Genomic DNA, 56,225 nt, shown 5'->3' with positions numbered 1-56,225 from the left:
CCGGCCACCGCCGCCAAGGGAGTGAACATGCTCGTCGAGAAAGGTGTGCTGGTCAAGCGCCGCGGCATCGGCATGTTCGTCGCCCCCGGCGCCCGCGCCCAGCTCCTCACCGAACGGCGCGGAGCCTTCGCCGACCGCTTCATCGAGCCGCTCCTCGCCGAGGCGCGCACCCTCGGCCTCACCCCCGACGACCTCGCCCAGCTGGTGCGCGAGCGGGCCACGGCATCCGTCATCACCCATCCCGACATCACGGAAGGACACCCCTCATGACCGTCATCGAGGTGCAGCACCTCACCAAGCGTTACAAAGACACCCTCGCGCTCGACGACGTCAGTGTCACGTTCGACGAGAACGTGATCTACGGCCTGCTCGGCCGCAACGGGGCCGGCAAGACGACGCTCATGTCGATCCTCACAGCGCAGAACTTCGCAACCTCGGGAGAGGCCCGCGTCTTCGGCGAGGAACCGTACGAGAACGCCCGCGTCCTCTCGCGCATCTGCTTCGTCCGCGAGAGCCAGCGCTACCCCGAAGACGCCCTCCCCGCCCACGCGTTCCGCATGGCGAGCCTCTTCTTCCCGCACTGGGATCAGGCGTTCGCCGACGAGCTCATCACCGCTTTCGAACTCCCCCTCAAGACCCGCATCAAGAAGCTCTCGCGCGGGCAGCTCTCGGCGGTCGGCGTCATCATCGGCCTCGCCTCGCGCGCCGAGATCACGTTCTTCGACGAGCCGTACCTCGGCCTGGATGCCGTCGCCCGCCAGATCTTCTACGACCGGCTCCTCGAGGACTACGCGGAGCACCCGCGCACCGTCATCCTCTCCAGCCACCTGATCGACGAGGTCTCGAACCTCATCGAGCGGGTCGTGGTCATCGACGGTGGGCGCATCGTGCTCGACGACGAGACGGATGCCGTGCGCTCGCGCGCCGCGACGATCGTCGGCGACGCGGCGGCGGTCGAGGCGTTCGTCGACGGACGCGAGGTGATCCACCGCGAGAGCCTCGGTCACGTCACGAGCGTCACGGTGCTCGGCGAGCTCACCGCCGACGACCGCGCGCGCCTGCAGGCATCCGGGCTGGACCTTGCACCGGTCTCGCTGCAGCAGCTGATCGTCCGCCTCACTCAGCACGCCGCGACCGCCGCGGCATCCACACCCTCGCCCTCATCCACGGAAGGAGCACGACGATGAGTCGCACGCTGAACGTCGTCCGCATGCAGCTCGCCAACCGCGAGACGTACCTGTGGGTGCCGCTGCTGATCCTCGGGAGCGCCTTCGTGATCTCCGTGATCATCTGGGCCATCCTCGCCGCCGGCGGTGTCACGACCAACATGTACGGCGGCGGCGCGCAGGCGCCCCTCTGGTACTTCGTCGCCGTCGGGGTGCAGGCGCTCACCCTCACGTTCCCGTTCTCGCAGGCGCTCAGCGTCACGCGCCGCGAGTTCTTCTTCGGCACCATGCTCACAGCGGCGCTGGCCTCGGCGCTGCTCGCGCTGGTCTTCGTCGTCGGAGGTCTCATCGAAGACGCGACGGGCGGTTGGGGCATCGGCGGCTACTTCTTCCGCCTCGACTGGCTATGGGCGTCGGGACCGTTCGTCGCGGGGCTGTTCTTCTTCACCCTGACGATGCTCGTGTTCACGCTCGGGTTCTGGACCGCCACCGTCTACAAGCGGTGGGGCGCGTTCCGCCTGACCCTCATCCTCGTCGGCATCGCGCTCGTGCTTCTCGGCGTGATCTGGACGATCACGGTGACGAAGTCCTGGCCGCAGGTGTGGACGTTCATCGTCGAGTCCGGCGTGTGGGGTCTCACCGCGGTGCTCGCCGTGATCACCCTCGCGCAGGCGCTGGGTGCGGCGGCCGTGCTCCGGAAGACGACCGTCTGACGCCCCGTTTCGACTCGCTGCGCTCGCTCAACGCCCGGAAAGGGGTTCCGCAGCACCTCGCCCGGTCGTTGAGCGAGCGGCGCAGCCGCGAGTCGAAACGCGCCGACCCTCCCGACCTACGCGCCCTCGGCCGCCGCCGTGTGGTGGCGGATAACCTCGGCGACGACGAAGTTGAACCACTTCTCGGCGAACTCGGGATCGAGGTCGGCGTCGACAGCGAGGGTGCGCAGGCGCGCGATCTGCTGCTCCTCCCGAGCGGGGTCGGATGCCGGCATCCCGTGCTCGGCCTTCAGCAGCCCGACCTGCTGTGTCGCCTTGAATCGTTCGGCGAGCATGTGGATGAGCGCGGCGTCGATGTTGTCGATGCTGCCGCGCAGGCGGCGGAGGGTCGCGGTGGGGTCGGCGCCGTCGGTCATGTCCCCGAGAGTATCGCGCGAGCGGTGACGCACCACTCGCCGTGCGGCCCCTAGAGTGTGACGCATGAGCGAATCCCGACCCGAGAACGGCTCGTCCGACGTGCGCGCGGCCTCCTCGGCATCCGCCGAGCCCACCCCCGATTCGACGAGTGTCGCCCTCGAGACGCCGACACCCTCGCGCACCTTCTGGGCGAACCTCAATCACCCCTTCGTGGTCGGGTTCTTCCTGACGCTCGGCGGTCTCGTCGCCTTTGCGCTCGGCATGGCGATCTCGAGCCTCGTCACGATCTGGATCTACGTCGCCTTCGCGATGTTCGCCGCCCTCGGCCTCAACCCTCTCGTGGAGCGCCTGCAGAGCCGCGGGATGAAGCGGGCCTGGGCCATCACGGTCGTGTACTTCGTGTTCGCCGTCATCCTGATCGGCATCGTCTGGTTGATCGTGCCGACCGTCATCTCGCAGATCGCCCAGTTCTTCCGCGATCTGCCGAACATGATCGGAGACTTCCAGCGCTCCGACCTGTACGCGTGGCTCGTCACGCAGTTCGGAGACCAGGCGCCCGAGCTCGTCGCCGAGCTGCAGAAGTTCCTCTCCGACCCGGGCAACATCGCCGCGATCGGCGGAGGGGTGCTCTCCATCGGAGTGACGATCGGATCGACGATCTCGGGCGTCATCATCATCATCGTCCTGAGCCTGTACTTCCTCGCCTCGCTGCCGGAGATCAAGCAGGCGTTCTACCGCCTCTGGCCCGCGCGGCTGCGCAAGACCACCGCCGAACTCACCGAGCAGATCACGTCGTCGGTCGGCGGATACCTCGGCGGCATGGTCGTCCTCGCGTTCTTCAACTCGCTGGTCGCGTTCTTCCTCTACCTGTTCCTGAATCTGCCGTTCCCGGCGCTGATGGCGGTCGTCGCCTTCGCGATCACCCTCATCCCGCTCGTCGGCTCGGTGCTCTTCTGGGCGATCGGAACGGTCGTCGCGCTCATCGCCTCGCCGCTCGGCGGACTGATCTTCGCGATCGTCTACCTGGTGTACATGCAGATCGAGGCATACGTGTTGACGCCGAAGGTGATGAACAAGGCGATCTCGGTGCCGGGCGCGCTCGTCGTCATCGGCGCGCTCGTCGGCGGCACACTGATGGGCCTGCTCGGAGCGCTCGTCGCGATCCCGGTGACCGCGTCGATCCTCCTGATCATCAAGAAGGTCTACATCCCCAAACAGGATGCCCAGGTCTAGCGCGCCTTGACGGCTCCCCGACCGGCGCCCGCGCGCGCGGACCGGCGCCCGCGCGCGCGTGCACGGGCAGTCGGGATTCAGGTGATCGTGAGCCAGGCGCGCGCGGCGCTCCGCATCGCGGCGACGCCCATGGTCAGCGTCGGCTCGATGACAGGCGCGTACTTCGGGGAATGATTCGAAGGCAGCTTCAGGGCCACCGCGACCGCGTCCTCGAGGGTCTTCGCGTCCGCGAAGAGAGCGGGGTCGGCCCCGCCGAGCACCCAGTAGACGCACGGCACGCCGGCGGCCGTCGCGAACGCGCCGACATCCTCGCTGCCCGTGACGACGCCCTGGTCGATGATCATCGCGCCAGGTATGTCGGCAGTCAGGGCACCGCGCAGTCGCTCGATGCCGTCGGGATCGTTGACGAGCAGAGGAAAGCTGTACTGCGACACGATCTCGGGCTCGCGCGGAGCGCCGGCCGCGGCGGCCTCGCCCTTCGCGATGCGCTCGATCGCGGCGCTGAGGGTGTCGTGGACCGCGGGGTCGAACGAGCGCGTGCTCACCTGCAGCTCGGCTGTCTCGGGAATGACATTCGGAGCCTGTCCGGCGTTGAACGCCCCGACCGTGACGACGCCGACCTGCTGCGGCGCGATCTCGCGCGAGACGATCTGCTGCAGCCGCGTGACGATGTTCGCGCCGAGGACGATCGGGTCGACCGTCGTCTCGGGCCGGGAGCCATGCCCTCCCTTGCCGTGCACGATGATCGTCATACCCTCGGATGCCGCGTAGGACACCCCTGCGTGGAGCCCGAAGCTCCCCGCCGGCATCGGCGCGACATGCTGTCCGAGAACGACCAAGGGCGTGCCGAACCGGTCGAAGAGGCCGTCGTCGATCATCGCCTTCGCCCCCGATCCGGGCTCTTCGGCGGGCTGGAAGACGGCCATGATCCTGCCCGCCCAGTCTTGATCGTCGACGAGTGCGGCCGCCGCTCCGAGCAGGGCCGTGATGTGGACATCATGGCCGCACGCGTGCATGACCCCGGTGACGCGTCCGTCGACCTCGGCCGTCGCGACGCTCGCGTAGTCGAGCCCGGTCTGCTCCGTGACCGGCAGCCCGTCCATGTCGGCGCGCAGGAGCACGGTGGGCCCGTCGCCGCGCTGCAGGATGCCGACGACACCGGTCCCCCCGACGCCCTCGGTCACTTCGTACCCGAACCCGCGGAGCTTCTCCGCCACGATGCCCGCCGTCCGGTGCTCCTGAAGTCCCAGTTCGGGATGCGCATGCAGGTCGACGTAGATCTCCGCGAGCTCGTCCTGGCTGAGGGAGACGCCGGTCGTCGTGGTCATGGTTTCCTCCTGAGGGCTTACGAGAGAGCGACGAGGAACGTCCCGCCGGGCGCGACGGCGACGTGACAGACCGCCTCGCCGACCGCGACCGGCTCACCGAGCGGGGTGAGCATCGCGTCGCCGCGCCGCGCGAACGCCTGCACGGTGCCCGCGGCCTCCTGCGCCGCGTAGACGACATCGAGCGACGGATGCCGCGTCACCCACGAGGGCGACGAGGTGACCGCCGCCGTCCCGGCGAAGGTGAGGTCGCCGCTCGCGAGGGCATCACCCGGCGCGCCGGCGTGCAGGATGCCGATGCCCTCCGCCGACCCGTCCGCATCCGCCGTGTAGCCGCCGACCCAGAAGCGCATCGCGGCGCTCAGTCGACGAGGTCATGGCGGACGATGACCGCGTCGCGCGCGGCGCCGACCCCGATGACGGAGATGCGGGTGCCGCTCATGGCCTCGAGCGCCAGGACGTAATCCTGCGCCTCGAGCGGCAGGTCTTCGAACGTGCGCGCGCCGGAGATGTCCTCGCTCCACCCGGGGAAGTACTCGAGGATCGGCTTCGCGTGGTGGAAGTCGCTCTGGTTCACCGGCACCTCGTCGAAGCGCTGGCCGTCGACGTCGTACGCAACGCACACGGGGATCTGGTCGAGCCCGGTGAGGATGTCGAGCTTGGTGAGCACGAGGTCGGTGATGCCGTTCACGCGCGTCGCGTAGCGGGTGACGGGGGCGTCGTACCAGCCCACGCGGCGCGGGCGACCGGTGGTCGTGCCGAACTCGAACCCGCGCTTGCGCAGCCACTCGCCCTGCTCGTCGAAGAGCTCGGTCGGGAAGGGGCCCGACCCGACGCGGGTCGTGTACGCCTTCACGATGCCGACGATCCGGTCGAGGCGGTTCGGGCCGACGCCCGACCCGGTCGACGCACCGCCCGCCGTCGCCGACGACGACGTCACGAACGGGTACGTGCCGTGGTCGACGTCGAGCATGGTCGCCTGACCACCCTCGAAGACGACGACGTCCCCGGCATCCAGTGCGTCGTTCAGCAGCAGCCCCGTATCGCACACCATCGCGCGCAGCCGATCGACGTACGAGAGCAGGTCGTCGACGACCTCGTCGACGGTGATCGCGCGACGGTTGAAGACCTTGACCAGCAGGTGGTTCTTCTGGTCGAGCGCGCCCTCGACCTTCTGGCGCAGGATGTTCTCGTCGAAGAGGTCCTGCACTCGGATGCCGACACGGTTGATCTTGTCGGCGTACGTCGGGCCGATGCCGCGCCCGGTCGTACCAATCATGCGCTTGCCGAGGAAGCGCTCGGTCACCTTGTCGAGCGTGCGGTGGTACTGCGTGATGACGTGCGCGTTGGCGCTGATGCGCAGACGTGACGTGTCGACCCCGCGCGCGTTCAGGGCTTCGAGTTCTGCGAAGAGCACCTCGAGGTCGACGACGACACCGTTGCCGATGACCGCGTTGACGCCCGGGGACAGGATGCCCGAGGGCAGCAGGTGCAGCGCATACTTCTCGTCGCCGATGACGACGGTGTGCCCGGCGTTGTTGCCGCCGTTGAACTTCACGACCCAGTCGGTGCGCTCACCGAGAAGATCGGTGGCCTTGCCCTTGCCCTCGTCTCCCCACTGGACTCCGACGATGACGATTCCCGGCATGGCTGCTCCCCCGTGTCTGGACGGTTACACCTCAGTCTATCGGGGCGCCCGACGTCGCCCGGGCGCCCGAGATGTCGGCATCCGTCGTCATCACGCGCGGATGCCGACAGATCACGGCACCTCGTTGTACGCCGGACCACCGCGGGCGGCGACTGTCCACAGGGGAGGGAATGCGGGAGTTGTCCACCGATCGAGGCTCTGGCGCCCCGAAGGCGCGGGCCGGCGGTCACACTCGCTGACATGTCGCGCCCGTTCGTCCGCCTGCCACCCGGCCTCGGGTCGGGGTTCAGCGTCGCCGCCGCGCGCGGCGCCGGCGTCTCCGAGCGGCGACTGCGCGGCGGCGACCTCGAGAGCCCGTTCTGGGGTGTGCGCTGCGCGCCCTTCGTGCCGCCGCCGCAGAACGGATTGGCCGACGTCGACGCACTCGAACTGCGTCACCGAATGGATGCCTACGCGCAGCGGATGCCCGAGCACCGGTTCTTCTGGGGGCTCGCGGCGCTGGTCGCGTGGCGCGGCATCCTGCCCGTTCCCGCGCCGCTGCTCGCCGTCGGCGTGCTCGCGCCGGACCGTGCCCCGCGCGCCGCGGGTGTCGAGGGTCGACGGTTCGCGCCGCATCTCGTGACTGTGCGCGAGCACGGCGGCCTGCGAGTGACCTCGCCCGCCTCGACCTGGATGACCCTGGCCCCCGTGCTCCCGCACCGCGATCTCGTCGCGGTCGGCTCGCTCCTGGTGACCCCGCCGCGTGGCGCAGGTGGCGCGGTCGTCGGGCCGCCGCTGTGCACGGTTTCGAACCTGCGCTCGGCGATCGACGCGGGTCCGCGCCCCGGCATCCGCGCCGCGCGGCGGGCGGTCGCACTCGTCCGCGTGGGGGCGCGCAGCAGGCCCGAAGTGCACCTCTGGCTCGCGCTGACAGAGGCAGGCCTGCCCGGCCTCCCCGAGGCGCAGTTCGACGCGCCGATCCGAGACGCGACGGGCGCGCTCATCGGGTACGGCGACCTCGCCTTCCCCGAGTTCAGGACGTACATCGAGTATCAGGGCGACTACCACCGGCTGTCGCGGGATGCCTGGGCCCGCGACATCACGAAGCGCCAGCGCGCCCGCGAAGCGGGCTGGCACGAGATCGAGATCGTCCGCCGTGAGCTGTACCCTGACCCCGCGCCCGCCGTCGCGCGCACCGCTCGCGCCCTGCGCGATCGCGGCTGGCGCTGAGCCCCGCGGCGAGGCGCCGACCGCGCAACAAGGTGCCGGCATCCGTCGTCATTACGCGCGGATGCCGGCAAAAGACGGCACCTGGATGCCGCGCCAGGGGCACAGGGCACGGGGGCGCAACACGGGGCGCAACACGCCGACGAGCTGGACTCGGTCACACCTCCCGGCGACGGCGGCGCGTGAGTCCGACGAGCACGAGCCCGCCGAGCACGAGCGCGAGCGCCAGGGCGAGCGTGACCCATCCGAAGACGGCGCCGGTCGGCGGCAGCGGGGCGATGAACGTGTTCGTGAACACGATCGCCGTGCCGCCCGTGGCCACCGTCACGGTGGTGCTCGTGCCGGCGCTGCGCGCGCCGTCCACGCTCACCACGGTCTGGTTCGCGCCCCCGGCATCCGTCTCGACGACGTCGCAGACGCTGCCGACCGGCAGGTTCTCTATGCTCGCGGACAGCCGGTCCGGACCGCCGATCCGGTAGGTCGCGTCGTGGAGGACGATCCCCGGGTCGGGGTGCGACGCGTCGACGAGGACACAGCGCACGTCGACCGGGAAGGTCCGCGTCACACTGCTCGAGGCCGTCCCGTCCACCACCTTGGCGATCGTCAGAGCGCCGACGTCGAACGTGTTGGTGATCGCGACGGAGGTCTGCGGCGCATCGCCGTCGAGATGAGTCACGAGTGATGCCCTCTCCCCAAGATGGTGGGTGATGCCGTAGCACACCGGCTTTTACGCTCTGAGGAACGCGAACCGATTCGACAACACTTCGCCTCGATAGACTTGTGACCCATGTCGAAGGTCCTCCAGTCCCTGCCCGTCGGCGAGCGCGTCGGCATCGCCTTCTCCGGGGGTCTCGACACCTCCGTCGCGGTCGCGTGGATGCGCGACAAGGGCGCGATCCCGTTCACCTACACCGGCGACCTCGGCCAGTACGACGAGGACGACATCGCCTCGATCCCGGGCCGCGCGCTGCAGTACGGCGCCGAGGACTCGCGACTGATCGACTGCAAGCCCCTGCTCGTCGAAGAGGGCCTCGTCGCCCTCTCCTGCGGAGCGTTCCACATCCGCTCGGCCGGCCGCACGTACTTCAACACGACCCCGATCGGCCGCGCGGTGACGGGGACGCTCCTCGTCCGCGCCATGAAGGAGGACGGCGTCGACATCTGGGGCGACGGGTCGACCTACAAGGGCAACGACATCGAGCGCTTCTACCGGTATGGGCTGCTCGCGAACCCGGCGCTGCGCATCTACAAGCCGTGGCTCGACGCCGACTTCGTCACCGAGCTCGGCGGGCGCAAAGAGATGAGCGAGTGGCTCACGGCGCACGACTTCCCGTACCGCGACTCGGTCGAGAAGGCCTACTCGACCGACGCCAACATCTGGGGCGCGACCCACGAGGCGAAGACGCTCGAGCACCTCGACGTCTCGCTCGAGATCGTCGACCCGATCATGGGCGTGCGCTTCTGGGATCCCGCGGTCGAGATCGCGACCGAGGACGTCACCGTCACGTTCGAGGCGGGCCGCCCCGTCGCGCTCAACGGCGTGGAGTACGCGGATGCCGTGGAACTCGTGAAGGAGGCCAATGCCATCGGCGGCCGTCACGGCCTGGGCATGAGCGACCAGATCGAGAACCGCATCATCGAGGCGAAGTCGCGCGGCATCTACGAGGCGCCGGGCATGGCGTTGCTGTTCATCGCGTACGAGCGGCTGGTCAACGGCATCCTGAACGAAGACACCCTCGCGACCTACCACGAGCAGGGTCGGCGCCTCGGACGTCTCATGTACGAGGGCCGCTGGCTCGAGCCTCAGTCGTTCATGCTGCGCGAGTCGATCCAGCGCTGGGTGGGCTCGGCGATCTCGGGCGCGGTGACGCTGCGCCTGCGCCGCGGCGAGGACTACACGATCCTCGACACGACCTCGCCGAACCTCTCCTACGCGCCCGAGAAGCTCTCGATGGAGCGCGTCGGCGATGCCGCGTTCGGCCCCGTCGACCGCATCGGTCAGCTCACGATGCGGAACCTCGACATCGCCGACTCGCGCGCCCGCCTCGAGCAGTACGCGGGCCTCGGCCTCATCGGCGGCGCGACCGCCGAGCTCGTCGGCGAGCTCGCGTCGGGCGAGGCGGCGGAGATCATCACCGAACGCGCGGAGCCGTACGACAAGAGTCTCGAGGAGCTCGGCGACGCGCTCGACCAGGCATCCGAGTCGGCCTCGTTCGACTTCGGCGCCGACTGACGCGCCCCGTTCCCGGGCGTCAGTGTGCGGGTGCACCCCACCCCACACCCGCGAAGTGGCGCCCGGGAAGGATGCCGAAGCCTGCGCGCACGCATAAAGTGCACACCACTGTGCACGTTATGCGGTAGCATCTTCCCGTGCGCAAGAGCCTGCGCGTCTTCCGACGCGATGTCCTGAGAATCGCCCGCACACCCAAGACCTGGGTGATCGTGCTGGGCGTGCTCATCACGCCTGCGCTCTACGCCTGGTTCAACATCAACGCGTTCTGGGACCCGTACGCGAACACCAAGAACATCCAGGTCGCCGTCGTCAACCTCGACGAGGGCGCGACGTCCGACCTCACCGGCCCCCTCGACGTCGGCGCGGAGGTCGTCGATCAACTCGAGGACGACCACCAGTTGGGCTGGCAGTTCATGAGCGAGGACGAGGCTCAGCGCGCCGTCCGCAGCGGCGACGTGTACGCCGTCATCGTCATCCCGAAGGACTTCAGCGCCGACCTCCTGAGCATCACGACCGGCGAGTTCACCCAGCCCGCGCTCACCTACTACGTCAACGAGAAGGCGAACGCGATCGCCCCGAAGATCACCGACGTGGGAGCCTCCGGCATCGACAAGCAGATCACGAGCGCGTTCATCGAACAGGTCGCCGAGGCCGCCACGGAGGCGTTGAAGGATGCCGGCACCGAGATCGACGACAACCTCACGAACGCCAAGAACGACAGCATGAACGCGTTCGATCAGGCTGCGCAGACGGTCGCCTCCGCGCGCGAGGACCTGGCGGGCCTGAAGACCGACCTCGCCAGTTCGCGCGACGGCCTTGTGACGGCGAAGGCGACGCTCGCCGACGTCGACACCGCGCTCGGCGACGTCCAGACGGCGATCGGACAGGCCCAGACGATCGTCGCGCAGGCGCAGCAGGACATCCTGACCTTCACCGACGCCGCGACCTCGGCCTATGTGCAGGGCGCGACGCTGCTCGCCGACGCCTCCGCCGAGGCCAACATCGCGGTCACCAAGACGACGCAGGCGCTCGGCCAGGCCGGTACCCGCATCGACAGCGCGATCGACGACGTCACGGCGATCGTCGCGGCCAACGGCGAGGTCATCGACCAGCTGCAGGCGCTCATCGACGCGGGCGGTCTCGACCCCGACGTCGAGGCGCAGCTGACCCAGGTGATCCAGACCCTGCAGACCCAGAACGCCGCCGACCAGCAGCTCCTCGCCGACCTGAAGGCGCTGAACTCGAGCGCGGGCGACACGCTCACCGCCATCCAGGGCGCGTCGGATGCCCTGACCACCGCAACGCAGGGCGCACAGAACTCGGCGACGAACCTCCGCACGGTGCTCACGCAGTCGATCCCGGAGCTCAACCGGGCGATGTCGGCGCTCTCCACGAGCGCGGGCGCGTTCTCGGCGGCGCTCGCGGCGCAGCAGACCCAGCTCACGCAGGCGCAGAACCTGCTCGACGCCCTCGACACCCAGCTCGTCTCGACGGGCGCGGCGCTCGACGCGCTCGACGCGAACCTCGCCGGCATCGAGACGGGGCTCGCCGACGCGCGCACCGACGTGCTCGCGCTGAGCTCCGCCGCCGCCGTCAGCGACCTCGGCACCCTCACGGGCCTCGATCCCGCGCAGATCGCGACCTTCGTCGCGTCGCCGGTCGAGGTCGATGAGCACGTGGTGTTCCCGGTGGAGAACTACGGTTCGGCGATGGCGGCCCTCTTCACGAACCTGTCGCTGTGGATCGGCGCGTTCGTCCTCATGGTGATCTTCAAGGTGGAGGTCGACACCGAGGGCGTCGAGCCGATCTCGGTGCGCGAGGCGTACGTCGGCCGATTCCTGCTGCTCGCGACCCTCGCCGTCCTTCAGGCGGTCATCGTGTGCGTCGGCAACCTCGTCATCGGCATCCAGACGGCGAGCGCCGCGGCGTTCGTGGGCACCGGCATCCTCACCGCGCTCGCCTACGTCAGCATCATCTACGCGCTGTGCGTCTCGTTCGGGCACGTCGGGCGAGGCCTGTGCATCCTCCTCGTGATCATGCAGATCCCGGGAGCTTCGGGCCTCTACCCCATCGAGCTCATGCCGGACTTCTTCCGCAACATCTACCCGTTCCTGCCCTTCACCTACGGCATCGACGCGATGCGCGAGACGATCGCCGGCTCCTACGACGGGCACTGGTGGCAATTCATGGGCAAGCTCGGCATCTTCGTCGTCCTCGCCTGGGTCCTCGGCCTCGTGCTGCGCCGGCGCCTCGCGAACCTCAACCTCGTCTTCAACCGCGAGGTCGCAGCCACCGACCTCCTGATCGGCGAGGACATCCAGATCACGGGCAAGGGCTACCGCCTGACCGACATCATCCACACGCTCGCCCACCGCGAGGAGTACCGCGACGACCTCGCTCGGCGGGCGCGCCCCTTCACCGAGCACTACACGACGCTCCTGCGCGTCACCGTCCTCGTCGGCGTCGCGGGCGCGCTCGTCATCGGGCTGATCGCGTGGCTGGCGAACGGGCAGAGCGCAACGCTGCTGTTCGTCTGGGTGCTCTGGATCCTCGCGATCATGGGCTTCCTCGTGATCGTCGAGTACATCACGCAGAGCTTCCAGCTCGCCGAGGAAGTCGCGGGCCTCGACGACGCGCACTTGCGCCAGGCGATGCTCGAACACGGTCCCCGTCGTCGCACGACGGCCGGCGCGCAGCAACTCGTCGCCGACGACGTGACGACGGACGACCCGGCCACCGGCGGTACGGGTGCCGACACGGCGGCGGGCGCGTCCTCCGTCGAGGCTGCCGACGACCCCGCGGCGGCGACGCGTGCCGCCGACACGGACGACGACACGGACGACAATCCTCTCGCGCGGCTGTTCGCCGACGACGACACGGCCGAACCGGAGACGGCAACGGACCCGAAGCCGGAAGCCGAACCCCGGCCGGAGGAGCCCGCCCAACCGACCGATCCCGACGGACCGACCGATCCCGCCCAACCGACCGATCCCGCCCAACCGACCGAGCCCGCCCAACCGACCGATCCCGCCCAACCGACCGAGCCCGCCCAACCGACCGATCCCGACGAACCGACTCAGCCCGGCGACCCGACTCAGCCCGACGGACCGACTCAGCCCGACGGACCGACCACGCCGCTCGAGGGAGGTGACCGCGCATGAAGACCGTCCTGCGTCTCACCGCCCGCGACGTGCGCCACGCCTTCAGCAATGTCATGGCCTCGATCGTCATGTTCGGGCTCATCGTCATCCCCTCGCTCTTCACCTGGTTCAACGTGCTCGCCAGCTGGGACCCGTTCTCCAACACGAAGAACCTGACCGTCGCCGTCGCCAGCACCGACGAGGGCTACCAGAGCGATCTCGTGCCGATCAAGATCAACGTCGGCGAGCAGGTGCTCTCCGAGCTCCGTGCCAACGACCAGCTCAACTGGGTCATCACGACGAAGGACGACGCGATCGACGGCACCCGGTCGGGCGAGTACTACGCCGCGATCGTGCTGCCCGAGACGTTCAGCCGCGACATGCTGACCTTCTACGCCGACGGCGCGGAGCGCACGCGCCTCGCGTACTACACCAACGAGAAGAAGAACGCCCTCGCGCCGAAGATCACCGGTCAGGGGGCCGAGGGGGTCTCGGCGCAGATCAGCGAGGTCTTCACCGCGACGCTCGGCGATGTCGCGCTCTCCCTCGTCTCTTCGCTCAGCGATTACCTCACCGACGCCGACACGCAGACGGCGCTCAGCCGTCTCGAGGCCCGCATCGGAGGCATCTCCACGCAGCTGCGGTCGGGTGCGCAGACCGCCGACATGTTCACGACCCTGATCGAGGGGACGATCCCGCTGGTCAACAGCGCGTCGGCGCTCATCACGGCCTCCGGCGCCGCGTTCACCGACGCAGCGGACGCCGTGGGCTCCGGCTCGGCCGCCGTCGGCGACCTCAAGGACACACTGACGAACGCGACGGGCGCCGTCTCCGACGCGCTGTCGGCCACGGCCGACAGCTACGCCGCCGTCGGCACGAGCGTCGACGACCTCTTCACCACGATCGACGGGCTCAGCGGCGACCAGGCGCAGGTTCTGACGACCCTCGCGACCCGCGTGCAGACGCAGATCGACGCGGCGACGAACCTGCGCGACACGCTCGAGAACGATGTGCGCCCGACTCTCCCCACCGACATCCAACCCGCCCTCGACCGGGTGATCGCGCAGATCGACGCCTCGATCGCGCGGCAGGGCGATGTCCGCGACGCCCTCACCGACGCGGCGACCGGCATCACCGACGGCAACACCTCGGCGCAGGCCTCGCACCAGAAGATCACCGACCTCATCGCACAGGCGACGAAGGCGATTGAGGATGCCGAGAACTCCTACACCGGCACGCTGAAGCCGCAACTCGACCAGCTCGCCGCGACCCTCACCACGATCGACGGCGACGTCGCGGCGATCCGCGGCGATCTCGCTCAGGCATCCTCCGGTCTGTCGGGCGCTTCCGGCTCGATCCTCACCGCGCTGAACGGCGCGAAGGCGGCGACCGAGAAGCTCTCGACCGCCCTCGGCGAATCGGCCGACAAGTTCGACGCCCTGCAGCAGGCGCTCATCGACGCGACCGAATCGGGAGACTTCAGCGGCATCAGCGCCGTCATCGGCTCCGATCCGAGCGAACTCGCCCGCTCGCTCGCAGAGCCCGTGCGCGTCGACCGCGTCGCCGTGTTCCCCGTCGTGAGCTTCGGCGCCGGTATGACGCCGCTGTACACGATTCTCGCGCTCTGGGTCGGGGCGCTCCTGATGACGGTCGCGATCCGCGTCGATGTGAACCGCGAAACCCTCCCCGGGCACCCCGACCTCACGCCGACCCAGAAGTACCTGGGGCGCTACGGCATCTTCGCCCTCACGGGCCTCGCGCAGAGCACGCTCGTGACGCTCGGGCTCATCCTCTTCGTGCGGATCCAGCCCGCGCACCCGTTCCTGCTGATCCTCGCCGGGTGGGTGACCTCGCTCGTGTTTACGCTGATCATCTACACCGCCGTCGTCGCCTTCGGCAACGCCGGAAAGGCGCTCGCGGTGCTGCTGCTCGTCATCCAGATCTCGGGCTCCGGCGGCGCCTACCCGCTGCAGCTGCTGCCCGCGTGGTTCCAGAACGTCAGCCCGTTCCTGCCGGCGACCCACGCAATCGCCGCGATGCGCGCCGCCATCGCCGGCATCTACGGCGCGGACTTCTGGATCTCGCTCGGCTGGCTCCTCGCGTTCGTCCTCCCCGCGCTTCTTCTCGGGCTCGTGCTGCGGCGGCCGCTCATCTCGTTCAACCGCGGCCTCGTCGAGGCGCTCGAGTCCACGAAGCTGATGTGATCGCGTGAGCTCGCCCGCCCCGTCCCGCCGCGACCAGCGCCCGGTCGCGCGCCGCCGCGACGCCACCGCCAACCGCGCGGCGCTCGTCGAGGCTGCGCAGGCGGTGCTCGCGGTCGATCCGCACGCGTCGCTGGATGCCATCGCGCAGGCCGCCGGGCTCTCGCGGCGCGGACTCTACGGCCACTTCGCCGACCGCGAGAGTCTCCTGCGCGAAGTGATCGCCGTCGGCGCGGGGCGCTTCAACGCGATCGCGGAGGAGACCGTCGATCCGGACCCCCGCGTGGCGCTCGCCCGCATGGCGGTGCAGTTGTGGCGCGAGGCATCCGCCGTGCGCGCGTCGGCGAACATCGCCCTCGACGATGTGCACGTGCACGAGACGGTGCGCGCCCTCGCGCCGCTGCGCCGCCGCGTGCGCGAGCTCACGAGCGAGGGTGTCGCCTCGGGGGCGTTCCGCGGCGACGTGCCGCCCGAGTTGCTCGCCTTCCTCATCGAGGAGACCGCCCGCTCGACGCTGCGCGAACTGCGGCTCAGCACGCACGACGCGTCGGCCGCCGTCGTGCGGGTCGTGCTGTCGATCGCGGGACTCTCGTGGCGCGAGCAGGCCGAGCTCCTCGACCTGCACCCCGAGATCCTCGCTCAGGACGTGTAGTACGCGGCGGCCGCGGCGATTTCGTCTTCGGTCGGGCGACGCGGCTCGTAGTCGCGGGCGCGCACGAGACGGCGCCGACACGGGGGCTAGGATGCGAAGGACGGCCCGCTGACGGGGGGTGCGGGCCGACATCGACGCGGATGCCACCGAAGCGCCTGCGTCGTCCACCCGAACGCCGCCTCCGGAAAGCGCTTCGACGACGATGTCAGATCTCCCCTCCCTCACCGGCGCGAACCGGACGGTCGCCTCATCCACTGACGACACGCCGACGCCGCGGCGCCGCCGCGCACGGCGCATCGGGCTGATCCTCTACAGCGTGTTCGTCGGGCTCGTCGTCGTGGCCCTCATCGCCGCCGGCGCGGTGGTGTGGACGATCCAGCGGTCGTTCCCGCAGCTGAGCGGGACGATCACGGTGCCCGCACCCTCGGATGCCGGGGCCTCGGATGCCGGTCTCACCGACGACGTCGAGGTGCTGCGCGATGCGCTCGGCATCCCCACGATCATCGCCGACTCGTCGCATGACCTCTTGTTCGCGCAGGGCTACGTGCACGCCCAGGACCGCTTCTGGGAGATGGACTTCCGCCGTCACGTCACGAGCGGGCGCCTCTCGGAGTTGTTCGGCGCCTCACAGCTGCCAACCGATCAGTTCCTGCGGACCCTCGGCTGGCGCACGGTCGCGGAAGCCGAGGTCGCGGCCCTCGACGAGACCACCCGCGGGTACTACGAGGCCTACGCCGAGGGCGTCAACGCCTACCTCGCCGAGCACGACGGCGCCGACGTGTCGCTCGAGTACGCCGTGCTGGGCCTGCAGAACGCCGACTACGAGATCGAGCCCTGGACGCCCGCCGATTCGGTCGCGTGGCTGAAGGCGATGGCGTGGGATCTCCGCGGCAACATCGAGGAGGAGATCGAGCGGGCCCTCCTCGCGCAGAGCTTCACCGCCGAGCAGATCGCCGACCTCTACCCCGCCTACCCGTCCGACCGGAACCCCGTGATCGTCCCGACGATCACGACAGGGCTCGACGCGGTGCCCGCGTCGTCGTCGGACGAGTCCGCGCCCACGGCATCCGCCGCCTCCTCCACCCACACCGATCGGTCGGCGGTGGTCGAGTGGTCGGAGGTGGGATCGGTCGTCGAGGCGGCCTCGCTCCTCGTGGGAGAGGCGGGCGAGGGCATCGGGTCGAACTCGTGGGTCGTCTCGGGCGCGCACACCGAGAGCGGCCTGCCGCTGCTCAGCAACGACCCGCACCTGGGCGCGTCGCTCCCGAGTGTGTGGCACCAGGTGGGCCTCCGGTGCCGCGCGGTCGCCACGGAGTGCCCGTTCGACGTCGCCGGGTTCTCGTTCTCGGGCGTGCCGGGCGTCGTCATCGGGCACAACGCCGAGATTGCGTGGGGGTTCACGAACCTCACCGCCGACGTCACCGACCTCTACCTCGAAAAGGTCCAGGGCGACCAGTACTGGCGCGACGGGCAGCTCGTCCCGCTCGAGATCCGCACCGAGACGTTCCGCGTCGCGGGGGGCGACGACGTCACCCTCGAGGTGCGCTCGACCGTGCACGGGCCGATCATCTCCGGCGTCTCGGACGATCTCGGAAAGGTCGCGGGCGATCCCTACACGGGGTCGACGGATGCCGTGACGCCACCGACCGATGTCCCCGAGGGCGACTGGGCGGTGTCGCTCCGGTGGACGGCGCTCGACGCCGGAACCACCGCCGCGGCGATCTTCGCCCTGAACCGTGCGCAGGACTTCGACGGGCTGCGTCTCGCGGCATCCCTCTTCGACGTCCCCTCGCAGAACCTCGTCTACGCCGACCGCGAGGGGAACATCGGCTACCAGGCTCCGGGCAAGCTGCCGATCCGCGGCGCGGGCGACGGGACCATGCCCCAGCCCGGGTGGGACTCGGCGTACGACTGGACGGGCTTCATCCCGTTCGCAGAGCTCCCCGTCGCCTACAACCCTGACGAGGGGTACATCGTCACGGCGAACAACCCCGTCGTCGGTGCCGACTACCCGTACTTCCTCGGGTCGGACTTCGACTACGGGTGGCGGGCGGCGCGCATCACCGACCTGCTGCAGCGCGCGATCGCCCAGGGTCCTCTCACGGCCGACACGATGAGCGCCATCCAAGCCGACCAGGACTTCTGGATGGGAACCCGCCTCATCGCCGCGTACGCCGACGTCTCCCTCGACGACGCCGACGCGCAGGGCGCCCTCGACCTCCTGCAGCAGTGGGATGCCCAGAACGCGCCCGACTCGGCGGCCGCCGCGTACGCGAACGTGCTGTGGGACGAGCTGGCCCAGAACCTGTTCTCCCGACGCGAGCCCGCCGTCGGTCTCTCCGACCACGGGCGACTGTTCCTCGTCGTCGACACGCTCCTGGACGACCCCGGCTCGGCGTGGTGGACGAACGACCAGATCGACGTCGCGGGTCAGCGCGAGATGCTCGAGCGCTCTGCGAAGGACGCGTACACACGCCTCGTCGAGCTGCAGGGCGATGACCCGGATGCCTGGAACTGGGGCGACCTGCACGCGATCACCCTGACGAGCGGCACCTTCGGGCAGAGCGGCATCGCGCCGATCGAGGCGCTCTTCAACCGGGGTCCGTATCCGGTCGGAGGCGGCTCGGCGGTCGTCGACGCGACCGGATGGCGACTCGGGTCGGGGAGCTTCGCGACCTCGACGGTGCCGTCGATGCGCATGACGGTCGACCTCGCCGACCTCGACGCGTCGCGCTGGAACCACCTCACCGGAACGAGTGGGCACGCCTTCCACCCGAACTACATCGACCAGGTCGCTGCGTGGCAGGAGCAGCGCCAGACCCCGTGGCCGTTCTCGCTCGACGCGGTGCGCGCCGCCGCGACCGACACGCTGACCCTGACCCCCGCAGGCTGACCCGCCGCGGTCCCTCCCCGCTCGTTCTTCGGAGATCGTGCGTTCTTCGGATGTTTTCGCGCCGATCCATCCGAAGAGGCGCGAATCTCCGAAGAACGCGTGCTCTCCTGGAGGCATCCCGTGGTTGAAGCCCCCCTCGCTGAGCGAGCGCAGCGAATGACCGGGGGCTGTCAACCCCGGAACGCGATCGCACCGCTCACGTAGGCTCGCCCCATGGCGACCGCGAGCGTTCGACTGTTCGACTGCACCCCCGAGGACGTGTTCGCCGTCCTCGGCGACGGATGGCTCTACCCTGCGTGGGTGGTCGGCGCATCCCGCATGCGCGCCGTCGATCCGGAGTGGCCGGCCGAGGGGTCGCACATCCATCACTCTCTCGGCGCGTGGCCGATCCTCTTCGACGACGACACGCAGATCGTCGAGTGGTCGCCGACGCAGCGCGTGCGCCTGCGCGCCAAGGCGGGTCCGCTCGGCCGAGCGGTCGTCGTGATCGACGTGAAGCCCCGAGGCGACGGCTGCGTCGTGCGAATGGGCGAAGAGCCGGTGTCGGGCGCGATGCGCTTCGTTCCCCGCTTCCTCTGGGCGCCGCTCCTGCACTTCCGGAACGAGGAGACCCTGCGGCGCCTCGCGTATCTCAGCGAGGGTCGGCGGCGCGAGCGAGAAGCCGGCGAGCACACGGCGCGCACCGCCGTCCCGCGACCCGAGCAGGGTTTTTCCGAACCGGATGCCGTGGCCGACGTGACGATCGCCCGGGATGCGCACCCCGAGCGCGGGACGGGCGCATGACCGACGTCGAGATCGTCGGATCGGGTCCCAACGCTCTCGCGGCGGCCGTGACCCTCGCCCGTGCTGGCCTGTCGGTGCGCGTCTACGAGCGGATGTCCACGCTCGGCGGCGGCGCGCGCACCGCCGCGGACGTCGCCCCCGGCTTCCGACACGACACGTGCTCCGCCGTCCACCCGCTCGCGGTCGCGTCGCCCTTCTTCCGGGCGTTCGGGCTCTCCCGCCGCGTCGACTTCGTCACCCCCGACATCTCGTTCGCGCATCCGCTGCCCGGCGGTCGCTCGGGCCTCGCGTACCGCGACCTCGACCGCACGGTCGACTCTCTCGGCCGCGACGGCGCCGCGTACCGGCGCCTGATCGGTCCCCTCTCCGAGCGCGCGCGCGAGGTCGCCCGCTTCACCGGCTCCCCGCTCCTGCGCGTCCCCCCACACCCCGTCGTGCTGGCGCGCTTCGGCATCCGCGCGCTCCTGCAGGGCTCGCCCCTGTGGAACGCGGGCTTCGCCGAGGAGACGGCGCCGGCGATGATCACCGGGGTCGCCGCACACGCGATCATGCACCAGCCGAGCCTCGTGGGCGCGGCTGCCGGGCTCGCCCTCCAGGCCCACGCCCACGCCGCGGGCTGGCCGATCCCGCTCGGCGGAAGCCAGGCGATCTCCGACGCCCTCGCCGAAGACCTCCGCGCTCACGGCGGCGAGATCGTCACCGACCACGAGGTGCGGAGCACCTCGGAGCTCACCGCGCGTGCCGTCGTCCTCGATGTCACCCCGCGCGCCCTGATCCGCCTGGCGGGCGGACGGATGCCGGCGGGCTATCGCGCCCGGCTGGAGCGCTTCCGCTACGGGAGCGGCGCCGCGAAGGTGCAGTTCGCCCTCTCCGGACCGGTGCCGTGGGCCGACGAGCGTCTGGCCGGCGCGGGCACGATCCACCTCGGCGGCACGCGCGCGCAGATCGCGGCGAGCGAGAACGCGGTCCTCGCCGGGCGGCATCCGGCATCCCCCTACGTGCTCGTGTCGCAGCCGTCGGCCTTCGACGCCTCGCGAGCGCCCGCCGGCGGACACTCCCTCTGGACGTACACGCACGTCCCGACCGGCTCGACCCTCGACCGCACCGAGGCGGTGATCGAGACCGTCGAGCGTCACGCACCCGGTTTCCGCGATCTCATCGTCGCCTCACGCAGCTGGAGCGCCGAAGACCTCGCCGACGAGAACCCCAATTACGTCGGCGGCGACATCGGCGCGGGCGCGGCGACGTTCCGCCAGCTGCTGGCACGCCCCGTCGCGAGTCCCGAGCCGTGGGTCACGCCGATGCCCGGAATCTACCTCACGGGGGCCTCGACCTCTCCCGGTCCCGGCGTCCACGGGCAGTCGGGGTGGTTCGCGGCGCGCAGCGTGCTGCGCCGCGAGTTCGGCGTCGGAAGGATGCCGTCGCTGGCACCCTGATCTCCGCCGAGAGTCGACCGCTCAGCCGCCCGCGGCGGGGGGTGTGCGCCGCGACTCGGCGGGGGGTGTGCGCCGCGACTCGGCGAGCTCGTCGATGTAGAGCGACGTCTCATCAAGCGTCCCGTTGCGGTAGGCCTGTCGGCCCACCATGTGCGCCGACAGCGGTGCGGTCGCGAGCTGGATCACGACGATCGGAAGGAGCAGGGCCACCACCTGCCACGAGCGCAGCGAGAGGGCGACGGCGATGCAGATGAGGATGAGACCGAGCACCTGGGGTTTGGTCGCCGCGTGCAGCCGGGTCGGCACGTCGTGAAAGCGCAGCAGGCCGATCGCGGCGGTGAGGCACAGAAGGGCGCCGATCAGCACCAGGATGAGCGCGACGGCGTCGAGGATCTCGTTCATCGGTCGGTGTTGTCCCTTCGTGCGACGAAGCGGGCGATGGCGATCGAGCCGAACACGCCGACGGCGGCGATGATCAACAGCACCGGGAGGCTTCGGATGTGGTGATTGATGACCATGTCGGCGCCCAGCACGCACATGACGAGCGTCAAGAGCACGTCCGAGGCGACGGCGCGGTCGAGGATCGAGGGCCCGACGATGATCCGCCACAGCGTCAGCAGGCCCGCGATCGCGAAGACGATGTAGATGACGACGATGAGCGCGTTCACACCCCTGCACCCCCTTCACGGGGTGACTGGGCCCCGGTCCGTCCGATCGCCTCGAGCTGTGCGCGCGATCCGACGGCGCGGACGATGCGCGACTCCCACCCCTGCACGGCGCGGCGCTGATTCTCGACGTCTCGGTCGGATGTCACGCCGATGACGTGCAGGTACAGGATGCGCCGGTCGCGGTCGACGTCGACGATGAGCGAGCCCGGGATGAGGGATGCCGTCACGCCGACGTGCGCCATGATCAGGTCGTCGTCGGTGCGCAGCGGCACGGCGATGATCGCCGCACCCGGGTAGCGCGTCGGGTTGACCGTCTGCCAGGCCACGAGCAGGGAGCCGCGGACCAGTGCGAGGAGGAAGGTCGCGATGAACACGAACCCGTACCAGAGGTTGACCCTGCCGGAGAGTTCGACCGGGGGCAGACGGAAGACCCGCGTGACGAAGATCGCGACGATGAGGCCCGTGAGCGCGGCGAGCACGGTGAACTGCCCCCACAGGAGCATCCACAGGGCGATGAGCCACAGGAAGAACGGCAGTTGGCGCCAGACGGAGGTGAGGACGGCCTTGGCAGTGGGGCTCATCGGTCGGCCTCCTGCTGCAGCTGGACGAGCGACACCGGGTGCATGAGCGCTTCGCCGATGTTCGCGCACAGGGCGTACAGCGGGCCGGCGAAGACCGTCAGGGAGAGCGTGACGGCGACCATGCCGGCGGTCGTCGCCGTCATGATCCGCGGGATGACGCGGCGCTCGTTCTGCTCGTCGGCGGCCGGCGCATCGCCGAGGTACTCGATGCGTCCGACCACGGCCTGCTCGTCGGCGTGGTCGTCGTCTTCACGCCAGAAGGCCAGGTTCCACGCGCGCATGAGGGTGTACAGGGTGAGCAGCGACGTGATGATGCCGCCGACGATCAGCACATACATGATCGGGGTACCCACCTCGGCGGCTGCATCGAAGAGGGCGTACTTGCCGATGAAGCCGGAGAACGGCGGCAGTCCGCCGAGGTTCACGGCGGGGATGAAGTAGAGCACCGCGATCACCGGGGCCGCCCGCATGAGTCCCTTGACCTTGAGGATCGATGTCGACCCGGCCCGACGCTCCACAAGCCCGACCGCGAGGAACAGCGTGGTCTGCACGATGATGTGGTGGACCATGTAGTAGATCGTCGCGCCGAGGGCGAGCGGCGTCGCGATCGCGAGGCCGAAGACCAGATAGCCGACGTGGCTGACGAGCGTGAACGACAGGATGCGTTTGAGCTCGGCCTGGGCGACGGCGCCGAGGACGCCGATGATCATGGTCGCGAGCGCCACGATCAACAGCAGCGTGTTCACGTCGTTGTCGCGGAAGATCTGTGTCTCGGTGCGGATCATCGCGTAGACGCCGACCTTCGTCAGCAGGCCTGCGAACACCGCGGTGACGGGCGCCGGCGCCGTGGGGTACGAGTCGGGCAGCCAGAACGACAGCGGGAAGACGGCCGCCTTGATGCTGAAGGCCAGGAGCAGCATGAGATGGAGCACCAGCTGCGTCGACTGCGGCAGCTCCGTCATCCGCTCCGAGATCTGCGCGATGTTGACCGTGCCCAGTGCGCCGTAGATCGCGGCGATCGCGACGAGGAACAGGATCGACGAGACGAGCGAGACGACGATGTACACCACGCCCGCTCGGATGCGCGATTCGGTCGACCCGAGGGTGATGAGGACGTACGAGGCGACGAGGAGGATCTCGAACCCGACGTACAGGTTGAAGAGGTCACCGGCGATGAACGCGTTGAAGATGCCCGCCGCGAGGATGAGGTACGTCGGGTGGTAGATCGACACCGGCGTATCGTCGTCGCCGTCGGCCGCGCCCTGACCGACCGAGTACAGGAGGACCGCGAGCAGCACGATGCTCGAGACGACGACGAGGAGCGCCGCGAGCCGGTCGACGTAGAGCACGATGCCGTAGGGCACCGGCCATCCGCCCACGGATACGGCGATCGCATCGCCCGTCGAGTCGACCGCGTAGAGCAGCACGGCGGCGATCGCGAGGACGAGCGTCAGCGTGACGATCGAGATGATCACCTGCGCCCGCCGCTGTCGACCGAAGACCAGCGCGACGCCCGCGCCGAGCAGGGGCAGCGCGACGAGGAGGGGAACGAGAGCGCTCATCAGCTCTCCCCTCCCCGCTCGTCATGCGATCCGCTGTCGCTGTCGCCCGTGTGCCGGGTGCGAGGGCGGTCGGTGGGGGCGTCGTCTCGGATGCCGTCGAAGTCGCGGTGGTGCAGCACGGTGATGGGGGCGGTGTCCGTTCCGAGGAAGTCGGTCGTGGCGTCGTCGTCTTCGTCTTCGATCGCCGTCTCGTCGTCGATCGCCTCCTCGTCGGCGATCGCGCGGTCGCGCACGGCGATGTCGGCCTCGTCGTCGGTGACGGTGTCGGCCTGGCCGAGTTGCCACGAACGGTAGATGAGGGCGAGCAGGAACGCCGAGACCGCGAAGGTGATGACGATCGCCGTGAGCGTGAGGGCCTGCGGCAGCGGGTCGCTCATCTCCGAGGGATCGCCGTCGCCGTAGAAGGCGGCGATCCCGGGCTGCCCCATCACGACGAGCAGGAAGAGGTTCGCGGCGTTTCCGAGCAGGAGGAAGCCGATCAGCACGCGCGTGAGGCTTCGCTCGAGCATCGCGTAGACGCCGGCGGCGAAGAGGGCGCCCATGATGATGATGAGGACCACGGAGACGCTCACGGGGCGCTCACCCCCCGCGGAGAGACAGCGGGCGACGCACCGGATGCCTGTGCCTCACGCAGCTCCTGCGCCTGTCGGTCGACCTCGCCGCCGAGCGAGCGCAGCACGTCGAGCACGAGCCCGACGACCACGAGGTAGACGCCCACGTCGAAGATCGTCGACGTCACGAACTCGACGTGTCCGAGCACGGGGATGTCGGCTTCCCAGAAGTAGCTCGTGAGGGGCGCCGCGCCGAACAGCAGGGGGATCACCGCGCACCCGATCGCGAGCGTCATGCCCGCGCCCAGCAGGCGCCCGGCGTCCGTGGGCGCGGCGGCGCCGAGCTCGTAGCGACCGCCCGCGACATAGCGCATGACGAGCGCCATACCGGCGACGAGGCCTCCGGCGAAGCCGCCGCCGGGGAGGTTGTGGCCCGCGAAGAGCAGGTAGATCGACACGACGATGATCGAGTGGAAGAGGATGCGCACCACCACTTCGAGCATGATCGACCGATTCTCGGGTCGCACCCGCGCCCCGCCCACGAGCCAGGCCTGCCGGGTCGAGTCCGGTGCGCTCGCCCGCGGCCGCGGGCCGGCGGCCGTCTCGACGAGTGGCCGACGCGTGCGGGTGAGGCCGGTCGGCAAGGGCGAGATCGCCCGCGAGAGCAGGTCGGAGCGATGGGTGACGAAGACGAGGGAGGCCACGCCGGTCGCCGCGAGGATCAGCACCGAGAGCTCACCCATCGTGTCCCAGCCGCGCAGGTCGACGAGGGCGACGTTGACGACGTTCTTGCCGTGGCCGATGTCGTACGCGAGCTCGGGGAAGGCCGTGGATATCGGCTCGTGGATGCGCGCCCCGGTCGCGACCATCGCGACCATCGCCATCGTCGCGCCGACCGCGATCGCGAGGACCGCGCGGGCGACGGGCCACACCGACGCGTTGTGCTCGCCCAGGCGGGCGGGGATGCGGCGGAGGACGAGCGCGAAGGCCACGAGGGTGACCGTCTCGATGAGCACCTGCGTGAGGGCGAGGTCGGGGGCCCCGCTCGTCGCGAACAGGATCACCATGCCGAGCCCCGTCACCGAGACGAGGACGACGCCGGTGTAACGCTTGCGGGCACGCACCGCGATGAGGCCGGCGATGATCATGATGGGGGCGACCACCAGCTGCCACGGCGTCTGCCAGGCATCCAACTCCATGCGCCACTGCGGGCTGGCCAGCAGCGCCGTCCCCTCCGCGGCGACGAAGACGACGAAGATCGTGCCGACGTACACCGGGAGCGACCCGCGCTGCGTGAAGGTCGTCGTCCACACTGCGAGGCGGGCGAGGCCGCGCAGGCTCAGGTTGTAAACGTCGGCAGCGGTGAAGGTGAGCAGGCGTCGCGGGGTCTTCCCGGTACGCCGCGCGTACGCGAAGAGCACGACACCGAGTGCGATGCTGCCGAGCGAGAGGAAGAGCGCCGGCTCCCATCCGTGCCAGAGCGCGAGATGGTACGGGTACTCTCCCGGCGCGGCCTGGTCGGCGTAGCCGCTGAGTGCTCGGTCGAGCCAGGGCGCGGCGAAACCGAGCAGCAGCGAGAGCGTCGCGAGGATGACGGGCGAGGCGAGGAAGCCCAGCGGCGGGTCGGGCCACGCGGTCTTCGGACGGGGCGTGCCGTCGGCATCCTTCTTCGTCGCGAACGCGCCCCACAGGAAGCGCAGGCCGTACGCGGTCGTCAGCACCGAGCCCACCACGATGCCGACGAGGGCGATCGTCCCCCAGGGCTCGCCGTTCGACTCGAGCAGCGCCGAGAGCGCCGCCTCTTTGCCGAGGAATCCCAGCATGGGGACGAATCCGACCATGGATGCCACGGCGAGCGTCGCCGCCGTCGCGAGCGTGGGCGCCTGCCGCCCGACGCCGGAGAGCTCGTTGATATCTCGCGTCGAGAGCTGGCGGTCGATGACGCCGACGACGAGGAACAGCGACGACTTGAAGAGGGCGTGGGCGAGCAGCAGCGTGATGCCCGCGAGAGCCGCGTCGCGCGTGCCGTAGCCGAGGATCGCGGTGAGGAGGCCGAGCTGGCTCACCGTGCCGAACGCGAGGATGCGCTTGAGGTCGGTCTCGCGCAGGGCCTGGATGCCGCCGAGGAGCATCGTGAAGACGCCGAGCGTGATGACGATGGGGCGCCACGGGGCGGCGAGCGCGAAGAACGGCGCCACGCGGGCGATGAGGTAGATGCCGGCCTTCACCATCGCGGCGGCGTGGAGGTACGCGCTGACGGGAGTCGGCGCGGCCATGGCGCCGGGGAGCCAGAAGTGGAACGGGAAGATCGCCGACTTGCTGAGCGCGCCGACGAGCAGGAGCACGATCGCGACGTCGATGATCGGGTTCGCGGCGAGGGCCGACCCCGGTGCCGCGTAGTCGGCGAGGATCTGCGAGAGGCTGTTCGTCCCCGCCTGCACGACGAAGATGACCGCACCCACGAACATCACGAGCCCGCCGAGGGTTGTCACGAGGAGCGCCTGCAGAGCCGCGCGCCGGCTGGCGCCGCGCCAGTGATAGAAGCCGATCAGGAGGTACGACAGGATGCTCGTGATCTCCCAGAACATCACGAGCATGATGAGGTCGTCGGTGAGGACCAGCCCGTACATCGCGCCCGCGAAGGCCAGGAGCGTGGCGCTGAACAGGCCCACGCCGTCCTTCTTGCCGTCGAAGTACCAGCGGCAGTAGAGCATGACGAAGGCGCCGACGCCCGTGACGATGAGCGCCATGAGCCACCCGAGGGTGTCCATCCGCATCGAGATGTCGAGGCGCAGCTGCGGGATCCACGTCACCGACTCGGTCGGGGTGTCGCCCGCGAGCACCTGCGGGGTGAGGATCGCGGCGTGCACGAATCCGGCGGCGGGGGCGAGGGCCGCGATGTAGAACGCGCGAGGTCCGAGTCTGCCCACGAGCCACGGCAACGTCAGCGGCAGGGCCGCGAACGCAGCCAGGAGCACGAGCAAACGGGCCTCCTGACGGTCGCGGGGGTCGGACTCACAGTCTACCCGTGCCGTGCGCGCCCGGCGTCCGCGCCGCCGCGTCAGACCTGGGCGGGTCCTGTCGTATTCCCGACGCGGAACGTACAGGTGAACAGCACGGATGCCGGCTGGTCGCCCTCGAGCATGGCGGCGACCGCGGCGCCGGCGGCGCGCCCCTTGTCGGTCGGCGCCTGCACGAGCGTCGTGAGCTCGTAAGGGGCGAGACCGTCGACCGGCACGCCGTCGAAGCCCGTGACGCTGACGTCCTCGGGGACGCGGAGATCCGCCTCTTCGGCGGCGCGGATGACGCCCGCCGCGAGCAGGTCGCTCTGCGCGATGACGGCGGTGGGGCGCCTGCCCGGGTCGGCGAAGAGTACGCGTCCGGCGGCGAGTCCTTGATCGATCGAGCTGCCCGCGGTGACGAGCGCCGGGGCATCCGGGTACGTATCGCGCGCGCCGTCGAGGCGCTCGCGGGTGACGTCGATGGTGATGTCGGACCGGTCCCGCAGCCACCCGCCGCGCAGGTCGCTGCTCGCGCGGAGGGTGACGATCGCGACCCGCTCGTGGCCGAGCGAGCGCAGGTGCTCGGCCGCGGTGCGCTGCGCCTCACGGTTGTCGAGGAGGATCTGCGGCACGTCGGGCCCGGCATCCCCCTCGATCACGACGATGGGAAGGCCGCGCTGGCGCGCGGTCTCGAGCGAGTCGCGCAGCGGCGCGTCGCAGCCGATCAGCACGGCGGCGTCGAGAGGGGCGCTGGTGATGGTGGGGGCGTTCTCGATGTCGCTGTGGCTGCGCAGGAGCAGCAGTCCCGCGCCGAGAGGGGCCACGGCCTCGGCGAGCCCGTCCATCATGAGGCGCTGCACGGGGTCGAGGAACATGTAGTTGAGGCTCGACCCGACGACGACGCCCACGATGCCGCTGCGTCCGAGACGCAGCGAGGCGGCACGGGGGTCGGGTCCGGTGTAGCCGAGGGTCGTCGCCGCCTCCATGACGCGCTGGCGCGTCGCGTCGGAGACGGGGGTCTTGCCGCTGAACACGACGGATGCCGTCGAGGGCGAGACGCCCGCCTCGCGGGCGACGTCGGAGATGGTCGCCCGGCGTGTGGTCACCCCTGCATCGTAACGCGGCCCGTTCCCGCGCGTCGAATCGATTCGGTAGACTGCCGAGGTGACTTCTCCTGATGCCCCCGTCGCGCGTGACGCCGCGACGCCCGGCAGTTTCGCGGCCGGCGCGGCCGACCGCCTTCGGCTCGTACAGTGGCGCACCGCGGTCTTCGCCTTGTTCCTGCTGTGCGGGGTGACGTTCGCATCCTGGGCATCGCGCCTTCCCGCGGTGAAGTCGAACCTCGGCATCGACGACTTCGAAGTCGGGGTTCTGCTGTTCGCGATGGGCACGGGGTCGCTCGCCGGCGTCATGCTCGCGAACGTGATCGTCGCGCGCTGGGGCGCGAAGCGGGGTCTGTCGGTCACGGTCGTCGGCGTCGCGATCGGGCTGCTGCTCGCCGCGCTCGGCGTGGACGCCCTGAGCTCCTACGCCCTCGCGGCGACGGGCCTCGCGCTCATGGGTCTGTGCTTCGGCGCGACCGACGTCATGATCAACGTCGAGGCGGCGGCGGTCGAGCAGGCGTTCGGGCGCACCCTCATGCCGCTGTTCCACGCGTTCTTCAGTCTCGGCACGGTCGCCGGCGCGGGGATCGGCGTCGCGATGGCGGCCTGGAAGGTCGGCGTCTCGTGGCATCTCGGTGTCGTCGCGCTCGTCTGGATCGTCGTGACGACGGGCGCGCTGCGCTTCGTTCCGTCGCACGCGCCCGGTACCGATTCGGCGGAGGATGCCGGGGTTCCCGTCTCGACCCGGCGTGAGCGGATCATGGCGTCGCTCGCGGTGTGGCGCGACCCGCGGACGTGGGCGATCGGCGCGATCATCCTCGGCATGGCGTTCGCCGAGGGCAGCGCGAACGACTGGCTGACGATCGCCGTCGTCGACGGCCACGGCGAGACCGAGGCGACCGGCGCGATCTTCCTGACGGTGTTCTCGGTGTCGATGACGGTGTTCCGTGCGATCGGCGGCCCGATCGTCGACCGCATCGGACGCGTGTGGGCGCTGCGGGTCCTCGCGGTGACGGCGGGCGTGGGCCTGGCGATCTTCATCCTGGCGCCCAACCTGCCGCTCGCGTTCGTCGGTGTCGCTCTGTGGGGAGCGGGTGCGTCGCTCGGGTTCCCGCTGGGGATGTCGGCGGCGGCCGACGATCCGACGAAGGCCGCGGCATCCGTGTCGGCGGCGGCGACGATCGGCTACGTGGCATTCCTGTGCGGCCCGCCGGTGCTCGGCTGGATCAGCCACCAGATCGGCATCCTGCCCACCCTGTGGATCATCGTCGGCCTCATCGTGATGAGCGGGTTGGCCTCGGGGGCGGCGCGCCCGATCGCCGGCTCGAAGGTCGGCCGCGGCGGTCACTGAGCCGCTCCGCCCTGCGTTCGCCCCGCGTACACTCGACGGGTGCGTCTTGTCATCGCCCGCTGCTCCGTGGATTACACCGGCCGTCTCAACGCGCATCTGCCGCTCGCGACGCGCCTGCTCGTGCACAAGGGAGACGGATCGCTGCTCGTGCACTCCGACGGCGGATCGTACAAGCCACTCAACTGGATGAGCCCGCCCTGTACCCTCACCGTCGAGATGCCCGATGACGAGTCGGCGTCGGCAGGTGTGCGCGAGCACTGGCGGGTGACGCACGCGAAGACCGGGGATGCCTTGCTCGTCCGCATCTACGAGGTGCTGCACGATTCATCGCATGAGCTCGGCGTCGACCCCGGGCTGCAGAAGGACGGCGTCGAGGCCGATCTGCAGCGCCTCCTCGCCGAGCAGGTCGGGGTGATCGGTGACGGGCTGACGCTCGTGCGCCGCGAGTTCCCGACGGCGATCGGCCCGGTCGACCTGCTGCTGCGGAACCCCGAGGGCGGCACGATCGCCGTCGAGGTGAAGCGCCGGGGCGACATCGACGGCGTCGAGCAGTTGACGCGCTACCTCGCGCTGCTGAACCGCGACCCGCACCTCGCGCCCGTGAGCGGGGTCTTCGCGGCCCAGGAGATCAAGCCGCAGGCGAAGGTGCTCGCCGGTGACCGCGGCATCCGCTGCGTCACGCTCGACTACGAGGACATGAAGGGCACCGAGTCGGGCGCCCCGCGCCTCTTCTGAGTTCCGCTCGCGAGACGGGCGTCTCGACTCGCTGCGCTCGCGGGGCGACCGGGCAGTGCCCGGAGAGCGAGTGCGTGTCACGCCGACTCGCCGCGCTCGCTCAACGAGTGGGTGCTGCTGCGCGGGGTGCGCGCCAAGGGGTGCGTGGGGGTGGGTCGAACATCCACCGCAGCGGGGACTTCGAGCGCAGTTCGATCGGGGTGTCGGTGTCGCCGGGCGGTGGGAGGAGCAGGAAACGCTCCTTCCCGTCGCGGACGATGCGCATCCCGCTGACGTGCAGATGGACGTGATGGTACGCGCACAGCAGCACGCCGCGGTCGATGTCGGTGCGGCCGGCGTCCTTCACCCACTCGTCGATGTGGTGGGCTTCGGTCATCGCGGGCGGCCGGTCGCAGCCCGGCCACACGCATCCGCCGTCGCGCGCTGCAAGGGCAACACGCTGGGCGGGACTGAACAGTCGCTGCTCCCGGCCCAGATCGAGGGGGTTGCCGCACGCGTCGACAGTGAGGGGCACGATGCCGGTGTTGCACACCATCCGCTCGACCATCGCTCCCGGCAACGTCGTCGCTCCATCCTCGGTGTGCCCGGTCTGCGCCGTGTCATCGGCGCCACCCCGCCCGCCGCGCAGGAGCCGGCCGAACAGCGACCCATCGGCATCCGCCTCGCCCACAGCACCGGCGATGGTGACGACTCTGACCCCGGCCTGCCGCGCCCCGAACACGTCGGTCTCGTTCGCGGTCGCCCCGACCTGCACGAGATCGGTGAGCAGGTCGTACGCGAGTTGGTCGTTCGTTCGCGGGTCCTCACGGAGCTCGTCCGCGGCGGCGCGTTCCTCATCGGTCATGAACCGGGGTCCTCCGCGGCGTGGGCGCAGCGCGGCGGCGATCACGGACTCCCAGAACGCGGCGGTCGCATCGTCGAACACGAGGTATCCGCGGCGGGTGCCGTCGGCGTCGGTCCGCATCCGGAACGACCGCGCCTCATAGCGTTCCGTCCACCGCGCCTCAGCTCCCGCGGGGTCCAGCGCGTCCCGCACCGCCCGCGCCGACGCGGCGAGATCCTCGACCGTGCAGCTCGGCGCTTCGTCGATCAGCTGCGACGCGGCGACCCGCCACACCTCGCGGACCTCGTCGTCCGCACGCCCCACGACCTGGGGCGGCTCACCGAGGCCCCGCCGGATCACATCCACCTGCGCCCGCGTCACCACCCCCGCCAGCAACGCGTCCCCGAGCGGCTGATGCCACGGCACCACACGCACCGGCGACGAATCCTCGCCCGAACCCCCGTCACCGCCACCCGCACCGTCGCCACCCGCACCGTCATCACCGGCACCGGCGAACCCCGCCACGACCGCCTCCCCCACCTTCACCGCCCGCACCGCGTCACCCCGCGAGACTCCGGTGATCTCCTGGATCATCTGCACCGGCCCCCGGAAACCCCCACCCTGCGCGAGGCCGCCATGCCCCGCCGCTCGCGCCGACCTTTGGGCGATCACCCCGGCCAGCACGACCTCCAGCTTCTGCACCTCCCGCGACAGCGCCGCGACGGCCGAGAACGCGTCACGCACCGACGCATCACTCAGGCATCCCGCCCCCGCGGCCAACCCCACCACGTCGCAGTCCAGCTCAGCGAACATCGCAAGACGGGCCACACCGTCGCGAAGATCACCGAGAAACGTCATACCCCCATCATCTCGGAATCGAACATAAATAGCAATGCCGCGACGCGAATAGGTTCGAATATTTCATCGATGCGGTCGGCGTCCGGCTAAGTTGGAACCATGACCGCGCGCTCCCCGTTCACCTGTGTTCTCTGGGATGTGGACGGCACGGTGGTCGACGCGTCCGACGGCATCCTGCGACGTCTCGCGATCGCGCTCGAACACTTCGGCAAGCCGGCGGCGACGCGCGAGGAGCTCGTCCACTGGATCGGTCCGCCGATGTTCGAGTCGTTCCAGACCAACATCGGCATGACGCCCGAGGAATCCGCCGAGGCGGTCGCCTACTATCGCACGATCGGCAAGGCCGACGGCTACACGACGGGTGCGAAGCTCTACCCGGGTATCGGGGAGCTGATCGGTGCCCTCGCCGCGGCCGGAGTCGCACAGGCGACGGCGAGCTCGAAGCCCGAGATCCAGGTCGCCGCCCTCGTCGAGCACTTCGACCTGGCGCCGTCGTTGCAGGCCGTCGTCGGTGCCACGGCAGACGAGAAGACGCTCGCTTCGAAGACCGACATCGTCGCCGAGGCGCTGCGGCGCCTCGAGGTGGCCGGCGCCGACACGAGTCGCCCGGTGCTCATCGGCGACCGTCACCACGACATCGACGGAGGCGCGGCGAACGACGTGCCGGTGATCTTCGTGCGGTGGGGCTTCAGCTGGCCGCACGAGTCAGAGGGCGCTGCCGCTGTCGTCGATACGATAGACGAGCTGCGCACCCTGCTTCTCGTCGACGAGCCGGCGCCCTGAGTGCCGGGCCCGTCGACGAGCACGATACGAGAACGGCCCGCACGAAGCGGGCCGTCATCGGATCAGAGGGGTCGGATGTTCTCCGCCTGCAGGCCCTTGGGGCCCTGGGCGATCTCGAACTCGACGCGCTGGTTCTCCTCGAGCGAGCGGTAGCCGCTCGAGTCGATCGCGGAGTAGTGAGCGAAGACGTCTGCGCCGCCCTCATCGGGAGCGATGAACCCGAAGCCCTTCTCCGAGTTGAACCACTTGACGGTGCCCTGCGTTGCCATGAACTGCCTTACTGACGTGCGAAGTCGACGCGAACGCGCCGATCCTGTCCCACGCTAGTGGCGCGCACCGACACGCGCCGCACTGTGACGGCGATGGTGACATAAACGTTGCAAGAAAAATCCGAGAACGGGCGGCAAAACCATTCGACGCCCGGGCGTCTCGCGCTCTGCGCGTGCGCCCGGGCGTCGACGGATCCCCCCGGATAGGCCACGCTCAGCGTGACAGCGCCAACTGTACTGATATATCGCCCACCGCGGGAGGGCACAAGCGTGAGAATTGGCCGAGAGATTCCCAATCGTGACTTCTCGCGCGAGGACCGGAGACGAGAACCGCAGACGTGGTGCGACGCGATTTCACGGCCGGAGAGTCGCGATCTCATAGGAGGCCCTCGTAAACTTGCGCGCGATGACCGCCATCCTCCCCCCGATCGATCTCACCGGCGGCACGATTCTCAGCGATGAGGTCTATGCCCGCATCGGCGAAGCCATCCTCGACGGCACGTTGCCCGCCGGAAGCCGTCTGCGCGACATCGACCTCGCCGCGCAGCTCGGCGTCTCGCGCACGCCGGTGCGCGAGGCCCTGCAGCGTCTCGAGCGTTTCGGTCTCGTCGAGGTCGCGGTCGGCCGCTACACCCGCGTGACCGAGCCGACCGAGACCCTCCGCAACGAGACGGGGGAGTTCACCGCCTACTTCATGGGAAACGCGCTGCGCCTCGCGCTGCAACGGTGTACCGATGACGACCTCACCGGCCTCGCCCGAGAATTGGATGCCGTCATCGCCAGCGCCGATCGAGAGGACACCCTTTCGCTGTTCGAGACCTCGAGCATCTTCTTCGAACACGTCACGAAACTGACCGGGAACTCGATGTTCATCGGGATCATCCGCGAGGCATCCCTCACCGTCCAGCGGAACCTGCGCGGCTGGAAGCCGTTCCTCGCGTGCCCGATCTCGCGCGCGGAGGGCTACCGGCGCCTTCGCGACCACGTCACCGCACGCGACGCCGACGCCGCGGAGCGCGAACTTCGCTCCCTACACGGCATCGGCTGAGCGCCCCAGCCCTCGGCAACTACCGAGGATGAGTACGACCGCACGGCTGACCCTTCGGAGCGACCGCGGCTCGAACGGGACGGCGGGTGCGGCGGCGACGGACATGGCCCGACGGTCTACGGCGCGTTCGGCTTCGAGGCGGCGTATCGGAGCGAGGTGCAGAGCGACGCGACACCCGGGTAGCGCGTGCCGTAGTAAGTCTGTGGGGTGAGCGCAGCCGCGCCCGACCGCGGAAACCCGCGATCCTCACCGCCGACGGGCGTCACGGAGACTGAATACGGGACACCCCGCCCGCACCGGCACCATCACCGCCGGCACCCACCGCACACGCAAGCGCCCCCGATCCGGATGAAAACCCAGATCAGGGGCCCAAAAAGTACTGCGTGCGCGAGGGGGGACTTGAACCCCCACGCCCTTGCGGGCACTGGCACCTGAAGCCAGCGCGTCTACCTATTCCGCCACTCGCGCGTTCCACGGCATCCGAAGATCCGTGGAGTCAACTTCCCGAGGATATCATGTGGCGGATCCCCCGCAGAATCCCGACGACTGCCCCCGCGGCCCGTCCCGCGCACCCGCGCGGCGCCGTTCTCCCGGGGTCTTCCAGGGTGTGCAACTAGCATGTACGCACCGGCCACCTACCTAAGCAGGGCCCAACCAGGCCAGAGGAGCCCCGTGGGACTACTTGACAGCTTCGAGAAGGGACTCGAGCGCGCCGTCAACAGCGCGTTCGCGAAGTCCTTCCGCAGCGGCATCCAGCCGGTGGAGATCGCGGCGGCCCTCCGCACCGAGATCGACGCGAAGGCGGCGGTCGTCAGCCGCGACCGGATCCTGGCGCCGAACTCGTTCGAAGTGCGCATGGCGCCCGCCGACCTCGAACGCATGCACTCGCTCGGCTCGACCCTCGACGACGAGCTGCTCGCGCTCGTGCAGAAGCACGCGTCCGCCCAGGGCTTCAGCTTCGCGGGACCGGTGTCGATCTCGCTCTCCGGCGACGAGCAGCTCCCGACCGGCACACTGCGCGTCGCCTCGCAGACCGCCGCCGGCACGGTGTCGTGGCGGGGAGTGGTGGATGTCGAAGGAAAACGGCATCCCCTCGCGAAGAGCCGCACCGTGATCGGCCGCGGCACCGACGCGGACATCACGATCGCGGATGCCGGGACGAGCCGGCGCCACGTCGAGATCCTCTGGGACGGCGAGCGCGCCATGGTCCGCGACCTCGGCTCGACCAACGGCACGAAGCTCGACGGCCACCCGATCGCCGAAGCCCCGCTGCCGCCCGACTCGGTGATCACGATCGGGCGCACCGACATCACCTTCCGCGTGGTCGCGCAGGCGACGCCGCCCCGCCCCACGACCTCCGCCGCCGACGCGACGCGCGCGTTCGGCATCGGCGGGGGAGGGGGCCTCGCGTGACGAGCGAACTGACCCTGCTGCTGCTGCAGGTGGGCTTCCTTCTGCTGCTGTGGTTCTTCGTCTTCGCGGTGGTCTACTCGCTGCGCGCCGACGTGTTCGGCGTGAAGGTGCGAAAGCTCCCCGCCCCCGCGGCGGCTCCCGCTCCAGCCGCACCGGCACCCGCCGCGGCAGCCACCGCGCCGGTCACGAAGAAGCCGGCGAAGGATGCCGCCGCCACCGCGCCGGGCGCCAAAGGCCCCCGCAAGGCCACCCGCGAGTCGGTGTCGCGCATCATCATCACGAGCGGCCCGAAGGCCGGCCTGGAACTTCCCCTCACCGGCGAGCCGCTGACGATCGGCCGCTCGAGCGAATCGGGCCTCGTGATCCGCGACGACTACACCTCGAGCCACCACGCCCGCCTCCTCCTCTGGGGCGACCAGTGGATGCTGCAGGACCTCGACTCCACGAACGGCACCTGGCACGACGGAGCGCGCGTCGCGAGCCCCGTCCCGGTGCTCGTCGGCGCCCCCATCAAGGTCGGCGCCACGACGTTCGAGCTGCGGAAGTAAGCCGGCGCCATGGTCTTCGAGGGGTCGAGTGCCGCCATCTCCCACACCGGGAAGGTGCGCTCCAACAACCAGGATTCGGGCTACAGCGGCACGAACCTGTTCGTCGTCGCCGACGGCATGGGCGGGCACGCGGGCGGCGACGTGGCCTCGTCGATCGCGGTGCATCGACTGCGCGAACTCGACGAGCCCTTCGACAACCCGACCGACGCCGAGCGCGCCCTGCAGGAGGCGATCACCTCCACCGCGACGCTCCTGATCGACACGGTGGCCGAGCGCCCCGAACTCGCCGGCATGGGGACGACCGTGAGCGCCCTCGACTTCGTCGATGACTACGCGGTGATCGCGCACATCGGCGATTCGCGCATCTACCTCTACCGCGACGACGCTCTGACCCAGATCACGACCGATCACACGTTCGTCCAGCGCCTCGTCGACTCGGGCCGCATCACCCCGGAAGAGGCGCGCTACCACCCGCGCCGCTCGGTGCTCATGCGCGTGCTCGGCGACATGGACCCCGACCCCCAGGTCGACACGTTCATCATGCCGACGCAGGCGGGCGACCGGTGGCTGCTGTGCTCCGACGGCCTCTCGGGCGTGGTCGACGACGCGCACACCGAGAAGGCGCTCGCGCAGCATCTCCCACCGGGTCGCACCGCCGACATCCTCCTCAAGCAGGCTCTCGACGGCGGCGCGCCCGACAACGTGACGATCGTGATCGTCGACGTGGGCGGCAGTCATCCCGTCTTCAGCGGCACCCCGACGATCGTCGGCTCGGCCTCGAACCCGCAAGGCGTCGAGGTGCCCGCGGCGCGCCCCGGGCGCACCAGCTGGCTGCACCCGAACCGTCAGGCGGCGAACGAGCCGACGCACTTCGAGCCCGCCCCGGAGTTCCTCGAGGAACTCATCGAAGAGGATCGTCGCCGCTCGCGCCGCCGCCGCATCTGGTGGATCGTCGGGCTCGTGGTCATCCTCGGCGCGATCGCGGCGTCGCTGTTCGGCGCGTACAGCTGGACCCAGTCGCGCTACTTCGTCGGCGCCGACGAAGACACGGTCGTGATCTTCCGCGGCATCCAACAGGACCTCGGTCCTATCTCGCTCTCCTCGCCGTACGAGGAGACCGGCATCCTGCTCAGCGACCTCCCCTTCTATCAGCGGCTCGCGGTGCAGCAGACGATCTCGGCGCGTTCGCTCGCCGACGCCGAATCGATCGTCGAGACGATCCGCCAGACCGCGGAGTCGACACCGTGACGGCCACCGAGGCGGGCGCGGTCCAGACCGACACCGCGGTTCTGAAGGCCCTGCGGAAGATCCGGATGCCGCAGTCGCAGCGCAATCGCGAGCTCGCCCTGCTCCTCTTCGCGTTCGTCATCAACGCCGCCGCGGTCGCGCTCGTGCAGCTCGGTGCGCTCGGGGCGATCGACTGGACGTTCCTCTATTACTGCGGGGCGCTCACCGCGCTCGTTCTCGGTCTGCACGTGGTGCTGCGCTACGTCGCCCCGCAGGCCGACCCGTTCGTCGTGCCGATCGCGACGGTGCTCTCGGGCCTCGGCCTCGCGATGATCTACCGGATCGACATCGAGAAGAACAACACCGGGTGGGAAGCCCTGTCGACCCGCCAGCTCGTGTGGCTCGCGATCGCCGTCTCCGCCGCCGTCGCGATCGTCGTGCTGCTGCGGAACTACCGCGTGCTGCTGCGCTACACCTACCTGTTCGGGCTTGCCGGCATCGTTCTGCTCCTCCTCCCGTTCGTCCCCGGCCTCGGCACGAACGCGGGCGCCGACGTCTGGATCTCGATCGGCGGCATCTTCTCCTTCCAGCCCGGCGAGCTCGCCAAGATCTGCCTCGCGATCTTCTTCGCCGGGTACCTCGTGCGCACCCGTGAGGCGCTGACCTCCGTCGGCACGCGCTTCCTCGGCATCACCTGGCCGCGCCCGCGCGAACTGGGCCCGCTCCTGCTGCTGTGGGCGGGGGCGATGGCGATCATCGTGCTGCAGCGCGACCTCGGCACGGGAATGCTCATCTTCGGCATGTTCGTCGCGATGCTCTACGTCGCGACCGGCAAGACGAGCTGGGTCGTGATCGGCCTCACCCTCGTCGCGATCGGGGTCGCGCTCGCCACGACCGTCCTGCCCTACGTGCAGGCGCGCTTCACGAACTGGCTCCACCCCTTCGACCCCGACACGATCAACGACTCGAGCTTCCAGCTCGCGTCGGGCATCTTCGGCCTCGCCCACGGCGGACTCATCGGCACGGGCCTCGGCCGCGGCCGCCCGGGGCTCACGCCGCTCTCGCAGAGCGACTACATCTTCCCGAGCCTCGGCGAGGAGCTCGGCCTCATCGGCGTCTTCGCGATCCTGTGCCTCTACATGGTGTTCGTGAGCCGCGGCATCCGCATCGGCATGGCCGGGCAGGACGACTTCGGCAAGCTCCTCGCGACGGGCCTGTCATTCACGATCGGCCTGCAGGTCTTCCTCATGGTCGGAGGGGTCACGGGCCTCATCCCGCTGACCGGGCTGACGACGCCCTTCCTCGCGGCGGGCGGATCGTCGCTCATCGCGAACTGGATCATCGTGGCGCTCCTCCTGCGCATCTCCGACGCCGTCCGTTCCCGGCCCCGGGTCGTGATCGGATGAGGGTGGTGATCGGATGACGAAGGAACTCAAACGCCTCAGCCTCATTCTCGTGCTGATGTTCTTCGCCCTGTTCGGGGCGACGAGCTGGATCCAGGTGATCCAGGCACAGACCCTCGCCGAGCATCCCGACAACCGGCGCACGCTGTACGACTCGTTCGAGGTGCAGCGCGGGTCGATCATCGCCGGCGACCAGGTCATCGCCTCCTCGGTGCCCACCGACGACCTCTACAGCTGGCAGCGCCAGTACACGGATGCCCCGATGTGGGCGCCGGTGACAGGATTCATCAACCCGGTGCTCCGCAACGCCACGGGGCTCGAGCGCGCGATGAACAGCGAGCTGTCGGGAACCGCGAACTCCCAGTTCCTCTCCCGGATCGACCAGATCATCACGGGCCAGCCGCCGCGCGGGTCGAACGTGCTCACCACGCTCGACCCCGAGTTGCAGCGCATCGCCTACGACGCCCTGGGTTCGTACACCGGCGCCGTCGTCGCGCTCGACCCGAAGACCGGCCGGGTGCTCGCGATGGTCACGAGCCCGAGCTACGACACGAACCTCCTCGCGCAGCACGACACCGCGGCGGTCAACAACACGTACGCCGAGCTCGAAGACGCCGCCGTCAACCCGCTCTGGAACCGCACGATCGAGGGAAGCCTCAACCCGCCGGCATCCACGTTCAAGCTCGTGCTCGTCTCCGCCGCGCTCTCCTCGGGCAAGTTCACCCCCGAGTCGACCTTCGACAATCCCTCGAGCTGGGTTCTGCCGGGAACCAGCACCGCGATCCACAACTTCGACGGCGGCACGTGCGGCCCCGGCGAGAAGGCGTCGATCGCCACGGCGCTGCGGCTCAGCTGCAACATCCCGATGGCCCAGCTCGCCGTCGCGCTCGGGCAGGACGCCATCCGCGCCGAGGCTGAGAAGTACGGGTTCAACTCGAGCTTCGAGATCCCCCTCCTCACCACCGCGTCGGTGTATCCCACGAAGTCGCTCAGCGAAGACGAGGTCGCCTCGACCGGTTTCGGGCAGGGCGACGTCATCGCGACGCCGCTGCAGATGGCGATGGTCGCAGCGGGCATCGCGAACGACGGCGTGGTGATGAACCCGCGCATGGTCGACCGCGTCGTCGCTCCCGACCTGACGGTGCAGCAGACCTTCGAGAGCACCGAATTCGGCCGCGCCCTGTCGGCGCAGGATGCCGAGACGATGACCTCCCTCATGATCGCGAATGTCCGTGACGGCGTCGCGAGCGGTGCAAGAATAGAGGGCGTCGACGTCGCCGGGAAGACCGGTACCGCGGAGCACGGGCCCTCGGACCCGTACACGCTGTGGTTCACGGGTTTCGCTCCGGCGGAAGACCCCGAGGTCGTCGTGGCGGTCATGATCGAAGACGGCGGAGGGCTCGGCCAGCAAGGGACGAGCAACGGGATCGCGGCCCCCATCGCGAAACGAGTCATGGAAGCGGTGCTGAGCAGATGAGACCGACGCAGGGTGTGAGCTTCGGTGGGCGCTACGAACTGGACTCCCGGATCGCGATCGGCGGCATGGGCGAGGTCTGGGAGGCCACCGATCACGTGATCGGCCGCACGGTCGCCATCAAGATCCTCAAGGACGAGTACATGGGCGACCCCGGGTTCCTCGAGCGCTTCCGCGCCGAGGCCCGTCACGCCGCGCTCGTGAACCACGAGGGCATCGCGAGCGTCTTCGACTACGGCGAGGAGAACGGCTCCGCCTTTCTCGTGATGGAGCTCGTACCCGGCGAGGCGCTCTCGACCATCCTCGAGCGCGAGGGAACCCTCTCCACCGACAAGACGCTCGACATCGTCGCCCAGACCGCGTCGGCACTGCAGGCGGCGCACTCGGCCGGCCTCGTGCACCGCGACATCAAGCCCGGAAACCTCCTCATCACCCCCGACGGGCGCGTCAAGATCACCGACTTCGGCATCGCGCGCATCGCCGACCAGGTGCCGCTGACGGCGACCGGCCAGGTGATGGGCACGGTCCAGTACCTCTCGCCCGAGCAGGCGTCGGGCCACCCGGCATCCCCCGCGACCGACATCTATTCGCTCGGCATCGTCGCGTACGAATGCCTCGCCGGCAAGCGTCCCTTCACGGGCGAGTCGCAGGTCGCGATCGCGATGGCGCAGATCAACGACGCCCCGCCGCCGCTGCCCGAGACGATCGCCGAGCCCGTGCGGAACTTCGTGATGAGCATGATCGCGAAGAAGCCCGAAGACCGGCCCGCCACGGCGTCCGCCGTCGCGCGCGCCGCCACGGCGCTGCGCCGCGGTGACATCGCCGGCGCGGTCGCGATCGTGCCCGCGATCGCGGGGGAGCGCTCCGCCGACGAGGTGACGCAGCTGCTTACTCCCGCCGGAGACGATGGCGCGACCCGCATCATGACGACCACCACCGTCGCCGGCCCCGCCGGTGAGGTCGAAGAGGTGCTGGACGGCGCCGAGAAGAAGAAGCGCAGCGCCTGGACCTGGCCGCTCGTCGCCCTCATCGTCCTCCTGCTGCTGGTGCTCGGCGGCACGCTGTTCGCGCTCTTCTCGAACCAGAACCCCCAGCCCGCACCGACCACGCCGACGTCGGCCGCGCCGTCGCCCACCGAGACCCCGACGCCCGAGCCGACCGAGGAGGACGTCAACCTCGGCGCCATCGACCTGAGCGGCCTGACGTGCTCCGAGGCGGGCGACAAGCTGAGCGCTGCCGGCATCACGGCGACGCCGACGTGCACCGACGGCAACGCCGCCCCGTCCGAAGACGAGGTCGGTCTGGTCTACCAGTGGAACCCGCGCTCGGGCAACGTGAGCCCCGACGCCGTCATCGCCCTCACGACGTACGCCGAGCAGGCGCAGATGAGCGCACCGGGCGCTCCGACGCTCAGCGCGTCGACCGTCGAGGCGGGCAAGGAGCTCGGCGTCACCTGGCAGGGCTACAGCTGCCCGGCCGGCTTCACGCCCACCAACTACGTGTTCACCGTCAACGGCGGCACGTTCCAGGCGGGCAACGGCAACCAGGCATCCTTCCTCATCGGACAGCAGCCGGCCGTCGTCATCGCCGGAGCATCGGGCAGCGTCGTCGTCAACTACGTCGTCGAGTGCGAGAACGGCAACGGAACGGTCCGCCGCTCGCCCGCCTCGTCCGACGTCGTCGCGACGATCACCGCACCCGCCCCCTCACCGTCTCCGACCACGGAGCCCTGACCGGGGGGTCCGTTAGGCTGGCTCGCGTGCCGATCGGCGAGTGACCGGCGCTTCAGGGAGAGATGTGTCTGCAGAACGACGCGTGCTGTCGGGCCGCTACGAGGTCGGCGAGCTGATTGGTCGCGGCGGCATGGCGACCGTGTACCGCGGGCGCGACCTGACCCTCGGGCGCGAGGTGGCGATCAAGCTCCTGAAGCGCGAACTCGCCGCCGACGCGAGCTTCCGCACCCGGTTCCGGCTCGAAGCGCAGGCGGCGTCTCGTATGTCGCACCCGGCGATCGTGCGGGTCTTCGACGCCGGTGAAGACACCGAGACCGATGCCGACGGCACCACCCACCCGGTTCCGTACATCATCATGGAGCTCGTCTCGGGCCGCCTGCTGAAAGACATCGTCGCCGAAGGTCCCGCGCCGATCGACGACGCGATCCGCTACACCGACGGCATCCTCGAGGCTCTCGAGTACTCCCACCGCGCGGGGGTCGTTCACCGCGACATCAAACCGGGCAACGTCATGGTCACGGCAGCCGGGCAGGTCAAGGTGATGGACTTCGGCATCGCCCGCGCGGTGTCGGACTCGTCCTCGACGGTTGCCGAGACGACCGCGATCATCGGCACCGCGGCGTACTTCTCGCCCGAACAGGCCAAGGGCGAACCGGTCGACGCGCGCGCCGACGTCTACTCGACGGGCGTCGTCCTCTACGAACTGCTCACGGGCCGCACGCCGTTCCGCGGCGACTCGCCCGTCGCCGTCGCCTACCAGCACGTCAGCGAGACGCCGATCCCCCCGTCCGAGATCGTCGACAGCGTGCCCCGCTCGTTGGATGCCGTGACCCTCCGAGCCCTCGCGAAGGACCCGTACCAGCGCTATCAGGACGCCGCGGCGTTCCGTCGCGCGCTGGGCGACACCCGCGAAGGCAAAGCGCCGACCAAGAAGCAGGTCGGCGCGCTGACGAACGAGCTGTACGGCGCGAACCCTCGTCAGGCCGACGAGACGGCGCGCTCCCTCCGCCAGCTCTCCACCGACACCACGATGCGCCGGACCCAGGCGGGACCCCCGGTCGCATGGATCTGGGCGGGCGTCGCCGTACTGGCTGTCGTCCTCGTCTCCGTGCTGTTCTGGGTGCTCACCAACCGCCCCGGGACGAACGTCCCCGGCAATGCACGCATCGTCGAGAACGTGGTCGATGTCGCATGGGAGCGCGCGAGCGAGGTGCTGATCGCGCAGGACCTCGAACCGGAGCGGATCGACGAGAGCAGCGAAACGATCGCGGCGGGGAACGTCATCCGCACCGATCCCGGCGCGGGGACGAGCGTGGCACCCGGCCAGACGGTGAAGGTCTACGTCTCGACGGGTCAGGAGATGGCGACCGTGCCGCTCCTCGTCGGCCTCAGCACCGACGCGGCGAGCGCCGCGCTCGACGACGTCGGCCTGAAGCTCGGCGCGGTCCGCACGCAGAACGATCCGGATCTCGCCGAGGGAACCGTGATCTCCGCCGATCAGTCCGAGGGCGCGAAGGTCGCACTCGGATCGTCCGTCGGCCTCGTCGTCGCCAGCGGCAAGGTCACGCTCGTCGACGTCGTCGGTTACACGGCGGATGCCGCACAGCGTGCCCTCACCGCCGATTCGCTCAAGCTCACGCCGGAAGTCATCGAAGACCCGAACTGTCCGGCGAGCCCCGGCGACCCCGTCGTCGCGACGCAGTCACTCGCCCCGGGCGATGTGCCGATCCACTCCACCGTGCAGCTCACGGTGTGCACGGGACCGTAGCGCACGCTCAGTCCGGCGCCCGAGCGGCCCCAGGCCGCCCCCGAGCGGCCCGCGCGATCAGACGACGGTGCGGTGCGGGGTCAGTCGCGCCCCGAGGCGTGCGGCGCCTCGGCATCCGACCTCTTCGAGCCACGTCCCGAGCAGCCGGTAACCGTGCTCGGTGAGCACCGCCTCGGGGTGGAACTGCACGCCGCGCAGCGGCAGCGTGCGGTGGGCGAGAGCCATGATCGTGCCCGTCGCCGTCCGCGCCGTCGCGACGAGTTCCGGCGGGACGCTCTCCGGGTCGACCGCCAGTGAGTGGTAGCGCGCCGCGCGGACGGGGGAGGGGATGCCGTCGAACAGCCCGTCGCCGCCGTGATGGACCTCGCTCGTGATCCCGTGCATGAGTTCGGATGCCTCCGACACGCGCCCACCGAACGCGACGGCGAGCGCCTGGTGCCCGAGGCACACGCCGAGGAGCGGCACACCGGCGCGCGCCGCGGCGCGGACGATCTCGATCGATGCTCCGGCGGCTTCGGGGGTGCCCGGGCCGGGCGAGACGAGGATGCCGTCGAATCCGGCGATCGCGGCATCGGCGGCGCCGGGGTCGCCCTGCGGAACGGCATCCGCTTCGATCATCGTCGTGCGGGCGCCGAGCTCTCCGAGGTAGCCGACGAGGGTGTGGACGAAGCTGTCGTGGTTGTCGACGACGAGGACCTCAGCCACCGACAGTGGACTCCTGCGGGTTGATGAACTGCGACGCCCAGGGGAACACGTACCAGAAGAGGCCGTAGACGATCGCGGCGACCAGGATCAGAAGGATCACGACCCGGACCCAGGCGGGCCCGGGCAGGATGCGCCAGAGGGCGGCGTACATCAGGCGGCTCCTACGGTGGGGGGTGCGAGCGAGGCCGGCGGCCCGTCGACGGTGGGGGTGAAGCTCTCGAACACGGCGTAGGCGATGATGCGCTCGAGCATGTTCAGCTTCGGGGCGCAGCTGGTGAGGGTGAGGTAGCGGCCGTTCGCCTCCACCCCGACCTGCTGGGGCACGGGGAGGAGCACCTCGACCTGAGTGTCCTGCACGTACTCGAGGGTGCGGAACCGGTAGGTGTACCACCCGTCCTGCGTCTGGATCACGATCGCGTCGCCGATGACGAGCTTGTCGATCGGGTCGAAGGGGGCGCCCGAGGTCCAGCGGTGTGCGGCGTAGACGGTGTTGCCGACCTGCCCGGGCATCGCGGTGTCGGCGTAGTGGCCGATCTCGCCCTGATCGAGGATGTCCTTGCGGCTCGTGCCGCCTGCGACCGTGAACTGCCACTCGGGGCCGAAGCGGGGGATGAACATCACGCCGAACTGCTCGCCGTGCGCGGGTTGACCCTTCACGGGAACGACCGTCTCGACGGGCGCGGCCGTCTCGGTCGGTTCCGGGGTCGGAGTGGCGTCGTCGGTGGGCGCAGGGGACGCGGTCGCCCAGCTCTGCGAGAGCGCGCTGGCCTCCTTGTGCTTCTCGGCGCCGATGATCCAGTCGCCGATCCACATCTGCCAGGCGACGTAGAGCAACGCCACGACACCGACAGTGATGAGGATCTCACCGAGCACGCCGACGACCGACGCGCGACGGCGTGGCCGATGACGCACCCTCAGCTCCGTGTCCCCCATGCTCGGATTCTCCCACAGCGCGGCTGTGCCCTGGCCGACAGGCGGAACGGCCTGTAGGTAGACTTCAGGGCATGGCACGTTCCAGCAACGATGACGAGCAGCTCACCGAGCGCAGCGAGGGCGAATCCGCCCCCAACCCGGTGTGGTTCAAGCCCATCATGCTGGGACTCATGATCATCGGCCTCGTCTGGGTGATCGTGTTCTACCTGAGCGGCTCGGTCTACCCCATTCCGGGCATCGGCGGCTGGAACCTCGTGATCGGGTTCGGCATCGCGTTCGTCGGGTTCCTCATGACGACGCGCTGGCGCTGACCCCCGGTCCCTGTCCACATCTGTATCCCCGGGTGTGAACTACACGGGTGTAATTCATCCCCATCTGTGGATGCACCTGTGGATAACTACCGGTACAGGAACAGCGGAATGGCCAGCAGGGCGAGGAGACCCGCGGCCACCGCCACGAGTAGCCAGATCTGCTTCTTCCGCTGACGCACCGCCCGCGTGCGCGCGAAGATGAAGCCGATGAGGGCGCCGACCAGCCCGCCACCGATGTGCGCCTGCCAGGCGATGTTCGATCCGGGCAGGAACGTGATCACGAGGTTCAGTCCGAGCAGAACCGCGATCGCCGTCACGTTCGCGCCGAGGTGCCGGCCGATCACGAACATCGCGCCGAGAAGACCCCACACGGCACCCGACGCACCCACGACCCAGGTGGTCGGCGCGAGCAGCACCGTCAGCACCGAACCGCCGAGGGTGCTCAGCAGGTAGAGGGTCAGGAAGCGACCCCTGCCGAGCAGGGGTTCAAGGCTTCGGCCCAGCGCCCACAGCGCCAGCATGTTGAGCACGATGTGCCAGACGCTGGCATGAGTGAGGACGACCGTGAACAGCCGCCACGGCTGCGCGTAGACGAACTGTCCGTTCAGCGCCAGGTAGAAGCGGACGACGTCCCCGAACCCCGGGATGAGCCCGATCAGGTAGAAGACGCTCGACAGCCCGATGAGCGTGTACGTCACCACCGGCGTCGAACTCGCCACCGCGCGGCGGCGGCGCGGCATCCGCGTCACCGTCGCGCGGTGCTGCTCCTTCTGGGCCTGCTGCGACGCCGCGAGGCATTCGGGGCAGATCACCCCGACCGGCAGCGGCGTCTGGCACTCGGTGCAGATCGTGCGCAGGCACCGCTGGCAGAGCACGAAGCTCTGCCGGTCGGGATGCCGATAGCAGTAGTTGTCGGGGTTCGTCCGCAGACCCGCGTCCGTCACGCGGGTCTCAAGCTTCGACGACGTCGATCGACGAGATGACCACGGGCTCGACCGGACGGTCGCCGGCACCCGTGCGCACCGCGGCGATCTCGTCGACGACGGCGCGCGAGGCGTCGTCGGCAACCTCGCCGAAGATGGTGTGCTTGCCCTGCAGCCACGGGGTGGGGTCGGTCGTGATGAAGAACTGCGAGCCGTTCGTGCCCTCGGCCTTGCCGGTGATCGCGTTGAGGCGCTGGCCGGCGTTCGCCATGGCGAGGATGTAGGGGTCGTTGAAGTTCAGCTCGGGGTGGATCTCGTCGTTGAAGGTGTAGCCGGGGCCGCCGACGCCCTGACCGAGGGGGTCGCCGCCCTGGATCATGAAGTTCGGGATGATGCGGTGGAAGATGACGTCGGTGTACAGGGGGCCCTCGCCGGGCTTGCCGGTGGCGGGATCGGTCCACTCCTGCGAACCGTCGGCGAGGCCGGTGAAGTTCTGCACCGTGCGGGGTGCGTGGTCGCCGAACAGGTTGACGACGATGTCGCCGTGGTTCGTGTGGATGGTCGCAACGGCGGTGTGAGTCGTCATGCTGATCATTCTCCCACCTGTCAAGGCCTTCCGGCTTTCTCCCTGTCTGGCAAGATGGGGGGAAACGACCCCGGATGAGGGAGACCCCGTGAGCATCACCCGCAAGCGCAAGAAGGAACTCCGCAAGCTTCAGGACCAGGCGACCACACTGTGGGAGTCGCAGCAGGTGCTGCTCGGTCAGGCCGGTGACATCGCCCGCGAGGCCGGTCGTCAGCTCGGCAACTACAACCGCGAGCAGGTCGTCCCCGGCGTGCAGCACACGTACGAGAAGTACGCCGCGCCCTACGTCGACCAGGGCGTGAAGACGTCGAAGAAGCTGTACAACGAGAAGATCGTGCCGGCTGCCGGTGCGGTGATCGGCTCCGCGATGAGCGTGTGGGATGCCGCGAACGAGAAGCGCGGAGACCTCGCCGCCGGTCGCGGATTCACGTCGCTCGACGTGGGCAAGTACCAGAAGAAGGCCGAGAAGTACGGCAAGAAGGCCGCCAAGCAGCTTCAGGTGAGCACGGCCGCGCCGAAGAAGAAGCGTGGCGCGGGCAGCGTCATCGCGATCATCCTCGGCATCGCCGCGGGTGCGGGTGTGCTGTACGCCGCGTGGCAGACGCTGCGAGCCGACGACGAGCTGTGGGTCGCCGACGACCCGCTGCGCGCACCGGATGCCTGATCCGCTCGACCGCGTTCGCTCCGCCGCCGCCGCTCGCGGTCTCGACATCGAGATCCGCGAGCGTCCGGCGGCGTCGAGTTTGGCGGAAGCGGCATCCCTCCTGGGACTCCAACCGGAGGATATCGTCAAGACGCTCGTCGTGAAGCGTTCCGATGATTCGTACCTGTTCGCGCTGATCCCGGGGGATTTGGCGATCTCGTGGCCGAAGCTGCGGGCCCTCGTCGGGGTCAACAAACTGCGCCTGCCGGAGCCCGAACTCGCTCTCGCCGCCACCGGCTATGAGCGGGGGACGATCGTGCCGATCGGCTCGAGCACCGACTGGCCGGTGTACGCCGACGAGTCGATCGTCGGGCGTCGCATCGCGATGGGGGCCGGCGCGCACGGCTACAGCCTGTTCGTCGACGCCGATGACCTCATCGCCGCCTATGGCGCAACGGTCGCCGACATCTCCCAGCCGGCGTCCGCGCGGTGATCACAGCCCGGTGATCACAGCCCGGTGATCACAGCCCGGCCATCTCCAGCCCAATGTCGACGAGGTTGACGTGCTGCAGCGCCGGGATCTCGGCGATCGCGAACCAGTCGGCTTCGTCGGTAGACCCGCCCGTCTCGTTGCGCAGACGCCCGCCGACGATGTGCGCGCGGTAGACGATCCGGAGGGCATGGAGCGGCTCGGTCGCGTCGTCACGGATGCGCTGACGCGCGGGGATCACACGCGAATGGATGCCGAGGAGCTCGTCGATCTCGATGCGGAACCCGGTCTCCTCCCGGACCTCGCGCTTGACGGCATCCTGCGGATCTTCGCCGGGCTCAATCCCGCCGCCCGGCAGAGTCCACGCAGCACGACGACCCTCGTGCCAGTGAGCGAGGAGCAGCCCTCGCTCGTCATCGAACACGACCGCGTAGGCCGCAACACGCAGGTCCATGCTGCGAGCCTATCGAGTCGACGCTCGTGCGCGGGGGAGGAGAAGAGACTGTGGAGGTAGCGCGACAGTGCTCTAACCTTGCCCCGGCCTTGCAGTTGGCGGTCTCGTCGCATCGTGCGATCCGTCGGCGGCGCAGGCCAGCGCCGGAATCGCCGACCTCGGCGCGAGCGTTGCCGCGCCCGGTTCCGCGGCTGACGGTGGCCATGCTGGGAGAGGCAGAGCGCCGGTACAAGGACGGCGAGATCCTGCGGGCGATCGCGGGTGATCTGGGAGTAAGCCGTCAGCGACTCGCTGTGCGATTGCGTGAGCGAGGAGTGCGGCTACGCGGTGAGAAGCCGTCATCTGAGCAGGTGCGCGAGATGTGCCTGCGCTACGAGCAGGGCGAGTCGCTGGCCACGGTCGGCGAGCGGATGGGCTTCAACGCCAGTTCCGTGCGTGTCGCGCTGATCGCTGCGGGTGTGAAGCTTCGGGACACTAATGGGCGAGTGCGGTGAGCCTCGGGGCCCATGTCTGGGTGTTACTCGATCGCCCCGAGGATTGCTGTGACTCGGGGCGGCAGCAGAGGCTTCGTTCCTGTGGTGTTCACAAGTGTTGCGAGGTTGCGCCAGGCGTGGGCTCGGATCTGAGCGGTGGTGACTCCGCGCTGCTTGGCGAGAGCTGCTTCGACGTCGCTGACATTGCCAGGTTGGTGCGGGCGGGCTCCGCTGCGGTTCCCATCGGGGTGGTCTGTTTCTAGGAGGAGACGATCCATGGGGATGAGGTCGATGGCGTCGCTTCGGCGCAGGGTGGCGGTGTTGATCGAGAAGTAGGCTCCGAGTTCAATCGCGCGCCTTGTGGTGGCTCGGTCGCCGAGCCACCAGTGCAGGATCGCGCCGGTGATCGGGGTGTGTTCGAGATGCTCCACGACTTCGCTGGTTGCCCGGTAGCTATGGATCGACGTGAGGCGGGGCTTCGCCTGAAGTTGCGTGAGCAGCGCGGCCAACACGTCGTGCTGTTTGGCGAGGCGGGATGGGACTCTTGCGTCGAGTCCGATTTCGCCGACGTAGGGGGTGCGGGCGATGAGACGCTCGAACTCCTCAGGGTCGTAGCCATCGAGTGCGGTCTTCACTCCTGGGTGAACGCCGACGCCCCAGATCGCGAGCAGGTCGTGGTGCTGGCGATCGAGGGCGAGACGCGACTCGGCGAGGCTTCGACTTGCCGCGAAGATCACGGCTCGGAGGTTCAGAAGGTCCCGAGGGGTGACCGTCGGGTCGATGTGGGCGTGGAGGTCAACGGCCGGCAAGTTGGTCATGTCAGCGTCTCCAGCTCGCGCGCGCCGCGGACGCACAGGTCACGGGCGTCGGTTGCGGAGTACCCGTCGGGCAGGCGCATCGCTGCGATGTCGCTGACCCGGATTCCGCGGGCCACGAATCCGCGGATGCTGGGAAGGATCGACGCCTTTTCGAGTTGGGATCTCGCGGCCTCGCTGGGAGGGGCATCGATCACATAGGTGCTTCGGTCGGTGAGTTCCGCGGCCGCGAACGATGCCCGGCGCACCAGGCACCCGAAGCACGTTCCGCAATGGTCGGTCGCTGTCACGCCGAGCCATCGTCGGTTGGTGAACGCGCACGAGTTGGTGGCGCTGAGAAGGTCCGAGGCGGGGTCATCGCCGACCTGGTCCGCCAGCCACCGGAACATCTCGCCCTTCGTCTGTGCCGCGAATGGATTGGACAGGGTTCCCCATGCGCCGGCGGCGGAGACGAGTCGGGACAGTTCGGTGAGGAACCACGGGTGGGTGGTGCGGGTGGAGAGGCTGCCGAGCTGGTCAGCGCCCAGGGGTGGGTTCAGTGAAGCGAACCCGTTCTCGGGGATCCAGAGTTCCACCTCGTTGACCGAGGCGAGGGCGAGGCCGAGCGCGAGGAACAGGAACGACCGGGTTCGCGTGGTGTTCTCATTCTTGAACCGGTGGCCTCCGGGTTGTGTCTGGCGTCGGGTGAAGCGGACCTGCGCGTGCTGCTGCGTGCTGCCATTGGGGCAGAGGTCTCGGATGCGTTCGGCGACGTCCTGCTGGATGGGTGAGATCGATGTCGCCCCGACGTGAGATACGAGCAGGTGCGGTTCGGGCTGGGTGCGTGCGAGGAATGCACCGGTGGCGGAGTCGGCGCCGCCGCTCATTAGCACCACCCGCTGCACGTCGGGATACCCGTTGGGCGCGATGTCCTCACGAGGGATGCGAGCTGCACGGAAGGTGAGCGTCCATCGGTCACCCGACAAGAAGTCGAGGAGCTGCTGCAGCTGGTTCGTGATGGCGTTCCAGGGTGCCGTGTCGTGGACGGGGACGCTCAGAGCAATGTGGCGTTGGGTCCAGTTGACGCGGCCGGCCCGGCGCGGGACGGAACGGTCTGCGGCGTAGACCATCGCGGCGAGGCGGAACAGTTCGATGTTCTCGCGTCGCACCGGGCCGAGCTTGCCCAGCCGGGGTCCCAGGGAGGTGTTGAAGGTGCCGGCCCCAGCGGTGGGCCAGTAGAACGTGCGCTCGGCGGACTCGGGAGTGAGCGCCGATGGGACTTGGAAACGAAGATCGAACTGCGCCATCTCAATCCGCCTCGTGGATGGTTCTAAGATATTCGAGTCCGTCTTCGATCGCGCGCGTGAACTCCTCGGCGCTGGGCCCGCTGGGCGAGAGATCCGCGTGTGCGGCGAGCTCTTCCGCGGCCTGACGGATCCCGTCCTCGAACGCCGCGCGTTCGGCTCCTGACATGTCCTTGGTGTTCAGACTAGATGCGGTCTCCACGAGGTATGCCTCGGCCAGGATTAGGGCGACCGCTTCCTCGGCGATCTGCCCGAGTGACACGTCCGTCCCCGTGCTGTCGCTCTCGACGAGCCATTCGGCGAGCCTGCCGACGACCTCCATCTGCTCCGCAGTCTCGATCGTTCCCGCGGGGAGGTCCTCACAGACTTTCTGTGCGATCTGGTGGGCGACGTCGAAGATGTTCGGGTTCGCCCGCAGTGCGTCGTAGTCCAGGCCGAGATCGCGGAGAGTCTGAGCATCGCCGCTGCGGTACGCGTATGCCGCTGCGGCTCCACGGCCGGCGGAACGCGCGGAGGCTGCCGTCGATCGAGTGAGGCTCTCGCCGCCCCGGCGGCCGCCCCCACCCCTTCCCCCTCCGCCGCGGGAGGAACGGAAGAGCGCGGCCGTGGGCAGCACCCTGCCGGCTGGCGAGCTCGGGGACGGCTTCAGCGGGGACAGAAGCGAGGGCTGGCTGCCTGAGGGCGGCGGAGCCTGGCCATCAGCCCCGGGGAGACTGGCCAGCCAGTCGTCGAGTCCGTCGCGCAGGTCACCACCGGCGGCACTGCCGGAGTAGGAGCCTTTAGTTCCCATCAGCGCTTACCGCCCTTCGGTGGCGGCGTGGTGAGCGCCTTCTTGATGTTGCCGTCTGGGAGCTGCGCGGCCAACGCGTTGATGACGTCCTTCATCCCGGGGATCTCGACCCCGGCGAGGATGACGGCGGTACCGGGCTGCAGATCGGAGGCCGGGAGCCGGCGAAACGCGTCAAGCGCGGCCGGTTGCACGGCGACATGTGCGGTGGCGAGTCTGACGATCCCGGCGACCGCGCCGCGCTGCTCCTGGACACGGTCTCGTGCACGCAGCCCCAGGTGCCGCAGCAGCTGATCGACATCGTCGGTCGTGAGCGCTCGCAGGCTCTCGTCAGTGAGTTGCCGCCTGTCCACCGTGCGGGTCGAGGCCAGCTGCGCGGCCAGATCGCGGAGATGTTGGGGAAGCTCTGCACTGACCAGGAGGTCGCCGCGGAAGGATGCCGCCAGGTGCAGGTAGGGGCTCAGGTCGAGGTCATGAAGATCCGGTGGGAGCTTCGCCCATCGGATCATGTCCTCGGCGAAGTGCGGGGCGACCGCGGCTGCTGACGCTGCTTGGGTCGGCGCTTCCTCCGCTTCGGGTGGTCGGGCGTCTTCGGCTGTGTCGGGCGGTTCCGCTCCGGCCGCGTCCGCAGCCGTCTCGGGTTCATCCGGTGCGCGGTCGGCCAGGTCAGCTGGCGGAGCGGGGACTGGAGGTTCTTTCGGCCGGTTCGCTTGCGCTTCCAGCGACTCCAGTCGATCTCGAAGCTCACCGGTTCGCAACCATGACAGCACGGACTGGAACTGATCCGGCAGGAGAACTTCAAGAACCATGAGCTTGGCGACGACGTCGAAGTCGAGCTCGATGCCCCGCCGCGCAGCGATGGATCGACGGATGTTCAGGTCGTTGAGGAATCGCTTGATGCGCCGCGGGTTGCCCCGGAGTTTCTCGTAGAGGATCGTGGTGAGCCGTCGCGCGAAAGACAGCTCTCGCTGGACGTCGAGACCGTCAGGCGCCTGGAGGTCGTCGAGAGCACCGGCCATGCGTAGCCGGTGGCATTCGGTGATGACCTTTTCCAGTTGCTCATCGGTGAGACGCTGGTCAACGCGATTCTGCAGCTGCAGCAAGAGCACATACGACTCCGTGTCGAAGGCACCCAGAGCCGGCAGTGGGACGGTGGTCTGGACGATCTTGTGCAGGTAGAGCTTGGACGGGGGCTCTGCCGGGAGAGCGTCTTCGTCCTCGGGGCGCTCCGTAGGCATGCTCGAATCTGGCAGGCGCGTGCGGATCGCGTCGGCAACCCGGTCCTCGTCTGCCGCGATGACGAACGCCATGCCCTCAACGCTCAGGAAGAGACGGATCGCTTCCAGGGTCTCCACGACGGTATCCACCAGGCACCGGTCGAGGTCGTCGACCAGCACCGCTACCCGGCGCACGTGAGCCATCTCCTCGGCCCCCAACAGCTCAGCGAACTCAGCCTTGAAACCGGCCAGGCCCCGCGGCTGGTCCCCGGCGTCACTCCCCTCGGACGCCGGTTCGCGGATGAGATCCAGCACGTCGCTGACACCGGGGATCTGCAAGGTGAGCGAAGACTTGGCGGCGAGCTTGACCGCCTTGGCCCAGTCGACCCGATCAGAGAGCCTCTTCAGGAGCTTCTTGATCTTCTCGCCCTTGGACTCCTCGACGTCCTTGAGGCGTTCGGTGAGTTCGGCCGCGATGGCGTCGAGGACCTCACCGATCAGGCTCTCCTTCGCGCCCACGGCAGGGTCGTAACGCCAGGGGTCGGTGCGGACGGTGATGATCTTGGCTTTCTCAGGATCGCTACGGGAGTCAAGATCAGCCTTGATGAGTTCAAGGACGGTGGTCTTGCCGCTACCCCACGGGCCGGACAGTCCGATCGCCAACGGATCGAGCGCGTCATCGAGGACAGCGTCAGAGACCGTTTCCGCGATGGCCCGCGCCGCGAGGAAGTCCACTTTCGACGGCTCATCGGACCAGAGGCGACCCCGAAGATCCTCGATCGTGGACATCACGCCTCCTCACGTTCAGCCGCGAAGGCGGTTCTGTGAGACCTGCCGCGAGCTCGCCCGCCGCCGGGGCGGTGCGCGAAGCGCACACAAGCATCCGACGACCCAAGTTTTCCGTTCAGGATCTCACGTTTGCCCTCCCATTCGGGGCCGACACGCAGGGAGCCCTCGGCAGGCGGCTGTAGCAGGTCAGTCCGTGGAGTCGTTGCCACCGGAGGGGAACGGCCGCCGGGCCTGGGCGTCGAGGTGTGCCTGCTTGACGGCGATCAGGTTCTCCTCGACGGAGCTCGTCGTGCGGTCGTTGGTGACGTGGATGTCGACTCCGGCGTCGTGGAGCTGCTGGACGACGGCGACGTGATCGGCGTACTTGGAGCCGAGCCGAGCAAGATCGGTGACGATGAGCCCGGTCACGTCCTCCCGCTCGACGGCATCGAGCACGCCTTGCAGACCGTAGCGACTGCGCCCGACGTCGGTGAAGACCTCGGTGACGGTCAGGTCGTGCTCGTCGGCGTAGCGGCGGCAGTCGGCTTCTTGCTGATCCAGCCAGGTCGGGTTCTCTGCCGCGCTATACCGGTAGATGACGGCCTTCATGGCGCACCTCCGGTCATGACCAGAACCTCATCCGGCGTACTGCGCGACTCGGTTTCTCGGCGGGCGGTGCGGCGCTGGACGTGCTCTCGGTAGCGGAGGGGGGCGATGAGGCTCACCGGGCCGAGCCAGAGCATCTTGAGCGCGTTCCATGCGCACAGCAGGACGACCAGGTGGAGCCAGCCGGGGCCGCCCTGCTCGATGTGGTAGGTCAGGAGCTTGACGGCGGCGATGTAGGGGGCAGCGAGCAGCATCGCGGGAACGCCCCATTTGAGCCCGCGGCGGGTGTAGACGGCATCGCGGATGCGGTTCGTCGGGAAGAGCCGGCGGGCCGGTTCCAGATTCTGAGCGGTGTTCTCGCTCTGGCGCCAGCGGCGCCGGACGAGGTCACTGAGGAACATCGGTGGGCCTCCATTCAACACGGTTCGAATGATCGAGAAGCGGCGTGTTGATGGTGGCCCCGGAAGGGGCGATCCCGAAGGACCCTGCAGATCGAATGCCTGCGCTTCACCTCCTAGTTTACGCCGGGATCGGGCGAGAGGGGAAGGTCTCGTCGTGGTGCCGAGCGCACCTGCACTGGTAGCGCCTGGTGAGTGGAAGGACCCGGTCATGGTTGCTCTGGCTGACTACGCCTCCGATGAGCGGACGGCCCGCGTGATGCTCTCGATAATGGCCGAGCCGGCCGACCGCACCGTCGGCCGGTTGCTGCGCCGCGAAGGCGCCGTCGAGACTCTCCGGCTCCTCGACACAGGCGGATCGATGCTCGGCGTCCGGGCTGAGGAAGCAGCGATTCTGCACCACACCGCGCAACAGCTCGCCGCACGGGGCAGCCTCGGCGATGATCTGGCGGGGGTGCTGGACGGGTCGTACACACCGCTGATCCCTGGGGATGCCCATTGGCCGGTCTCGGTGGACGCGCTGGGAGATCGTGCCCCGTACGTGCTGTGGACGAAGGGAGCGACCTCGTTCCTCGCGGCCCGGCAGGAGACGCGGGTGACGATCACCGGTTCACGGGCCTCGACCAGTTACGGCGATCACGTCGCCGGCGAGCTCGCCCACGACGCGTCGCACGCGGAGCAGATCGTGGTCTCCGGCGGCGCCTACGGCATCGACGGTGCCGCCCACCGCGCTGCGCTGAGTAGCGGCGGGCAGACGATCGCGGTGATGGCCGGCGGTCCGAACCGGCTCTACCCGGCGGGGCATCGCGACATGCTCGAACAGGTTGGCGATGTGGGGTTGCTGATGAGTGAGATGCCGCCCGGGGGGGGGGCGGCCCGGCACCAGT

At 69.3% G+C, this 56,225-nt stretch carries 54 protein-coding genes and 1 tRNA gene (1 of these 55 running past the window's edge); 28 read left to right on the top strand and 27 right to left on the bottom strand.

The annotated features are described in order from the left end of the window. The 3 genes in view from AC3ENQ_RS08080 to AC3ENQ_RS08070 are tightly spaced (each overlapping or abutting the next) and all read left to right on the top strand, a layout consistent with a single transcriptional unit that may run on beyond the window. Positions 1-270: the 3' portion of a GntR family transcriptional regulator gene (locus AC3ENQ_RS08080; protein ID WP_431803445.1), read on the top strand. Its footprint begins 132 nt before the window's first position; the window shows 270 of its 402 coding nt (coding positions 133-402); its start codon lies beyond the left edge, outside the window; the stop codon is at positions 268-270. After that, positions 267-1,187: an ABC transporter ATP-binding protein gene (locus AC3ENQ_RS08075; protein WP_431803443.1), complete on the top strand. Its 921-nt coding sequence runs from the start codon at positions 267-269 to the stop codon at positions 1,185-1,187. Before AC3ENQ_RS08080 ends, AC3ENQ_RS08075 begins: the two co-directional genes overlap by 4 nt. Next, on the top strand, positions 1,184-1,879 hold the full coding sequence (locus AC3ENQ_RS08070; protein WP_431803441.1) for a hypothetical protein: 696 nt from the start codon (positions 1,184-1,186) through the stop codon (positions 1,877-1,879). The genes AC3ENQ_RS08075 and AC3ENQ_RS08070 overlap by 4 nt, the downstream gene beginning before the upstream one ends. Positions 1,880-1,995: 116 nt before the next feature. Here the strand turns inward: AC3ENQ_RS08070 and AC3ENQ_RS08065 are convergent, their stop codons facing one another. Then, entirely contained in the window at positions 1,996-2,295 is a 300-nt protein-coding gene (locus tag AC3ENQ_RS08065) for a chorismate mutase (protein WP_431803439.1), read from the bottom strand. 64 nt (positions 2,296-2,359) lie between these two features. Between AC3ENQ_RS08065 and AC3ENQ_RS08060 the strand changes: the two genes are divergently transcribed. Beyond that, entirely contained in the window at positions 2,360-3,529 is a 1,170-nt protein-coding gene (locus AC3ENQ_RS08060) for an AI-2E family transporter (protein ID WP_431803437.1), read from the top strand. A gap of 77 nt (positions 3,530-3,606) precedes the next feature. Here AC3ENQ_RS08060 and AC3ENQ_RS08055 read toward each other — a convergent pair whose 3' ends face one another. The 3 genes from AC3ENQ_RS08055 to AC3ENQ_RS08045 are packed head-to-tail and all read right to left on the bottom strand — an operon-like array spanning position 3,607 to position 6,502. Beyond that, the gene (locus tag AC3ENQ_RS08055) at positions 3,607-4,857 is read right to left on the bottom strand and encodes an amidohydrolase (protein WP_431803435.1); all 1,251 of its coding nucleotides are present in this window, start codon (positions 4,855-4,857) and stop codon (positions 3,607-3,609) included. Positions 4,858-4,874: 17 nt separating this feature from the next. Beyond that, the gene (locus AC3ENQ_RS08050) at positions 4,875-5,207 is read right to left on the bottom strand and encodes a beta-propeller fold lactonase family protein (RefSeq protein WP_431803433.1); all 333 of its coding nucleotides are present in this window, start codon (positions 5,205-5,207) and stop codon (positions 4,875-4,877) included. A gap of 8 nt (positions 5,208-5,215) precedes the next feature. Then, on the bottom strand, positions 5,216-6,502 hold the full coding sequence (locus AC3ENQ_RS08045) for an adenylosuccinate synthase (RefSeq protein ID WP_431803431.1): 1,287 nt from the start codon (positions 6,500-6,502) through the stop codon (positions 5,216-5,218). Positions 6,503-6,742: 240 nt separating this feature from the next. On the opposite strand from AC3ENQ_RS08045, the gene AC3ENQ_RS08040 reads away from it, so the two are divergent. Then, positions 6,743-7,711 carry a hypothetical protein gene (locus tag AC3ENQ_RS08040; RefSeq protein ID WP_431803429.1) on the top strand — a complete coding sequence of 323 codons (969 nt, stop codon included), beginning with the start codon at positions 6,743-6,745 and terminating at the stop codon, positions 7,709-7,711. A 154-nt stretch (positions 7,712-7,865) separates the two neighbouring features. Here AC3ENQ_RS08040 and AC3ENQ_RS08035 read toward each other — a convergent pair whose 3' ends face one another. Next, positions 7,866-8,384 carry a DUF5979 domain-containing protein gene (locus tag AC3ENQ_RS08035; RefSeq protein ID WP_431803427.1) on the bottom strand — a complete coding sequence of 173 codons (519 nt, stop codon included), beginning with the start codon at positions 8,382-8,384 and terminating at the stop codon, positions 7,866-7,868. 111 nt (positions 8,385-8,495) lie between these two features. On the opposite strand from AC3ENQ_RS08035, the gene argG reads away from it, so the two are divergent. The 7 genes from argG to AC3ENQ_RS08000 all read left to right on the top strand — a co-directional run bounded on the left by argG (position 8,496) and on the right by AC3ENQ_RS08000 (position 21,046). Further along, positions 8,496-9,941 carry an argininosuccinate synthase gene (gene argG, locus AC3ENQ_RS08030; protein WP_431803425.1) on the top strand — a complete coding sequence of 482 codons (1,446 nt, stop codon included), beginning with the start codon at positions 8,496-8,498 and terminating at the stop codon, positions 9,939-9,941. A 137-nt stretch (positions 9,942-10,078) separates the two neighbouring features. After that, on the top strand, positions 10,079-13,102 hold the full coding sequence (locus AC3ENQ_RS08025) for a YhgE/Pip family protein (RefSeq protein WP_431803423.1): 3,024 nt from the start codon (positions 10,079-10,081) through the stop codon (positions 13,100-13,102). After that, positions 13,099-15,285 carry a YhgE/Pip domain-containing protein gene (locus AC3ENQ_RS08020; protein WP_431803421.1) on the top strand — a complete coding sequence of 729 codons (2,187 nt, stop codon included), beginning with the start codon at positions 13,099-13,101 and terminating at the stop codon, positions 15,283-15,285. The genes AC3ENQ_RS08025 and AC3ENQ_RS08020 overlap by 4 nt, the downstream gene beginning before the upstream one ends. Before the next feature lie 4 nt (positions 15,286-15,289). Further along, entirely contained in the window at positions 15,290-15,934 is a 645-nt protein-coding gene (locus AC3ENQ_RS08015) for a TetR/AcrR family transcriptional regulator (protein ID WP_431803419.1), read from the top strand. A gap of 202 nt (positions 15,935-16,136) precedes the next feature. After that, positions 16,137-18,827, top strand: a complete 2,691-nt coding sequence (locus tag AC3ENQ_RS08010) for a penicillin acylase family protein (RefSeq protein ID WP_431803417.1) — start codon at positions 16,137-16,139, stop codon at positions 18,825-18,827. Positions 18,828-19,040: 213 nt separating this feature from the next. Next, positions 19,041-19,610, top strand: a complete 570-nt coding sequence (locus AC3ENQ_RS08005) for an SRPBCC family protein (protein WP_431803415.1) — start codon at positions 19,041-19,043, stop codon at positions 19,608-19,610. After that, a complete protein-coding gene (locus AC3ENQ_RS08000; RefSeq protein WP_431803413.1) occupies positions 19,607-21,046 on the top strand; it encodes a phytoene desaturase family protein in 1,440 nt (479 codons plus the stop codon). Before AC3ENQ_RS08005 ends, AC3ENQ_RS08000 begins: the two co-directional genes overlap by 4 nt. Before the next feature lie 21 nt (positions 21,047-21,067). On the opposite strand, the gene mnhG is transcribed toward AC3ENQ_RS08000, so the two are convergent. The 7 genes from mnhG to AC3ENQ_RS07965 form a co-directional block, all read right to left on the bottom strand. Further along, positions 21,068-21,448: a monovalent cation/H(+) antiporter subunit G gene (mnhG, locus tag AC3ENQ_RS07995; RefSeq protein ID WP_431803411.1), complete on the bottom strand. Its 381-nt coding sequence runs from the start codon at positions 21,446-21,448 to the stop codon at positions 21,068-21,070. Further along, a complete protein-coding gene (locus tag AC3ENQ_RS07990; RefSeq protein WP_431803409.1) occupies positions 21,445-21,714 on the bottom strand; it encodes an MrpF/PhaF family protein in 270 nt (89 codons plus the stop codon). The genes mnhG and AC3ENQ_RS07990 overlap by 4 nt, the downstream gene beginning before the upstream one ends. Further along, positions 21,711-22,295: a Na+/H+ antiporter subunit E gene (locus AC3ENQ_RS07985; RefSeq protein WP_431803407.1), complete on the bottom strand. Its 585-nt coding sequence runs from the start codon at positions 22,293-22,295 to the stop codon at positions 21,711-21,713. Before AC3ENQ_RS07985 ends, AC3ENQ_RS07990 begins: the two co-directional genes overlap by 4 nt. Next, positions 22,292-23,857, bottom strand: coding sequence for a Na+/H+ antiporter subunit D (locus AC3ENQ_RS07980; RefSeq protein WP_431803405.1), 1,566 nt, complete (start codon positions 23,855-23,857; stop codon positions 22,292-22,294). The genes AC3ENQ_RS07985 and AC3ENQ_RS07980 overlap by 4 nt, the downstream gene beginning before the upstream one ends. Next, complete coding sequence (locus tag AC3ENQ_RS07975) at positions 23,857-24,429, bottom strand: Na(+)/H(+) antiporter subunit C (protein WP_431803403.1); 573 nt, start codon at positions 24,427-24,429, stop codon at positions 23,857-23,859. Before AC3ENQ_RS07975 ends, AC3ENQ_RS07980 begins: the two co-directional genes overlap by 1 nt. Further along, complete coding sequence (locus AC3ENQ_RS07970; RefSeq protein WP_431803401.1) at positions 24,426-27,392, bottom strand: Na+/H+ antiporter subunit A; 2,967 nt, start codon at positions 27,390-27,392, stop codon at positions 24,426-24,428. Before AC3ENQ_RS07970 ends, AC3ENQ_RS07975 begins: the two co-directional genes overlap by 4 nt. Positions 27,393-27,469: 77 nt before the next feature. Beyond that, on the bottom strand, positions 27,470-28,516 hold the full coding sequence (locus AC3ENQ_RS07965; RefSeq protein ID WP_431803399.1) for a LacI family DNA-binding transcriptional regulator: 1,047 nt from the start codon (positions 28,514-28,516) through the stop codon (positions 27,470-27,472). Positions 28,517-28,685: 169 nt separating this feature from the next. Here AC3ENQ_RS07965 and AC3ENQ_RS07960 point away from each other — a divergent pair, with 169 nt between their 5' ends. After that, positions 28,686-29,864, top strand: coding sequence for an MFS transporter (locus AC3ENQ_RS07960; protein ID WP_431803852.1), 1,179 nt, complete (start codon positions 28,686-28,688; stop codon positions 29,862-29,864). 39 nt (positions 29,865-29,903) lie between these two features. Then, a complete protein-coding gene (gene nucS, locus AC3ENQ_RS07955) occupies positions 29,904-30,599 on the top strand; it encodes an endonuclease NucS (RefSeq protein ID WP_431803397.1) in 696 nt (231 codons plus the stop codon). Between the two features lie 100 nt (positions 30,600-30,699). Here nucS and AC3ENQ_RS07950 read toward each other — a convergent pair whose 3' ends face one another. Continuing rightward, positions 30,700-32,280 carry an HNH endonuclease signature motif containing protein gene (locus tag AC3ENQ_RS07950; protein ID WP_431803395.1) on the bottom strand — a complete coding sequence of 527 codons (1,581 nt, stop codon included), beginning with the start codon at positions 32,278-32,280 and terminating at the stop codon, positions 30,700-30,702. A gap of 99 nt (positions 32,281-32,379) precedes the next feature. On the opposite strand from AC3ENQ_RS07950, the gene AC3ENQ_RS07945 reads away from it, so the two are divergent. After that, positions 32,380-33,063, top strand: coding sequence for an HAD hydrolase-like protein (locus AC3ENQ_RS07945; protein ID WP_431803393.1), 684 nt, complete (start codon positions 32,380-32,382; stop codon positions 33,061-33,063). A 62-nt stretch (positions 33,064-33,125) separates the two neighbouring features. Here the strand turns inward: AC3ENQ_RS07945 and AC3ENQ_RS07940 are convergent, their stop codons facing one another. Beyond that, positions 33,126-33,332, bottom strand: a complete 207-nt coding sequence (locus tag AC3ENQ_RS07940; RefSeq protein WP_076691931.1) for a cold-shock protein — start codon at positions 33,330-33,332, stop codon at positions 33,126-33,128. A gap of 406 nt (positions 33,333-33,738) precedes the next feature. On the opposite strand from AC3ENQ_RS07940, the gene AC3ENQ_RS07935 reads away from it, so the two are divergent. Continuing rightward, positions 33,739-34,380 (top strand): GntR family transcriptional regulator, encoded by a 642-nt coding sequence (locus tag AC3ENQ_RS07935; RefSeq protein WP_431803391.1) that lies wholly within the window; start codon positions 33,739-33,741, stop codon positions 34,378-34,380. Positions 34,381-34,764: 384 nt separating this feature from the next. On the opposite strand, the gene AC3ENQ_RS07930 is transcribed toward AC3ENQ_RS07935, so the two are convergent. Then, positions 34,765-34,848, bottom strand: a tRNA-Leu gene (locus AC3ENQ_RS07930). Between the two features lie 204 nt (positions 34,849-35,052). Between AC3ENQ_RS07930 and AC3ENQ_RS07925 the strand changes: the two genes are divergently transcribed. From AC3ENQ_RS07925 to pknB, 7 genes are all read left to right on the top strand, one after another. Continuing rightward, on the top strand, positions 35,053-35,793 hold the full coding sequence (locus AC3ENQ_RS07925; protein WP_431803389.1) for an FHA domain-containing protein: 741 nt from the start codon (positions 35,053-35,055) through the stop codon (positions 35,791-35,793). Then, entirely contained in the window at positions 35,790-36,341 is a 552-nt protein-coding gene (locus AC3ENQ_RS07920) for an FHA domain-containing protein FhaB/FipA (RefSeq protein WP_431803387.1), read from the top strand. Before AC3ENQ_RS07925 ends, AC3ENQ_RS07920 begins: the two co-directional genes overlap by 4 nt. Before the next feature lie 9 nt (positions 36,342-36,350). Beyond that, positions 36,351-37,589: a PP2C family protein-serine/threonine phosphatase gene (locus tag AC3ENQ_RS07915; protein ID WP_431803385.1), complete on the top strand. Its 1,239-nt coding sequence runs from the start codon at positions 36,351-36,353 to the stop codon at positions 37,587-37,589. Positions 37,590-37,654: 65 nt separating this feature from the next. Then, complete coding sequence (locus AC3ENQ_RS07910; protein WP_431803850.1) at positions 37,655-38,974, top strand: FtsW/RodA/SpoVE family cell cycle protein; 1,320 nt, start codon at positions 37,655-37,657, stop codon at positions 38,972-38,974. A gap of 13 nt (positions 38,975-38,987) precedes the next feature. Further along, on the top strand, positions 38,988-40,448 hold the full coding sequence (locus AC3ENQ_RS07905) for a peptidoglycan D,D-transpeptidase FtsI family protein (RefSeq protein WP_431803383.1): 1,461 nt from the start codon (positions 38,988-38,990) through the stop codon (positions 40,446-40,448). Then, the gene (locus AC3ENQ_RS07900; RefSeq protein WP_431803381.1) at positions 40,445-42,178 is read left to right on the top strand and encodes a serine/threonine-protein kinase; all 1,734 of its coding nucleotides are present in this window, start codon (positions 40,445-40,447) and stop codon (positions 42,176-42,178) included. The genes AC3ENQ_RS07905 and AC3ENQ_RS07900 overlap by 4 nt, the downstream gene beginning before the upstream one ends. Positions 42,179-42,242: 64 nt before the next feature. Beyond that, positions 42,243-43,946, top strand: a complete 1,704-nt coding sequence (pknB, locus tag AC3ENQ_RS07895; protein ID WP_431803379.1) for a Stk1 family PASTA domain-containing Ser/Thr kinase — start codon at positions 42,243-42,245, stop codon at positions 43,944-43,946. A 57-nt stretch (positions 43,947-44,003) separates the two neighbouring features. Here the strand turns inward: pknB and AC3ENQ_RS07890 are convergent, their stop codons facing one another. Genes AC3ENQ_RS07890 through AC3ENQ_RS07880 form a run of 3 tightly spaced genes read right to left on the bottom strand, consistent with a single transcriptional unit; the run spans position 44,004 to position 45,584 of the window. Beyond that, positions 44,004-44,651, bottom strand: a complete 648-nt coding sequence (locus AC3ENQ_RS07890) for an anthranilate synthase component II (protein WP_431803377.1) — start codon at positions 44,649-44,651, stop codon at positions 44,004-44,006. Next, positions 44,644-44,802 carry a hypothetical protein gene (locus tag AC3ENQ_RS07885; protein ID WP_431803375.1) on the bottom strand — a complete coding sequence of 53 codons (159 nt, stop codon included), beginning with the start codon at positions 44,800-44,802 and terminating at the stop codon, positions 44,644-44,646. Before AC3ENQ_RS07885 ends, AC3ENQ_RS07890 begins: the two co-directional genes overlap by 8 nt. Further along, on the bottom strand, positions 44,802-45,584 hold the full coding sequence (locus AC3ENQ_RS07880) for a class E sortase (protein ID WP_431803373.1): 783 nt from the start codon (positions 45,582-45,584) through the stop codon (positions 44,802-44,804). The genes AC3ENQ_RS07885 and AC3ENQ_RS07880 overlap by 1 nt, the downstream gene beginning before the upstream one ends. Before the next feature lie 71 nt (positions 45,585-45,655). On the opposite strand from AC3ENQ_RS07880, the gene AC3ENQ_RS07875 reads away from it, so the two are divergent. Next, positions 45,656-45,895, top strand: a complete 240-nt coding sequence (locus tag AC3ENQ_RS07875; protein ID WP_431803371.1) for a cell division protein CrgA — start codon at positions 45,656-45,658, stop codon at positions 45,893-45,895. Between the two features lie 86 nt (positions 45,896-45,981). On the opposite strand, the gene AC3ENQ_RS07870 is transcribed toward AC3ENQ_RS07875, so the two are convergent. Together AC3ENQ_RS07870 and AC3ENQ_RS07865 are read right to left on the bottom strand one after the other, a co-directional pair. Next, positions 45,982-46,839 (bottom strand): rhomboid family intramembrane serine protease, encoded by an 858-nt coding sequence (locus AC3ENQ_RS07870; RefSeq protein WP_431803369.1) that lies wholly within the window; start codon positions 46,837-46,839, stop codon positions 45,982-45,984. 7 nt (positions 46,840-46,846) lie between these two features. Continuing rightward, positions 46,847-47,404, bottom strand: coding sequence for a peptidylprolyl isomerase (locus tag AC3ENQ_RS07865; RefSeq protein ID WP_431803367.1), 558 nt, complete (start codon positions 47,402-47,404; stop codon positions 46,847-46,849). Between the two features lie 88 nt (positions 47,405-47,492). Between AC3ENQ_RS07865 and AC3ENQ_RS07860 the strand changes: the two genes are divergently transcribed. Further along, entirely contained in the window at positions 47,493-48,068 is a 576-nt protein-coding gene (locus tag AC3ENQ_RS07860) for a DNA helicase (RefSeq protein ID WP_431803365.1), read from the top strand. After that, positions 48,061-48,540, top strand: a complete 480-nt coding sequence (locus AC3ENQ_RS07855; protein ID WP_431803363.1) for an aminoacyl-tRNA deacylase — start codon at positions 48,061-48,063, stop codon at positions 48,538-48,540. The genes AC3ENQ_RS07860 and AC3ENQ_RS07855 overlap by 8 nt, the downstream gene beginning before the upstream one ends. A gap of 28 nt (positions 48,541-48,568) precedes the next feature. Here the strand turns inward: AC3ENQ_RS07855 and AC3ENQ_RS07850 are convergent, their stop codons facing one another. Then, positions 48,569-48,991 carry an NUDIX hydrolase gene (locus AC3ENQ_RS07850; protein WP_431803361.1) on the bottom strand — a complete coding sequence of 141 codons (423 nt, stop codon included), beginning with the start codon at positions 48,989-48,991 and terminating at the stop codon, positions 48,569-48,571. Between the two features lie 203 nt (positions 48,992-49,194). Here AC3ENQ_RS07850 and AC3ENQ_RS07845 point away from each other — a divergent pair, with 203 nt between their 5' ends. Then, entirely contained in the window at positions 49,195-49,485 is a 291-nt protein-coding gene (locus AC3ENQ_RS07845) for a hypothetical protein (RefSeq protein WP_331336875.1), read from the top strand. 23 nt (positions 49,486-49,508) lie between these two features. Here the strand turns inward: AC3ENQ_RS07845 and AC3ENQ_RS07840 are convergent, their stop codons facing one another. The 6 genes from AC3ENQ_RS07840 to AC3ENQ_RS07815 all read right to left on the bottom strand — a co-directional run bounded on the left by AC3ENQ_RS07840 (position 49,509) and on the right by AC3ENQ_RS07815 (position 55,341). Further along, positions 49,509-50,282: a TatD family hydrolase gene (locus AC3ENQ_RS07840; RefSeq protein WP_368629556.1), complete on the bottom strand. Its 774-nt coding sequence runs from the start codon at positions 50,280-50,282 to the stop codon at positions 49,509-49,511. Then, the gene (locus AC3ENQ_RS07835) at positions 50,279-51,565 is read right to left on the bottom strand and encodes a hypothetical protein (protein ID WP_431803358.1); all 1,287 of its coding nucleotides are present in this window, start codon (positions 51,563-51,565) and stop codon (positions 50,279-50,281) included. Before AC3ENQ_RS07835 ends, AC3ENQ_RS07840 begins: the two co-directional genes overlap by 4 nt. A gap of 1 nt (position 51,566) precedes the next feature. Next, positions 51,567-52,178, bottom strand: a complete 612-nt coding sequence (locus AC3ENQ_RS07830) for a hypothetical protein (protein ID WP_431803356.1) — start codon at positions 52,176-52,178, stop codon at positions 51,567-51,569. A 173-nt stretch (positions 52,179-52,351) separates the two neighbouring features. Beyond that, the gene (locus tag AC3ENQ_RS07825; protein WP_331336879.1) at positions 52,352-54,355 is read right to left on the bottom strand and encodes a KAP family P-loop NTPase fold protein; all 2,004 of its coding nucleotides are present in this window, start codon (positions 54,353-54,355) and stop codon (positions 52,352-52,354) included. A gap of 186 nt (positions 54,356-54,541) precedes the next feature. Beyond that, positions 54,542-54,943, bottom strand: a complete 402-nt coding sequence (locus tag AC3ENQ_RS07820; RefSeq protein WP_331336880.1) for a recombinase family protein — start codon at positions 54,941-54,943, stop codon at positions 54,542-54,544. Beyond that, a complete protein-coding gene (locus AC3ENQ_RS07815) occupies positions 54,940-55,341 on the bottom strand; it encodes a hypothetical protein (protein WP_431803353.1) in 402 nt (133 codons plus the stop codon). The genes AC3ENQ_RS07820 and AC3ENQ_RS07815 overlap by 4 nt, the downstream gene beginning before the upstream one ends. A gap of 208 nt (positions 55,342-55,549) precedes the next feature. On the opposite strand from AC3ENQ_RS07815, the gene AC3ENQ_RS07810 reads away from it, so the two are divergent. Beyond that, a partial coding sequence (locus AC3ENQ_RS07810) for a DNA-processing protein DprA (RefSeq protein ID WP_488185850.1) occupies positions 55,550-56,225 on the top strand: 676 nt, incomplete at its 3' end.

The sequence above is a fragment of the Microbacterium sp. bgisy203 genome (assembly GCF_057706945.1).
The sequence above is the reverse complement of the archived record's forward strand: the minus strand, read 5'-3'. Positions and strand labels throughout refer to the sequence as shown.

What these genes read in the sequence shown, in the direction of transcription:
- AC3ENQ_RS08075 (WP_431803443.1), top strand. Translation starts at nt 267, where the DNA reads ATGACCGTCATCGAGGTGCAGCACCTCACCAAGCGTTACAAAGACACC.
- AC3ENQ_RS08070 (WP_431803441.1), top strand. Translation starts at nt 1,184, where the DNA reads ATGAGTCGCACGCTGAACGTCGTCCGCATGCAGCTCGCCAACCGCGAG.
- AC3ENQ_RS08065 (WP_431803439.1), bottom strand. Translation starts at nt 2,295, where the DNA reads ATGACCGACGGCGCCGACCCCACCGCGACCCTCCGCCGCCTGCGCGGC.
- AC3ENQ_RS08060 (WP_431803437.1), top strand. Translation starts at nt 2,360, where the DNA reads ATGAGCGAATCCCGACCCGAGAACGGCTCGTCCGACGTGCGCGCGGCC.
- AC3ENQ_RS08055 (WP_431803435.1), bottom strand. Translation starts at nt 4,857, where the DNA reads ATGACCACGACGACCGGCGTCTCCCTCAGCCAGGACGAGCTCGCGGAG.
- AC3ENQ_RS08050 (WP_431803433.1), bottom strand. Translation starts at nt 5,207, where the DNA reads ATGCGCTTCTGGGTCGGCGGCTACACGGCGGATGCGGACGGGTCGGCG.
- AC3ENQ_RS08045 (WP_431803431.1), bottom strand. Translation starts at nt 6,502, where the DNA reads ATGCCGGGAATCGTCATCGTCGGAGTCCAGTGGGGAGACGAGGGCAAG.
- AC3ENQ_RS08040 (WP_431803429.1), top strand. Translation starts at nt 6,743, where the DNA reads ATGTCGCGCCCGTTCGTCCGCCTGCCACCCGGCCTCGGGTCGGGGTTC.
- argG (WP_431803425.1), top strand. Translation starts at nt 8,496, where the DNA reads ATGTCGAAGGTCCTCCAGTCCCTGCCCGTCGGCGAGCGCGTCGGCATC.
- AC3ENQ_RS08020 (WP_431803421.1), top strand. Translation starts at nt 13,099, where the DNA reads ATGAAGACCGTCCTGCGTCTCACCGCCCGCGACGTGCGCCACGCCTTC.
- AC3ENQ_RS08010 (WP_431803417.1), top strand. Translation starts at nt 16,137, where the DNA reads ATGTCAGATCTCCCCTCCCTCACCGGCGCGAACCGGACGGTCGCCTCA.
- AC3ENQ_RS08005 (WP_431803415.1), top strand. Translation starts at nt 19,041, where the DNA reads ATGGCGACCGCGAGCGTTCGACTGTTCGACTGCACCCCCGAGGACGTG.
- AC3ENQ_RS08000 (WP_431803413.1), top strand. Translation starts at nt 19,607, where the DNA reads ATGACCGACGTCGAGATCGTCGGATCGGGTCCCAACGCTCTCGCGGCG.
- mnhG (WP_431803411.1), bottom strand. Translation starts at nt 21,448, where the DNA reads ATGAACGAGATCCTCGACGCCGTCGCGCTCATCCTGGTGCTGATCGGC.
- AC3ENQ_RS07985 (WP_431803407.1), bottom strand. Translation starts at nt 22,295, where the DNA reads ATGAGCCCCACTGCCAAGGCCGTCCTCACCTCCGTCTGGCGCCAACTG.
- AC3ENQ_RS07980 (WP_431803405.1), bottom strand. Translation starts at nt 23,857, where the DNA reads ATGAGCGCTCTCGTTCCCCTCCTCGTCGCGCTGCCCCTGCTCGGCGCG.
- AC3ENQ_RS07950 (WP_431803395.1), bottom strand. Translation starts at nt 32,280, where the DNA reads ATGACGTTTCTCGGTGATCTTCGCGACGGTGTGGCCCGTCTTGCGATG.
- AC3ENQ_RS07945 (WP_431803393.1), top strand. Translation starts at nt 32,380, where the DNA reads ATGACCGCGCGCTCCCCGTTCACCTGTGTTCTCTGGGATGTGGACGGC.
- AC3ENQ_RS07940 (WP_076691931.1), bottom strand. Translation starts at nt 33,332, where the DNA reads ATGGCAACGCAGGGCACCGTCAAGTGGTTCAACTCGGAGAAGGGCTTC.
- AC3ENQ_RS07935 (WP_431803391.1), top strand. Translation starts at nt 33,739, where the DNA reads ATGACCGCCATCCTCCCCCCGATCGATCTCACCGGCGGCACGATTCTC.
- AC3ENQ_RS07915 (WP_431803385.1), top strand. Translation starts at nt 36,351, where the DNA reads ATGGTCTTCGAGGGGTCGAGTGCCGCCATCTCCCACACCGGGAAGGTG.
- AC3ENQ_RS07910 (WP_431803850.1), top strand. Translation starts at nt 37,655, where the DNA reads ATGCCGCAGTCGCAGCGCAATCGCGAGCTCGCCCTGCTCCTCTTCGCG.
- AC3ENQ_RS07905 (WP_431803383.1), top strand. Translation starts at nt 38,988, where the DNA reads ATGACGAAGGAACTCAAACGCCTCAGCCTCATTCTCGTGCTGATGTTC.
- AC3ENQ_RS07900 (WP_431803381.1), top strand. Translation starts at nt 40,445, where the DNA reads ATGAGACCGACGCAGGGTGTGAGCTTCGGTGGGCGCTACGAACTGGAC.
- AC3ENQ_RS07885 (WP_431803375.1), bottom strand. Translation starts at nt 44,802, where the DNA reads ATGTACGCCGCCCTCTGGCGCATCCTGCCCGGGCCCGCCTGGGTCCGG.
- AC3ENQ_RS07880 (WP_431803373.1), bottom strand. Translation starts at nt 45,584, where the DNA reads ATGGGGGACACGGAGCTGAGGGTGCGTCATCGGCCACGCCGTCGCGCG.
- AC3ENQ_RS07875 (WP_431803371.1), top strand. Translation starts at nt 45,656, where the DNA reads ATGGCACGTTCCAGCAACGATGACGAGCAGCTCACCGAGCGCAGCGAG.
- AC3ENQ_RS07865 (WP_431803367.1), bottom strand. Translation starts at nt 47,404, where the DNA reads ATGACGACTCACACCGCCGTTGCGACCATCCACACGAACCACGGCGAC.
- AC3ENQ_RS07855 (WP_431803363.1), top strand. Translation starts at nt 48,061, where the DNA reads ATGCCTGATCCGCTCGACCGCGTTCGCTCCGCCGCCGCCGCTCGCGGT.
- AC3ENQ_RS07850 (WP_431803361.1), bottom strand. Translation starts at nt 48,991, where the DNA reads ATGGACCTGCGTGTTGCGGCCTACGCGGTCGTGTTCGATGACGAGCGA.
- AC3ENQ_RS07845 (WP_331336875.1), top strand. Translation starts at nt 49,195, where the DNA reads ATGCTGGGAGAGGCAGAGCGCCGGTACAAGGACGGCGAGATCCTGCGG.
- AC3ENQ_RS07840 (WP_368629556.1), bottom strand. Translation starts at nt 50,282, where the DNA reads ATGACCAACTTGCCGGCCGTTGACCTCCACGCCCACATCGACCCGACG.
- AC3ENQ_RS07835 (WP_431803358.1), bottom strand. Translation starts at nt 51,565, where the DNA reads ATGGCGCAGTTCGATCTTCGTTTCCAAGTCCCATCGGCGCTCACTCCC.
- AC3ENQ_RS07825 (WP_331336879.1), bottom strand. Translation starts at nt 54,355, where the DNA reads ATGTCCACGATCGAGGATCTTCGGGGTCGCCTCTGGTCCGATGAGCCG.
- AC3ENQ_RS07820 (WP_331336880.1), bottom strand. Translation starts at nt 54,943, where the DNA reads ATGAAGGCCGTCATCTACCGGTATAGCGCGGCAGAGAACCCGACCTGG.
- AC3ENQ_RS07815 (WP_431803353.1), bottom strand. Translation starts at nt 55,341, where the DNA reads ATGTTCCTCAGTGACCTCGTCCGGCGCCGCTGGCGCCAGAGCGAGAAC.